This is a genomic window from Nocardia sp. NBC_01388, from assembly GCF_045040085.1.
Classification (GTDB): Bacteria; Actinomycetota; Actinomycetes; order Mycobacteriales; family Mycobacteriaceae; genus Nocardia.
The window spans coordinates 1,261,905-1,319,575 of the sequence record NZ_CP109553.1 but is presented as its reverse complement, the minus strand read 5'-3'; the positions used below and the strand labels follow the sequence as shown (position 1 = coordinate 1,319,575).

Sequence of the window (57,671 nt, the reverse complement as noted above, 5' to 3'; positions counted from 1 at the left end):
ACGCACCGGTGGCGGCATGCGGAATCGGCGGCAGCTCGGCGGTAGTCGCATCTGCCGCCCGAGCTACGTCCGGCTTGCCGAGATCCACTGCAACCGGAGGGTCGGCCGTCGCGGCGTGGACCGGAGCGGGCGCGACATGGACCGGAGCGGGCGCGGGCGCGGGATCATCCGGGAGGTGCAGTCCCGCAGCAGCATTCGCGTCCTGCTCCACCGCCGACCGGACGACATCCTTGCCAACGGTTTCCGACATGCTCCCCGCGACCCCGGAGGGGCGTTCCACCCCGCCCTTCAGAACTCGGGCGAGCCGCGCGCCGACAGCTTTCGCCAAATCGGCGAGACTGCTCATGCGGTCTGGCGCGCGGATGCGCGCGGATGGTGCTGATTCCGGGCGGGCACCAACGATATTCCGCATTCAGTAGCCCATGGCGATGTCGCTGTGAACCGCATGGGACGACGGTAGCGAACGCCTGCGTACAGACCCCCGCCATTCCTGGGAACGTATGGGAGAGAATATAATTCATTGGTCGTCATCGCCGGCGGCAGGGTGGGGACGAATATCCGGTGGGACCTCGACCGGCGTGACGGCGGAGACACCTGGCCGGTCCGGATCGACGGCTCGTTCGTCGGTCGAGCGCGGGCCGGGCCGCGCGGCCTTCGGCGCGAAGACGGCCGGCGGAGCGGCAGGCCGGTCTACGGGGGCCGACCATGGTGAGGAGGTCTGGCGGCGTTCTCGGCCCTCCCCTGCGGCAGGGGCGACAGCCGGACGATCCGAAGGACGGGTGCGCTTCTTCCACGGGGTGGCCGCACGGACCGGGGTGCGACCGCGCGCCGCAGACTGCGCCGCCGGCGGCTGCGCACCCGTACGCTGTGTGGACACCGCCGGATTTCCCTGCGGCGCAGGGGATGCCGACCCCGGCGAGGGCACAGCGTCATCACCGGCGATCGGTCCGCCAGGGCCGGGACCGGATGCGGAACCGCCGAGGTCGGGTCGTGCGCCGAATCCGATATCCGGCACCGCCGTCGCGGGCGAATCACCACGGGTGGTATCGCCCGTACCATCCAGACCTGGACTATCGTTGTGCCCGACATCATCTCGAATATCGTGGATCGGGGCACCGCCGGCTGCGGCAGTCGGCGGGCCGCTCGCAACCGCGCGATCCGGAGGCGACGCAGGGGATTCCGGCTCGGACGCAACGGGACTCGCGGCGTGCACCGGGGTGTGCGGCCCGCCTCGCCCCGGCTCCGCGCCGGTGCCCGCACTTGCGCCGATGGTCGAACCCACACCTCCGCCCGCACTGGCAGCGCGCGGCGGCGCTACGCCCGCGGCGGGCCGAGTCGCCGCAGCATCAGGGTGCGATGCCACCGGGGGGCCGCCGGCCTTCGCGTCTGCACCGGCATGCGCGACGGAGTTAGCCGTCGAAGGTGCTGCCGCGCTCCCGGATTTCACCGACTCATGCTGCAGCACTGCACTATTGGAGGACGAACTGTTCTGTATCCAGCTCGGGTTCGTACCCGCGCCAACCGGAGGCGCGGCGATCTGACGCGCCTGCGGAGCGGCCGCCGGGCCGCCGGAACCACGATCGCCGGGAGCCATGGCGCCGGGGCTGATCGCGAGCTGGGTTGAGCCGGGAGGGACTGCGGGCCCGATCGGATCCGGAGTGACCCCGGGCCGGGTCGAATCGGTGATCTCCGCCGGGGGTCCGCCGTCCGAGGTGAGGAAGCTCAGGTTCGCCACATTGTCGGCGAAAACCGTTGCGTGGTCGATCATATCGTCGGCGTACTTGTCGAGCATGCCGGCGTAGCGCAGGACCTCGTCGGGTTCGATATGCAGCGGCATGACCGCGGAACTGCTGGGTGTCACACCCAGGACGTAGGCGGCGGCACCGTGCAGGGCCCCGCTCACCATCCGCTCGACGACGTGCTCGAGCGGTTCGATCGCCTTCATGATGACCTCGGACAGGATGTACGAGATCACCATCTGTTCCATGGCCTGCACGACCTTGCGCGCCGCCGCCGCGATCGTCTGCGCAACCACCGCCGACATTCCCGAGGTCACCACGGTCGCCGCCATGGCCGTCACGTAGGAGGCGGCCATGAGCGTCAGTTCCGTGAGCACCGCGATCTTCACCCCGGTGATCACCTGCGCCGCGATATCGAGCGCGGCGGCGACAACTTTGCACGCCTCATCCAGATCGGTCAGGTGACCGGCGCTCATCCGGCTCCAAGCCGCGACCAGCTGTTCGTACGAGTATCCGGAGTAGACCGAGTTCATATCGTTGATCGCACCGGTCGCCGACGCGTGCGTACCCTGCACATTCGACGCGAAACTCCGGACGTGCTGGGCCAATTCGCGCACATGGTCTTCATTGATATCCGGGTACGGGACGCCCACGAAATTGAGGAACATCGCGACGTCGTGCGGTATCTCGATGGCCATGCGCGGCTCTCCGGTTCAGAGCACCCGGACGACGACAGCATCGGCCGGCATCCGTGACCACTGCACGGTGGCTCCGCTGTGCGGCGCCTCGATGACCATGCCATTGCCGGCGGCGAGTTGGACATGTTCGGGCCCACGGGAACTGAACGAACTCGCCGGGAAGACGAGATCGCCCGCCCGCACCTCGCTCGCCGGCACGCGCTCCCCGCTGTAGATCTGCTCATAGGTGCTGCGCGGCAGATGCACCTGACCGCCGCTGGCCTGCGCGACCGCGTACTGCGTCAAACCCGAGCAGTCGAATCCGCCGCCGCTCGGACCGCCGGAACCGCCGCCGCCCCAGACGTACGGCGTGCCGAGATAGGCGCCGGCCGCCCGCACGGCGTTGCTTCCCGCGGTGCCATCTGTGGGTACGAAGTTTCGGCGCCGGGTGCGCCGGGTGCGCCGGGTGCGTATCGGCGCGGCGGAACGGCGGGTGGTGAGCCGGGGCTCCGCGACGGGCATGATGCGGGCCGCCTGCTGCCGAACCGCCGCGACATCGGTACCGATCTGCGTGGTCGCCTTGGCGATAGTGTTCTGGTAGGCGTCCAGTAGCGCCGGTCCACTGAACCGGGTGTCACCGATGGTCGCGATCGCTCGCACCCGGGACTCGAAATCGGCGATCTGGCCGGTGAGCCGAAGCCGCCCGGCCGCGCTCGTATCCCCTGACGCGGCAACAGTTTTGACAACCACGCCGTCCCTGTTCTCGTGCGATGCGGCGACCGCCGCCTGCATACCGCGAGAATCACGGTAAGCGTTCACCGCGGCTCCGGCATGGGCAATGGCATCATCGACCGATGCCCCCAACTGCGCCACCTGCGCGGCACCGGGCTGTCCGGCCCCGTACAGACCCAATAGCGACTTCAGCACGCCGTGCAGATTATCCGTCAATACCGGCGACATAGGCTCCACCGCTCTCCCACTCCCCCACCGCTTCGCAGCCTCGGAGCGCCCGCCATTCCGCCCGCTGAATCTCCCGGGCATTCCCAAAAATTGGGCTTGAACGACTATGCAGCAGACATCCAACAGCGCACCTCCCAGCACTGGGGACACTCGAGAATGTAGGCGGTACGGGCAGCCATTGGAAAGCATTTGACAAGCAAGATCGCGAAATTGTTCCAGGGCGTGGTTCAATCCCTCAGAACCAGCGTGGACGGCGTCGTCGTGTCGGCCGCCGACGAACTGTATCGGGGTGAGGCCGGCAGCCGGGGCCTGATCGGCAGCGTGGAAGAGCACCGAGCCGCCGACAGCGCGGAAATGATCTCGGCCACCGACACCGCTGCGCCTTCTCGGCTGCATCGGAATCGCTCGGGCAATCCCCGGAGTGCGCACGTCCCTACTACTGTCCGTGAACTGGATCTTCCCCAGAGCGGCGAATCGACAACCGGACTGGACACCCCCACGGTTCGTCTCCGTGGCACCTCGGCAGCGCCTGATACGCCAACGCTGAGAATCAGCAAGACATACGACACAACAGAAATGAAGAACGCGGGCACGGAATATCTTTCCAGGGGATGGCAACCGGGCGTTCGATACTACGGCCCCATCGAACGGCAGCAGTTTGCCCTGACAGTTCGTGAAGGTCGTCTGTACGACGCGCGGGGGGTGCCGTTCGATACAGCAACCGCGGTGAGCCACTGGGGTGGTGAAGGCAGGGCGATTTTCGTTATGGACCGCCGCGGACGAATCTATGCCTCGAACGAGCATGGAGCGACATTGAAACACTCCAGCTTCCTCGCGGGCGATCCCGTCGCCGCTGCAGGCGAGTTGACTGTCGCCGAGGGAAGAATCACTCTGATCAGTGACAACAGCGGGCACTACAGACCGCCACGCAGATACACATTCCAGCTCATTGACCGTTTGAAGCGCCAGGGGATCGACGTGGACGATATCGCCGTCGAAATGCGTGCGCGCCGATGACTTCCGTGCAACTGATGGCGCACAGGTACCGGCGTAGCCCGTGCTGAGCTTTCCCAGCGACGGGAACAACGGACAATGGGACCGACATAGGGAGGCGGTGCGGCGGATGACGACAGATGTGGCGGCTGGCCGGTCGGCGGTGCTCCAATCACAGCGCGCACCGTCCGGCAAAGGCAGCGGCCACTACTGGACCGTCCAATTACATTGCCCGCCAGGAGCTTCGGTGGCGGCAAAGCATTTCATCGACCTGGCGCAGACCGCTGTGCAGACCGCGGTCGATCTCCTGGGGCGGGGCACGACCCGACCGCCACCGGCTGTCGACGATCTCATGACCACTGTCGTCTTCGGATATCTCGGCGAAGGAACGACCACCACCGATTATCAGCAGGCGCTGACCGCGGTCGAATCGCGGCAGCGCGCGCTGCTGGCCCTTGATGGCCGGGTGCTGCGGGTCTCCGATGTCATGCAGTCGGGCAAAGATTCGACGCTCACGTCGATTCAGCATGTCGTCACCCACCTGAATGTGCAGCTGCATGCTCTCGGCACCGGAAAATTGACCTCCGCGAAGGAGACCGTCCTGATGCAGGAGGTGGCCGCAGCGGTGGAGCAGGTGTACGCCAAGGTCACGACGGTGGCCGCGGACAATGCGCGGATGGCCGGCGGTTCGTCTGGAAGCTCCGGCGGTTCCGCTGGTTCCGACCCCGCCGGCAGCTCGAATCCCACGGGCGGCACCCCTGCCGGCGGCACCACCGCCACCGACGCCGGCAACACCGCGCCTGCCACAGGCGGCACCGCTGGCGCGGGAATCGCGAGTGGGGGCAGCTCCGGTTCCAGCGGTGGAGGTTCCGGCGGGCTCGGATCGATACTTGAAATGCTTCCGATGATGGCGATCCCCCTGATCTCGGCGATCCTGCCGGAACTGCTGAAGTCGAACGACAAGAACGACAAGCACGATAAGCAAGACCAGGGTCAGGGACAGGGAGACCAGCAGGGAACGAATCCCAGTGCGGCCGATACTGTTACCGGGCAGCAGACGACCGCGCCGCAGAAGCAGCAGGGCGCACCGCAACAGGGCGCACCGATCCCGGCCGGGAATCCAGCGGGCGATCCGCAAGGCGCCCAGGCCGCAGCGACCTGAGAACCGGGGTTGACCGGCGAAAGCTCCAGCACCACAAGTCGACTCAGTATCTTCTGATACCCAGGCAGCCGACCGGCATGACGTGCGCAAGGGCCTCGCACCCCCTCGATCGCTGGTCGCGCGAACCGGATTGCCTTATGCGAGAGGCGTTCACGCCGAAGCCGGGACCGTCACCGCGGGTGGTGTGATGTTCTGCGGATCGGCCGCGGTCACGCCGTTCTGGGCCGTCGCGTCCAGGTCGGCGCCGCCGGGGTGGAAGAAGTGGACGTCGCTGTAGGGTCCGCGACCGGTATCGGGCAACTTTTCCGGATGATTCGGATCGAACTCCACCATATGCCCGTTCATGACCAGGTACGTATGCCCGCTCTCCACCACGACCAGCGCGGAGTGATTCGTCCACTGCATCACGTCGCCGGTGCGCAGATCCGGCACGGAATCCCCGCTGGGCAGCAGACTCCGGCCCACCTCCGACCAGGGGCTGCCCGCTGTCGCCGCACCCGGTGTTCCGTCGTATGCCGCCCGTGCGTCGCTGCCGTTCGGGTTGTTGAACTCCTTGTTCACCGCCTGCGCGACCACCGAGGAAACCTGCTGGGTCGAGCCGTCCGGCAGCTTCATATCGACCATCGACTTGGCCGCAGTGGACGGCGGGGTACCGGCGGGACTCGCGGTGACCGCGGGCGGGTTGGTGGCGGGCGCGGCAGGGGTGGTGGCCGCCGGAGCGGGCACCTGCTGCCCGGGCTGGCCTTGCTGCGGATACTGGTTTCGCCGGGGGTCCGTGGAATCGCCGGAGTTATCAGAGCCGCCCGAGCCGTTGCCACCCGTCGTCGAGGACTTCATGGCTTCGATCATCTGCATCATTTCCATCATCTGCATGGGATCGGAACTGCTTCCGCTACTTCCGGATCCGGTGCCGGCGGTCGATGCACCGCCGCCCGACGCAGATGCCGAATTCTCCAGCCGGCTGATCGCCGCATCGATCGCGGCGGATGTACTCGAACTCGTCCCGCCGGAACTCGACGTGCCACCCGCCGTCGTCCCACCCGTTGTGTCCCCCAGCGTGGTCCCCGTACTTCCGTCCGCAGCGCCCGTGCTTCCACCTCCGACGCCAGTTGCCGAACTCCCGTTCCCCAGCAAGTCGCTGTAGAGGCCGCTGTAATCCGTGCTACCGGACCCGGCCGCCCCGGTGAGACCCGCGCCCGCGGCCCCGACCCCAGCGCCGGATCCGCCCACGGCACCGGATCCACCGCCGCCCGCTGCCGCCGTTTGGGCGTGCTTTTGACCAGCCGCATAACCGCTCTGGTAACCATCGTCATAGGTGGCGGGCGCATGCTTGTCGACTCCCGCCCCGTGATTCGCTGCTGTACCCGAAACTGACGCAACCTGTTTCTCGACCTTGTCGACGCAATCCGCGATTGCGCCGTAGAGAAAATCCACCATCTGTTTATTCATATTCGCACTGGTGATGCTTCCGTCCTTGGCGCGGGTTATGTCGACTGCCGGGTTCTTCGCCGATGAAGGCGCACCTTTGGCATTCGACGGCGCCGCCAGAGTCGCCTTGAGATCATCGATCATATTCTCGATATTGTGGAGCGCAGAGGCCGTCGCTTTCCCTATATCGGCGACCAATGCACCGACCACGACGTGCTTGTCGAGCAAATCTTGATGGAGCGATCCGAGCTGGCTGGTCTTCCCGTTGTAATCGTTGATCATCGCGGACCTGTCACGACTGTCCGCGAGCCCGTGCGCAGCGATCAGATTGCTGAGATTCGGGACCTGGGAAGTCTTTCCGACGCCCATACTATCGACGACATCCTGTAGGAACTGCTGCATATCGCCGAGGTACAGGGCCAAGGGCGACCCTGGTGATACACCGAGCGGGGGAGGAAGCGTAACCCGGTAGAAATACTTGACCTTGTCGGCCGGCGATATCACATGGGTTGTGCCGTCCTTGCCGACCACGACGAGGCTGCCGTCACTGTTGAGTACCAGCTTCGCGGCATTGGCCAGACCTGCCAGAGTCGACCATTTCGCCTGAGCCGCAGTGAGTGAGCCCGTCCGGATATCGATCGATCCATCAGAATCGAATGTCGCCCACAGCGCCTTGCCCGTGGCGTCGGTGGTATTCGAATCCCACAGCGTGCTCCCGTTCCCATCGGTCAGGACGAGATCGCCGTTCTGTAGCGCGAGCGTGTACTTCCCATTGGTCAGCCGCTGGCCGGGACCGAGATAATCGCCCACATTGAGGGTGTTGCCCAGATCGGTCGTGGGCGCCGTTTTGCCCGCGGCGACGGCTTTCGCCGCAGGAGAATTGAGGATGGCCTCTACCCGGCCATGGGTAGCTCCCTCCAATGCGTCGGCGTAGAGCTTCGCCTTCGCGTCCGCGGCCGACTTCGCGGCGGCAGCAGCGGCATCGGCCTTCGTCTGCTGGGCCGCGGCATCCAGTAACTGCTTCTGCAACCACGATTCTGTCGTCGTCGGCGCTGCTGTGGGCTGCGACTTCGCCGCCTGCAACAACGCCTGTGCCGAGCTCACGCCCGGCCGCACCGGCGGAGCGACCGGACCGGTCGCCAGCGCCCACTCGTGCAGAAGGTCCTCCGGCGAGCCGGAGGCGGAGGCAGAGGGGCTACCCTGCCCCGACATCAATGCTCCCGGTCTTCAGCCGACAATGACGCGGAGGGCACCCGGATCACCTGCACCAGAATCCAATTCATCACGATTCAGCCGCCGACCTGCTCCACGACCGGCACGGACTCGGGCGCGCTCACGGAGGCGCCGGTCGGCGGACCGGCGGCAAGCGTGGGAGACACCACCGAGATGCCGGACACCGCCGGATGCGAAACGCGTTCCGTCTCCGGCACCGCCACCGCGGCCGGGACCTCCACGAACCGTGGATGATTCATGATCTGCTCGAAGGCGTACGCCGCATCGCGCAGCCCCTGCCGAGACGGTTCCTGTGCCAGGAGCAGTACCAATTCATCGCAGCGGCGTTCGAAAACCATGGCGCGCAGTAACGATCCCTCCTCGTCGATGCGCAATGCGCCGAGGTCCACCCGGCCCACGTCCACCCGGCGCGAGAGCATGGCGGCTGCGAGCAGCTCATCGGCCTCGCGCAATTCGTCCCACTGCTGGCGGCTGACCGGCTGACCGGCCTGCACCGCGGCCAGCACCCGGTCGCGCAAAACTCGGACCTCGGCCGATTCCGGTGGGGTCGCCTGGGAACGGACGAGCTGTGCGTGCGCCTGTGCCGCCAGCTTCACCGTACGTGCCTGCACCGCCGAGTCCGGCACAGCCGCAACCATTTCCGCGGTCGAGGCCGAGCCGAGCAAGCCGAGCCGGTCGGCAGTGTCGTCGGTAGGGGTACGCAGGTCGACATCGTAGGCGGGACCGACAAGTCCCTCCATGGCGACCTCGGTGAACCGTGCGCGCAGGCTCGAGTCGATCGGCCCGGAACTCACCAGTGCCGAGAGACCGGCGCCGGCCTTGGGACCCCAGGCGAGCCCGAATTCCGCGAGTACCCGTGCCGGATCGGAGACGCCCTCCCACGGCGATCCGCCCTCCGCTCCGAGCAATTCGTCCCATACCCATGGGCTCGATACCTCACGCGGCAGGAACAGACCGGCGGGTAGCCAGCCGCGGCCCTCGTTGGAGGTGATGAACAGGGCCGACCCCTCCGGACCGCGCATGACCGACACCGCCCACGAGAGCCCGATGGCCGGTGCGTCGACGGCCGCGAGCACCGCGCCCAGCAGCGTGCGAGCGATCACCAGATCGTCATCGACGAAGGCGTTCACCACATGCGCGGGCTCGGCCTCCTGCCGCTTGGCCGCAGCCACAGCGGCGCCGAACGGTGTGAGCAGGATCGGCGGCGGGACCGCGTCGCCCGCACCGGTCGTACCGTCGGCCGGTGCGGTCGCCGCGGACTGATCGGAAGACATCGGCGGCATGCCCGCACCGGGAATCACGGTGTCCGCGAACCCGTTCAGGAGCGGTGCGCGGTCGCCGCCGATCGGCGCGGCCGTACTGTCGCCGTCGCCGATACCCGAGACCTGAGAAATCGGAGAGGTACCGAGGCCTTCGGACACGGGCGGCTGCGCCGGCGAAACACCTGCATCCGCAGGGCGCCCGGCGGCAGCTGGGACGGCCCCGTTCGGCGCACCGGAGCCCGAATCCTCGGGAGAAGCACCGGCACCCTGGTCGGGCACAGCGCCGTGCGCCGGCGGCACCGGACCGGCGCCGGGCCGCGAATCGAGCGAGTTCGCCTGCACCGGACCGGCGCCGGGCTGCGAATTCGCCAGCGCCCCGGCGTCATTCCCCGGAGCTGTCGCCGGGCCCTGAGCGCCGTGTCGGTCGTTGCCCCGAGGGTCTACCGACCCATTGATGACGGAGGCACTCTCGTGGTCCGTCTTCTCGTAATTGTCCGCCGCAGCCCGGAGTGCCTCGGCGGTGTGGTTGTGCTCGAGTGCGAGCGCGATTCCAGCCTTCTGGCGAGCGTCGTAGTAGCGCTGCAGCGCCTGGTACACCGGGTCGGCGATCTTGCCGTAGCTGTCCTGAAAGGTGCCCAGCCACTCATGAGGTGGTTCCGACCAGTTCCGGGTATCCACCGCGACCTGGTCGTGTTGGTTGGCCAGCTGTCGTAACACCGCAGGGTCTATATCCATGCTGTCCGGCATGCTGGATCCACTCTCCTTTCAACCTCCCGATACCGAATGATTGTCGAGCCTTCCCAGGGGAGGGAATCCCGGCCGTCACATCGGCGCGGGGTCGCGTCCGCGTCGTGAAGGTTGCCGAAACCAATACCTCGTCCCAATCTCCAACCCGATTCGCCGGGAACGAAATCGCCGGCCTCCCACTGACGGGAAGCCGGTGCTGACGCTGTCGAGGACCTCAGGGACCGACGGTGATGGTGGGCGGCCGGGTACTCGCCGTCGCGGCGGCCCCCGCCATGGCCGGATGGTCGGCGAGCTGACCGTGGACGTACACCGCATCGCGCAGAACCTGACGGGTCGGCTCGGCGGCCAGCAGGTGCACCAATTCGTTGCAGCGCCGTTGAAACAGCAACGCGCGCAATGCGGCCGGCTCCCCGACCGCGGTCCGGGACTCGGAACGCAACTGCCCCAGCGGGACCGCGGTCACATCGAGGCGCAATGGTACGGCGGTCGCCGCCAGCAGATCGTCCGCGTCGCGCAACTCCTCCCACCAGTCCGGCGAAACGGTGCCGTGCTGCCGCAGCGCCTTCATGATTCGCGTCCGCGCACCCACCGCGCCGAAGGTCTCGGTGGTGCCCGCGACGCGGGCGGTGCGGGCGTGCGCGTCCCAGGCGAGGTCGGCACACCTGCGCCCGATCAATTCCTGCGGAACATCCGCCACGCGCTCCAGCAACCGCCGTGAACTCACCAGTTCCAGACGATCGATCAGACCCGGTCCAGGAGCCGCGAGATTCATACCCGCATCCGCGCCGACCGCCTCCGCCAGTGCGACATCGCGCAATTGGCCGCGCACGCCCGCATCGATGGTCTGTGAGGACGCCACCGCCGAAATCCGCGCTCCGGTACCCGCACCCCAGACGAGCCCGAACTCGACCAGTACCCGCGCCGGATCCGAGACGCCCTCCCAAGGCGGCCCCTGTGCGGCCTCCCATACCCACGGGAGCGAGATCTCGCGCGGCAGGAACAGCCCCGCGGGCAGCCAGCCGCGCCCTTCGTTCGAGGTCAGGAACACGCTCACACCGCCCGAATGCCGCAGTACCGACACCGCCCAGGCGGGGGCGACCGGCGAATCATCCACTACCGCAAGCACATTGCTCAGCAGCGTGCGCGCCAGCATCAGATCCCCGTCGACACCGGTACCCAGGACGATGCCCGGTGCGGCCGCGGCCGCCATGGCCGCGCCGACGACATCGTGGATCATCGCGGCGGCGCCGTCGGTTCCGGGCGGATGCGCGCCGGGTATCGCACCGGCGGGGCGCGGACCGGCGGTGGCCTTTCCCGACGCGGACACCGCCCCCGGCGGATACGGACCGTGTGCCGTGACGTCGGCGCCGCTGGTGCTCGCCGACCCCGGTACACCTCGCGAATCGGATGCCTGGATCGGGGCGACCCCGCGCGCGTCGGTTCCCGGTGTTGCCGAAACCGACTGTGCCGAGGCGCTTTGCGCTCCCCCGGCCGCGATCGACGCCGACGAGCCGGCGGACCCGATATCGATCGGCGGCGCGAGGAATATCGGCGCGGGGCCCAGACCGGCCGCCGTTGTCGGATCGGCGAACGAGGGTGCCGAATCCCTTGCCGCAAGAGGGGATACGTCCGCACTGGACGAATCACGCAGCGCCCCAGGGGTCTCCCGGGATCCGAGGACCGAGCCGTCGGCCACCGAGGACGATTCGGAGCCCTCTGGCGACGACGCGTCCGCACCCGGTCCGCCCGGGCCCGATGTGCCGCGCGAATCCTGCTGCACCGGAATCGATTCCGGTGTCCCGCTCGGATCCGGAACGGGGCCGCCGGGCATGTCCCCACCATCGGGCGCAATAGATCGATCAGGTGGCGGCAGATACACCGGCGCGCCACCATTTCCCCCGGCCTCGTGCCCGCCCCCCGCGCCGATCGGGCCGTATCCACTCGTCTCGGAGTCCGCACTCGCGCTCGTCGCGTCCGCACGGGTTGCGTGACCGACGCCGGTGTCACCGGATCCGGGGCCGGTGCCGGAGTCACTCGAGGCCGGGCCCGGCCCGGCGGCACCGTGTGCCAGACCTGCGGCGGCGGCACCGGATGCGGGGCCCGCACCGGGCAGTGCATCGGGTGGCAGCGCCCCGACCAGCGGACCCGCACCTCCTGCCCCGTGCAGCAGACCCTCCACTACGGCAAGCGGATTCGGCCACCCGGCGGCCGAACCTGTTCCCGGACGCGGAGATTCGGGCGACCCGGGCGTGTGCCCGAATCCCCGACGGTGCCCGCCGTCGCCGGGCGCGTGGTGCCCCTGCCCCGCCGGCTGCCGGGCCGGGCCCGCACCGCCACCCCAGCCGTGCCAGGGAAACGGCAGCCCCAGCAGTTCGGCGATCGCGACCAGCCCGGGCACCTGCTCGAAGCCGATCGCCGCACGGGCGTTGGCGGCCACCGCGGCGACCTCCGCCGCTGCTACCTGGACGATGCCGAAGATCTCGGCCTGCGTGGTGTCCCCACCGCTGTTGTCCTGTCCTGCTTGCGCATTCCCGATGCGGGCGACGGCATCATCGACGATGTCGAGGATCCGATTCCGGGTGCGGGCGACCACCGCGGCGAATTCACGGAAGGCGTCCCCGGCGGCCGACAGCACCGCCTGCAGTTCGTGCAGGCGGCGTCCCTGCGCGAGCATGTCCTCCTTGACCGCCTGCAGGCTGACGCTCGCGCGCACTCGATCGTCGAATCCGCGCCGCGCCTGTTCGACGCCGGTGAGGTCGAGCGCGGCAGCGCCGTCACGTACGGCCGACTCCAAAGCGGACCAGTCGCCGGGACCGATCCGCGGCCAGTGCTCCCCGACGATGACCGCCCAGTACTGCCCGCCGTACTCGGGCTCCATTGCGTATCAGGCCGATTCGTACCGGTCTATGGCCGCTCCGCCGGCGACGTCCGTCCCCGTCAGCGCGTCGACCCGCGCCACGGCGAGCAGATAGGTCGCATCGGCCTGGCCGTCGTCGCCCCGCACCGCCTGTGCGACAGCGGTTTTGACCCAGTGCAGGGCGGCGACCAGATCGCGGTCGAGCTGCGACTCCGGCCGCGCCCGCAGCTCCAGATCGTCCACGGTGGCGGCGATCCGGCCGGCCGCGCCCGTCGCGGCGCCGGTGAACCAGCTCGCGGCCGCCAGTACCTCGGCGGCCTCGTCGATATCCAGCATGGTGGTATCCCGTCTGTGGTCAGGTCGAGGAGGTGCCGAGTTCGGCCGCCTCGGTGGCCCGGTACGCGGCTTCGGTGGGCAGGTCGAAGGAGTCGACGGTGAACGGGCGGGTGCCGTTGTACTCCATCTCCACGCGCAGGCCCACCCGGGATTTCAAATGCGCGAGCCGGGCCAGCCGGAGGATTTCGGCGGCCAGCCAGGCATCGCCGTTGTCGCGGGCGTCGTCGGTGAGGTGCAGGCCGATCATCTCGCCGTCGCGGTCGCAGGCGACACCGACGGTGTGGTCCGGATTGAACACCTCGTAGGTCATGGTCCTCCAGTCCGGAGCCGGAGGCGGCTCGTCGTCGGCGTACAGATCGTGCTCGGTTGTCATCGACATCTCCTAGAGGTGGGCGCCGGCGGTCTCGGCCGGGTTCGAATCAGGTTGTGCGGCTGACGTTTCCAGCTCTGTAGCGAGCGCGGACCAGACCTGGTCCTCGACACCGAGCACACGCCGCAGCGGCCAGCAGCGGGTTCCGAGATACAGCTCCGCGGTCCCGTCGGCCGCAACATCGAGATGATCGGGGCCCTCGATGACCGGGTTGAGGCTGATCGTCGTGACCGGAGGCTGGCTGTCATCCACGGTGAAAAGGGTGCCGCCGCCCGGAATGAAGGTGTGCCGGCAGCGTGGTCCCGCCGGGACCGCCAGTTCGGGACTGTTGGTGGTGAGCGTGATCTCGGGGTTGAGCAGTAGCTGCATCGCCCAGGCGCGCGCGGTGACCTCGGGCCGATCGGCATTGAGGGCGAGCGCGGTGACGGCGGCCAGATCGAGCACGAGCATGGCATCGCTCATGGTCAACCCCACCACGACCAAGCGTTTCGGGGTACCGACCGGTTGCGGCAGATCGTCCGCCTCCACGGTCAGCGGGTCCGAACCGGTGGCGTTGCCGACGGCCGGATAGGCCGTGATCGTCCCGGTCGCTATCGCCACGGTGTACGCGAGAATCGTTTCGATCGTCGGCCATGCGACGCTGGACAATCGGATCAGACCCTCGTCGTGCAGCCAGTGCACGGTGTCTGCCACCGTCACGGTACCGGGCTCGGTCATGCCGGCAGCCCCGGTACCGCGGCCTCCGAGTCGGCCTGCCAGGATTCGGCATTGGTGACGGCCTCGTACTGCCGTCCCGCATCCGCGGTGCTCTCCCGCACGGCGGCCATGATCTCCTCCACCAGTTCGGCGCTGTCGAACCGCTCGGCGGTGCCGGGTGCGAGGTAGAGATCCAGCAGCCGCCCCATCGCATCGACCTCGGGGACGACCGCACCGCTCGGCGACGGCCTGCGTGCGCGGATGCCGTCGATCTTCTCGCGCAGATCGGCGATGCGGTGCCGCAGATCCCGGGCGGCGTCCAAGGCCGCCTGCACATCTGGGTGGATATCACTCATGAGGAACCTCCGGAGGAGTTCGGAATCGGGATCGCCGGTGTCGGCGGTGTCACGGTCGGAGCGATCGTCGGCTTCTCGCCGATCACCGCCTCCGTATACGGGGTGTTGTCGACATACATGAGGCGGTCGGGATGCCAGGCCACCACCCGATTGCGTTCGCCGCCACCACCACCGCCGGCGCCTCCCATTCCGGGCGACATCGGCATATACGGCATCATCGGCGAGCCACCGGCGACGCCGCGTGCGCTCGCGGCGCCCGCACCGGCCGACTCCAGCGGCACCATCGAGGAGGCCCGCGACAGGCTCGTCGAGGGGCTCAGCGTCGCCGAACCGGTGACCATCGGCATCTGACCCACGTCGACGCCGGCCGGGCCCGCGCCGCTGATGTCCGCGGCCGGCGCACCGGGCACGCCGGAATCTCCGGGGGCGCCGCCGCTGACCGTCGACGGAATACTGGGATAACCGCCGTCCTGATACGGGTCGGTGACGTCGGGTATTGCGTCGGTGCTCTTGTCGTTCGTCCCGGAAAGACTGTTCGCGCCCGAGGTCATCGCGCTGATCAAGGACGGAAGCATCTGCGACATAAGGTCGGTACCGCTGTTGGAAGTTCCACTGCCAGAAGTGGTTCCGCCGGTCGTCGAACCGCCGGTCGTGCTGCCACCGGAACCTGAACCGGTGGTAGTGCCGTTGCCGGAACCCGACCCGGTCGTGCCGCCCTTACCCGGCCCCGGGGTGGTCGTGCGGGAATTGACCTCGGCCACATACTGCGAGAAGGTCTCCGCCGACCGCGCGTTCAATTCGTTGAACTTCACCAGCGCCGCCTCGATGGCCGCCGCGTTCTTCGACCGCATCGCGGCCAGCAAATGCCGGCGGGCCGCGATCAGTTCCTGCGGGGTCGGGTGCCGGGTCTTGGCGGATCGAAAAGCGTTGCTGTAGCCGTCGATACCGTCGGCAAGATCGCTGAGGCCGGCGCCCAGTTCGTCGAGTTGATAACGATGGCCGGTCAGCTGCGTGGCGACCGCGGTGCCCACCGGTGTCCAGTTCTGCAAGGTATCGGACGCGATACCGAGGCCGTCCACCGCCGCGCGATGCGATCCGGCGACGTAGGTCCGCAGCTCGTTCGCGAATTCGGCGGCCGGGCCCGGGCCCGGGCCGCTGTGCAGTTGTCGCGCGAGGGTGAGGGGGTCGACCGATCCGGACGGGACCGGGAACGACGAGATCGGCACCTGCTGTGCCGCAAGCGGTTCCATCATCGAAACCGGATTCGTCACCGGATCGCCGCCGCCCCCCAGAGTGCGCCCCGACAGATTGTCGGTGGTGGTGTAGTCGGCGGCCGACGATCCGATGTGGTGTGCCATCGGATGGACCTGGTTCAGCGCACCGATCACCTGATTCGCCAGCGCCGCCTTCTGCGCGTTGAGTTGCGGAACATATTCGGCGGTAATGGGATCCGCGCCCGCGGGCTGCACCCAGGCGGCAGGCAGGGCGCCGTGCGTCGCCCGCACGAGCGCGGCGAGCGCCGATGCCACGTCCACGAGTTCGTGGGGATCGACATTCATCGCTGCCTCCGCCTCCCTTCCTGTACCGGCCGCATATCAGGCCGTGGGGGCGGCCAGCGCCGGCAGCGCGGCGGCCAGGGAGTGATCGGCGCCGTTCGATCCGGCGGCGGACGAGTTATCCGAATTGGCGGGTTCAATGCCCTTCGGGTGTGCGAATCCGTCGAAGTTCACGAAATCACCTGCGCTGCCGGTCTTATCGGTGGCGCCGGGTGTGGCCGCGGGATCGGATGTCCCTGCCGTACCCGGCGTGGGTGCCGCGCCGGGCGCCGGCGCCGTGTCGGATTGATCGGAGACGAGCGGCACCATATTGCCCTGACTGTCAGCACCGAGGGGCACGACCTTGCCGTTCACAATGACATCGAGTGTGCCGTCGGTACCCGTTCCCATTCTGCGCACGATGGCGGTGACGCGGCCGCTGTCCCAGCTGGCGACGTCTCCCGTCATCGTCTGACTCGGATCGATCGCGGTGCCGATCTGATTGCTGTCCGACCAGGCGGCCGGCGTATCGGCGTATGCCGCTTGGGCATTGGTGGAACCGTGGTTGTCGATGGCCGCGCGCAATGCCTTGAACACCGCGGCCGACACCTTCTGCGACTTTCCATCGGGAAAGGTGAAGACCTGATCACCGGTGGCAGCAGCGGGATTCGAGCCCGGCGCAACCGTCGGCTGCGACGAACTGGCCGACGAATTCGGCGCGGCTTGCTGACTCGCCGCCGGCGCGGTCTGTGCGGCGGCCGGAGCGGTAGTGGCCGCCGCCGGTTGCGCGACCGCCGGGGCTGCCTGCGCAGGCTGCACCGATTGCGGGTACTGCGCGTAACGCGCCGGATCTATTCCGCCGTTCCCATTGCCGGAACCCGAATCGCCCGTACCACGCTGGCCCAGCAGGCTGTTCATGAGTTCGCTCTCCATCATCGGATCCGAGCCGAGCGACGACGCCGAAGCCGGAACCGAACTCTGCGCGGCCGGCGTGGCAGCGGATTGATTCGCCAAACCATTGATCGCATCAGCCAATTGGCTGTTGCCGGTGCCGCTGGTGGCGCCTGGATCGGTCACGGCGCCCGGAGCGGTGCCGACCGTGCCCGGAGCGGTCCCGGTGGTGGTCCCCGTGCCGGTATCTCCGGTCGCACCGGTACCGGTACCGGTCGACCCAGCGCCGAGCAACGAAGGGTCATAGCCCGTGCCCGCACCGGTACCAGCGGCCGCTCCGGTCCCAGCACCAGTTCCTATCCCAGCGCCTGTGCCGGCACCGGTACCAGAGCCAGTTCCGGCATTCGTGACGCTGGGCGGGGCAGCCAGCTTGGCCAGCGCGGCCTGCTGCGCATCGAATTTGGTCGACAGATCGCCCAACTGCTTTTTCAGGTTCGTGTCAGTCGCGGCCTGCTGATCGGTCGAACTCGCCAAGAGCGTCATCTCCTGAGTGATGCTTCCCAGCGTTTTCTCCGCCTGCTGCATCGCGGCAGCGAGATACTGCCCGACCCAGTCGTTCTCGCTCATGCCCTCCTGCGGCAACAATTTCGCGCTCTCGTGCATCATGTCCACCATGCTGTTGATCGCCTGCTGGCCCATCACTCCGGCCTCGGCGACCTTCTGCACCAGTGGCACCAGTGCGGTATCCGCCGCCTGCATCGCGGTCACCGCATCATTGAGCTGCCCCGCCACATTCGTGTAGTTATTGAATATGTTCGGCGCGGCACTAAAGTCCGTGCCGGAAAGGTCGAGCGTCGGACCGGGAGTGCTGGGCGGATCGGTCTTCGCACCCTTGCCGAGGCTGGCGTACGCGTTCCCGAAGAACTTGTATGCCTGCGGGAAATAGGTAACGTACGTCGCCGACAGTTGATACTGCGGAGGCCACGACTTGAGTGCGTTAGAATCGGGCATCCACATAGTCGTCATACCGGCGGGGATATCGGTGGAATTCGCAATCAACGGAGTAACCGGGATCGCGGTATGCCCATTCGCCGCATCGGGTGACGCATTCTTTCCATTGGAAAGAAAGGGCGTGACAAGCTGGTCGCCGACACCTGCCCCGGCACCGCCGAGCAGGGTCGCGGCAGCATATGGCCTATTGGCCATCTGGAGACCCTGATCTTTGAAAGCCACACTGGCATTCTTCGGAATATTTTTGAATGTATTTTTGAATCCATTCCAAGGTAGGGTGTCAGCGAATTTCAATCCAGTTGACCCGCCCTTGGCGAGAATAAGCTTGGTCAGTCCAAGGCCGAGTATTTCACCACCGCCCGCCCCGAGCAGACCTACCGCTCCCTCTTTGAAAACATCGCCCATGTTGTGAATTTTGCCCTCGAGCAGTCCCCCCACGATGTTTCCCGCGACACCGCCGATCGCTCCGCCCACCCCGGGCAGAATGAGGTTGCCTACGATCGGCGCGGCAACGGTAATCGCCTCGCCTGCAAGCTTCTCGAACCAGTTCGCCATCAGCAGCCTCCGTCCCGAGCACAGTTCGCGGTACCGTCACGCCGCGAATATTGATGCCCAGGGCATCCTTCGACGACATCCATTCTCTGGGATTCCCATCAGTGGGAACTATGTCCACCGGCTGGCGGCGAAACTGCTCGGCAGGCTGACGACGCGGACCGAAGCGCCGGTGTGCGGGGCCTCGACGCACTGGCCGTTGCCGATATAGAGCATGACGTGTCCCGGGCTGCCATTGTTGTATTCGGCGGCGGGGAAAATGAGGTCACCGGGGCGGATGTTCGCCGGGGCGACCTTGGGGAGGTTCTGGTACTGCTCGGCGGCGGTCCGGGGGATGCTGACCCCGGCAGACGCGGCTGAATACTGGGTCAAGCCAGAGCAATCGAAGGAATTGGGCCCCTCGGCACCGTACACATACGGCTTGCCGACTTCGCTCAAGGCGACCGAAATAGCCTGCTGCGCAGTGGTTGTGGTACCCGCGGTCAGTGTTCCCGGATAGCTCTTCCCGGAAAGGTTGTACAGGTATTCGCCGGTGAGCTGGTTGATCGCAGCGGCGAGATCGCTCGATGTGGCGTGCCCACCGGCGACCAGAGTCTGAGCCCGCTCCAGCGCCTGCGTCATGATGGCGTGCACCTGCTGCTGCCCTGCGGCGCTGTAGGCGCCGGTGCCGAGATGGGCCAGCGCCACATCCACTTCCCGCAGCAATTGATTGAGCGCCGTGCGATTCACACCCTGGCTCCCGGCGAGACTGGTGATGTAGCCGGCGAGCTGGTTGTCGAGATTATTGAAGGTGGCGGCCGCGGTGTGCTGATACAGCCGCAGCGCGGTGAGCGCCGTCGATGCCGAGCCCCCACCGGAAGACCCGGTTCCGCTGCCGGACCCGGTAGCACCTGATCCGGTCGAGCCCGTCCCCGGAGCGCCAGTGCCACCCGCAGACGCCCCGCCGCCGGAAGCCGCACCCGGCGAACCGGTTCCACTGCCGGAGGTGCCTGTGCCCGGGGTATCAGCGCTGCCATTGCCATAGGCTGACTTCAGAAGTTGCAGCGCCTGCAGTGCCTTTTGCGCCTGCGGCGTCAAACCCGTTCCGGTTCCCGTTGTTTGACCGGCAGCCGTGGTCGAGCCGCTACCCCCGCCGCCGAGCGCGGAAGCGAGCATCGGCAGCATGCCGAGCAGCATCGGCGCCGCCGAGAGGACAGCGGGTGCGATCTTGGCGACGGTATCCGGATCTATCAGGGGCGCAGCTGAATTCACGGCATCGGAACCGGCGTGGGAAACATCCGCCGATTGCGGCGATCCGGCCGACGCACCGACTTCGGGCCCCGTCGCCGCGCTGGGCGCAACCTGCGCGGGTGCGGGCACGCCGGAACCCGCTCCTCCGCCGGATCCGGGCGCACCTGCCGGGTCCGAGCCGGCGGGCTGCAGCGCACCATTCGGCCCGGCCGCACCACCACCGGGTGAGCCGGGCGCGGCGCCGCCGGATCCCGCCGCCGGTGGCGCACCTGCCGCGCCATCGGTCGGCGGACTGTCAGCCGTGCCGGGACTGGTTGTCCCTGAGATCGATCCGGGCACACCCGCTGAATTGGAGCGATTCTCCTCGTCCTTCCGCACTACGCGGGTATTCCATGGCGTGGGCTGGGTCTCCTCCGCGGCGCCCCACAGTTCGGCGGCCCCCGACTCGGGTCCTTCGTCCACACCTGCCGGACTCGTCACGATGCGCCTCCGAGCACACGCTTGACCCGGACATCCGGCCCCGCAGGGAGCGCCTGCTGTGAGATCCGGCCGTTCGTGGCGTCAACGACCACGACCTGTGTTGCGCTGACGGCTATTCCGACCTGAGTGGGGGCGTAATCCCGGTAGCCCCAGAACACCAGATCACCTGCGGATACCCCGACAGGATCGACACGCTGACCGCAGACAACCTGGGCTGCCACCGATTTCGGCAGCACCACGGGTGCGGTACCACCATTGCTCGGGCAACCGGCCGCACTCACGCTTGCGGATGGAACCACCGCGCCTGCCCGCGAGACGCTAGGGTCATTCCCCATCACAGCGGTCGATTCGCAGGTCGCCGTGGTCGAGGCGGCAGACGCGCGGGAGATCACCGCCGCTGTCATCCCCTCCGGATCCGCTGTCCCGTCCGCCGCCTGTCCGGTGCCGCTCACCAGGGCGAGGGCTATCTGTCGCGCGCATTCGGCCGCAAACCCGGTGTTGACAGTTCGCAGCGCAGGCAACTGATATGGCGCTGACCGCAGCGCGGACAGACACGTGCGCTGCCAGTCCGAGACGCCGGTTTCCCCAGGGGCAATGGTCAATTCGGCGTAGGGATTGGCAGTGGGCGCCTCCGAGGGTAAAAGGGTCTCTGGCTCCCCGGCGGTAGTCGCGGTCTCGGCCTCGGTGGCTGCGGGATCGGGCCCAATCGCACTGTCACACTGGTAGTGCAGATCGGCGGAGGTCGCCGAATCGATTCCACCGGAGAAGATTACGAGCACGGCCAGTATCGTTCCGAGTCCAGCCGCGGCCGCCACGGTGACCAGCAGCCAACTCGGCGCGGTCAGAAGGATCACCAGCCGGGTAATCATCCAAGTCTCACTTCCTGGTTCCCTACAGGTGGTGGCCCACGACCGAGATCACCATCACGGCACAGGCCGGGGCCTACTGAGCGCAGGATAGGGATTCGCCGCGATCTTCCACGGACTCGGCGCAATGCCGCTCGCATAACTATCAGTAGCTTGCGCATCGGCTACTGCAGCCTGGAGTTGCCGCATGAGAAGCGGATTCTGTCGATCTGCGGTCAATGCGTTTGCTGCCTCGAGCACTCGGAAAGAGTGCTCATTACCAATCCATCTCAACATGTCCTGTGCTTCCTCCTGAGTGATACCGCTGAGTGGCGGTACGCCTCTTGTCATAGAGACCCCGGCGGTTCCCGGTTTAGTGGATCCATCCGCCAAATTCTTCAAAGCCTCCATCTTCTCTTTGGTAGGACGATCCATATAGTTATCGACATAATCCCGCTGCTGGCCTGTGGGCATTCCGCCGTCGAGAGGTCTGCCACCCTTACTCGCGCGCCTGTACACGTAAGCCGCCGATTGCAATGTCGCCAAATCAGCTGCCTCTTCCTCACCACTTCGAGCTTTGCCTCCGGGTTGTACGCGCTGCATTCCAGCGACTACACGGCCGAGTTGTTTATCAGCCAGCACAGAATTCTGGGCGTTGTCATCGATGATTCCCCAGGAACTGATGGCATGCTCGATTATGTCGTCCCTGGTAAATCCGGCGCCGCGGAGGGCAGCAGGCAGATGTATTCGACCGGCACCGCTGTCGACCGCGTGCTGAATGGCGGCCGCCGCACCCATCGCGGTGTTGATGCCACCATAAGCAAGAGCACCCTTGCGTGCAGCAGCCGCGAACGCCGGAAAGTGCGCATAGGACTGCATATAGGTCCCGTCCGGCCCACCGAATCCCGGTGCCCCCCATATATCCCACTGTGCGAGCGAGGACTTCCGTTCTTTACGCGCCTGCGGTCGAAACGGGGTTCGAGTCATCCCCCACGCCCACTCGGTGAGGGGCGATGAGCCGATAGCGCTCACCGCACCCAGCATGCCCAGCGCACTCATCGACCGACCGGCACCGAGAGTGCCCATCCCCAATGCTGTTCCCCCACCGGAACCTCCTCCGGCGCCCGCCCGGCCGCCGTTCTGAATCGCCATGGCGAACCGGTTCGCCACCCAGTCGTTGCCCTTCTCCAAACCTGCTGTGAGACGGCGCAATTGCAGGATCGCGACGACCTCGACGATCGCACCGATGATGAACACCGACATGACCTGTCCCTGGGCCTGTTTGAACAGATCACCGAGGAACAGCACGTACACACCGAGATAGACGACCTCGGCCGCCATGCGCGCCGCGGCGAAGAAGCCGTGCACCACGCTTCGGACCAGGAAGGTTTGGGTCGGGCCGTAGATGAATCCGCCTGCGGCGAAGCCGAATATCGCCATGAGCCCGTGATAGACCGAGTCCAGTGCCGACCAGACGATCTTGATGGCGAGTACGGCGGCGAAGGCGAGCAGGAGTGTTCCCGCGATCAGCAGCAGTATTCCCGCGCCGATCTGCCCCACACCGGGTTTCTCCGCGGCATTGTGCGCCGCAGTATCCCCGCACGCCTGCATAGCGCTCGCCGTTTGACCCTCGTCACCCGCGGCCGCCGACCATGCGCTGCGGCAGGCCGAGCTGACATCGACCACATGCCCGAAGTTCCATACCTGGAGCGGGCTGCGGGCGAAATTGTCGGCGAGCTGGCCCTGCATGCTCGAAACCAATTGTCCTGGTTGTGGATTGCTCTGCCCGTTCAATCCGGCCGCGATCTCGATGCCGAGGTCTCGCCCCTGTATCAGCCAGCCGTCGGAGGACAGCACATCCGAGAGCGGATCCGCCAGGAATATCGGGGCGAGCACCGCGACACCCAGCATGGTCGCGATCTGCATGGCGGCCTTGGCGTGCAGGCCGCGCAGCACGAACCACGCTACGAAGAAGGCGCCGATGGTAGCGGCGGTGATCAGGACGATCGGTACGGCGACTTGCGCGCTCAGCGTCCGCGCCACCGCCCGCAGCGGTGCCGAGAACAGGTCCAGCCAGCGAAAGCTCAGCACATAGGTGATCAGCCAGATGCCGATGGTCACGATCACCATCCACCCGGCGAACTCCAGGGAGATCACCAGGGCGATGCCGGTCGTCATCGGGTGCAGCACACTGCCGTCGTTGGTGGCGAACACATAGTTCGACAGCTCCACTCCGGAGGAGTCCTTGACATCCATCCAGCTCAAAGCGCTGTCGCCGGAGGAACCCGAGCCCGCCGCGCCCGCCATGGCCGCGGTGCCGACGAGACCCGGTAAGACGAACAGCACCAAGAACATCAGTGCTATCCCGGTGATCCAGCGCCGTGTGCGGGTCGCACACGCCCACGCTCGGACACGCCCGATCAGCGGGCGCAGTTGCCAGCGCTCGATCTCCCAGAACTCCACTCGCCGAAAGCGATCGAGAAAGGCGGTCACGAGACCACCCGTCCCTCCGCGTGCAGTGCGCGCATGCTGCTCGGCGTGCTGCCGATCGCCGCCGCCCGATCCGGGCGCGCCGGCCCGAGCACCTTCCCGCGCCCGATGCGGTTGAGCGCATCGCGCATGAACATCTCGCCCCGGCGCTCCTCCGGCACCTGCCGGCCGGGTCCCACCGGCGGCGAGGTGGCCTCCCGCAGAATCTGGAGCAGGAACGGCGACTCCTTCAGATCCACGCCGAGCCACTCCAGGCTGTTGCGCGCCAAGGTCTCGTCACGCTGGCGGAAGACGAACCTGTTCGGAATCAGATTGTGCGCCGCACCTTGGAAGTCGGTGGCCGGATCATGCGAGGCCAGTCCGATCGCTGCGAGATGCTTGCGGCCGTCACGACTGAAATCGGAGGTCACCGACGAGCCGACCTGCGTCTGGGTGAAGTGATGCGCCTCGTCACCGACCAGCAGTCCGAAGCGGCCGTTATCGGTCAGGAAGGCTTCTCGCGCAGCGACACCGACGAGTTCGTAGAGCGCGGTCCCGAGCCGCTTGGTCAGCGGCAACCGGTTGTACAGGTGCGGGGTGGTGAGCTCCTCGGCGGTCGGCAGCGCCAGATTATGGCTGCGCACAACGGTTGCCGCGGCGTCGAGACGCAGGGGTGTGAGCCGCTGATCGAACAGCACCGGCACCCGGTCCACGATCGTGCCCAGTCGCGCCGCCAGATCCGCGTACTCCTCGCCCGCGCCAGGCTCGTCGCGCAGCTTCCGGACCACCTTGAAAAAGTCCAGCAGACTTCGTATTCCGTATTCGGCGATCCCGCGGGGCGCCAGCAGATTGCTGGCCGCCGCACCCGCGCCCGAAGTAGGTGAAAGATCAAGTAGCGGCAGGATCGAATCCAGTGCCCGCTCCCCCGCCGTGCGCGGGTCGAACAGCCGCAACGGATCCAGCGAGACCGTCGGATCGGCCAAATCGATGATCACCGCATTGTCGATCGCGGAGGCGAAATGCTCCCACTCCCCGACCTGACTGCGATCGATGGCCAGGAACTGACCGCCCATATCGTGCACGAGCACCGCGATCAGCTTGAGCAGGTAGGACTTTCCCGAGCCGAGCTCGCCGGTGACCGCGAACGAGGCGGACAGATCATGCAGCGCCGCCTCCATGATCCCGAAGTGAATCGGCTCGAAATTCCCGGACATGAGGTTCACGCCGATCACCGGTCCGCTGTCGTCACCGATCTGGCTGGTGGTCAGCGGCACGAATCCGGCCCACATATCCGACGGCACGATATGGGCGAAGTCATCGAACGCGCGCCGCGGCGTACTACCGGGTATCAGCATCGACCACAGGTCCACCTGGGCGCCGACGGGCGCGGTGAGGTCGATCTGAAATCGCTTGTACCGCCGCTTGAGTGTGTTGACCGCATCGGTGGTCGCCTCCCGGGTCCGACCGCCGACGGCGATCACCGTGGTGAACAGCACCTCCGATTCACCGCTGTTGACCTCGAAGTGATCGTTGTACTCACCGAGCATCTGCGCCTTCGACATCAATGTGTTCTGCGCGAAGGACACCTCCTGGTCGCGCTGATCCATCTGCTCGCCGAGACGCCGCAGATTCGTCTCATTGGATTTGAGGACCTGCTCCGCCGGCTTGGTCGAGACCCGCATCCCCCAGTCGACGGTGACATCGCTGAGCCCTTCGAGCACACTGAGGAATTCGCTGCCGCCGGGAAAGGTCATGCCCGCGTAGGGAAACGAGTTCGGGGTGAGCATCGCCTGATAGGACGGCCGGAACGCGAAGTCCGGCTGCACCACCTTGATCACCGGGACGAACGAGGGCCGCAGCCGCCGCCCGCTATCGCTCTGCGCGCCCTCATCCAGTGCGGCGGAACGGAATACGGCCGCGGTCGCATCGTCCAGCGCGCCCACGCGGGTGGGCGCGACGGGATCACCCGCGGAGCCCCGCGAGAGATAGTGCTCCCACAGCCACTGGAACAGGGCCGCGGGCACCGGAACCGGATCGAACTCACCACCGATACCGGAGAGGATGTCTTTCGCCTTCTCCTCGTAGGCATCCAATTCGGCGCGCGCGATCGCCGTGGCGTCCACGGTGGTGGTATTGCCCCGCCACACCCGCGATACCACCGACATTCCGGTGTTCAGCGACCCGACGGGTATGGACAACAGGAAGATCCGCGTCTGCGGGAGGATCGCCTGGACTCGTTCGTAGGAGGCGACGACTTCGAGTGCGTAGTCCTCGCATTCGTCGAGGTCGATGCCCTCCACCATTTTGCTCAGCACGTCGATGGTGTTCAGTCGCGCCTGGATTCCCAGCAGCAGCGAACCGCTCGGCAGATTGCCGATCAGCGCATGATGCGCCATTTTCACGTCGTATTTGTCACTGGCGTTTCGCAGACCGTATCCGGCAGGGTTGACGAAATAGGTCGCCGTCACCAATCCCGCATGCGTGAACTGCAGGTTCCCTCGAATCGCGGCGGTGGGCTGGATATCACGATCGAACGCCATCGAAAGCCCTTCTGCTGTCCGCAAATATCACCACTACCGATTCCTCGACGAACATGGTGTGCCGCGCGGAATCCTCGCCGACGGGCATTCCGGAGGCCGACACCGGCTTGCGCCGCGCGATCAGCCGACCGGCCCACAAGACCCGCGAGGTCAGTCGCACGCCGGTGTACGGGACCAGACCGAGCGCGAACACCGCCACGGCGGTGACGATCAATCCGCCGACAAAGGTGACCGCCGGATTGGCCGGAAAGGACATCGAGCACACGGCCGAGACCGCCAGCAGCGCAGCGGCCGCCGCGACCTGCGGCAGGGTATAGGGACCGAACGGCAACTTCTGCCCGTTCTGCGCCTTGCCGATCACCGTGGGAACACGCTTGATCGGCGTGAAGACCTTGATGACCTGGCTCACCGATACCCGCCGATGGGCGCGTTGGGGATGATCGTGTCCGAATCGACGCGCGCGTAATTGACCAGTGTCGGCAATATCCAGAACACCACCGCGGCAATGATCGCCGAACCGGCAACCGCCAGGACCTTGCCGGGCGACAGCTTGCTCTTGGTCGATTCCGAGATGAGGATCGCCATACTCGCGATGGTCAGGATAATCAGCCCGATCCAGCGGAAGACGAGCAGCACGCTTTCCAAAATATTGCCGAGTTGAGTGCCCATCGGGGAGGTCCTTTCGCGATCATTTCTGCGTCGCGGGCGGGATCTGCACCGCAGCGGCCGAGGTGGTGGGGGCGGCGGCGGCAGCGGCCGCCGATTTGTTCGCTGTCTGACCGCTGGACACCGTTATCGGATTGCGCAGTGCGGGAACCGATTCCACTGACCGCACCTGCCACTGTCCGGCCGCGCGGACCATGTCCAGCGGATACGCCAGGGTGGGCGCGGCGGAGCCGTCGGCCTTCGGATTGATCGAGGCGAGTACCCGTGCCCTGGACGTGCTCGCCCCGCACCCGCTGTCATCGGAGGTCACGGCGGTGGTCTCCACGGCGCTGAACGGCGCCGGCCGCAGGGCCGCGATACCGGAATCGGGTGTGGTGTACCGCGCTATATCTCCGGAACCGGTCAGCATGGCCTGCAGAAATCCCGAAGCCACCTGTGCCAGCGGCGAATCCGCCGCACACGAGTTCGAGTACGCGAGTACCAGATCGATGCCACGCTCGGGCGGCGCTACCGCGGCGGGCACGGTCAGCGCACGCAGCCGCCCGTCCACGACCGAAACCGCGACGCGGTAGTACTGACGTGCGTCATCGGTCACCCCGGCCCGCTTCGGCATGCGCACCGACACCGTGACCGCCCAGACATCGAGGTTGCCGGTGGATTCTGTGCGCGTGCTGAAAACGATCTCCGGATCGGTCACCTGCCGTCCGGCCGCGGGCAGGGTGATCTGCTGTGCGGCGCCGACGAATTCCGAAATTCGGTCCTGCTGACCGGCGGATGCGCTCAGATACGTCACCACGAATTCGCGGGCGAAAGATCCGGCCAATTGCGCACGGCCGATCAGGGAAATCGTCGAGCTTTCCGATGGACCCGGCGGTGGTGTGGCGAATGCGTCGAATACCGCATGCCCCCCGCCGATCACCGCGGAAACAGCCAGTATTCCGACAATAATATTGTCCCGGCGACGGCGTGCCGCCATCCGGCGGAGCAACGCATCGCCCGAGTTCGCCGATCTGCCGGTCATTGTGCTCACTCCGGAAATGGTAGAGAGCCGGGCGATTTCGCATTTCCGGCCCGTTCCCATTCATGGGAAGCCATGCGGGCACGGATCGGTTCGTCAGCACAGCGCCCCGCGGTCCATCCGGCCCCGGAGCCGATGCCGCAACTGTTCGTCGTAGCCGAACGGCGGGGAACACCCGGGTCGGTCGGAGACCGATTGCACGGATTCCGGCATCGAGAAGTCCTCGGCGACTCGCACGAATTGCGCGATCGCCAACTGCTGACCGGAGAACCCGGGATAGGGGAAAATCAGCAATGAGGTCGGCGTGTACGAGCCGCCGTAATTGAGCGCGCGCACGGTGACGCCCACGGTCTCGCCTGCCCGAAGGCGCGCGCTCGCGGCCACCAATCGCTCCCGATCGTCCGGATGGAAGACATCGCGTGGCCGAAAGAGGTAGTCCCACCTCACCCACGGCGCGGGATCGGTCAGCCAGTGCGAGATGCTGGTGCGCTCGAGCTGGATCATGGCCAGACAGGTCCCCGCGCGGCGGTGCGCCTCGCGCAGCCCAACGGATTCGAGCGCCGGGTACGGCGCCTGGATGTGATCCGGGGTGATGTCCTCTATCAAAAGCCAAGCGCCGCAGCAGCGTTCATCATCTCGGGAGCGGAGCGTGAAACGCCACCGGCCCGGCCGCTGCGCACCGTCCGCGATGGTGGCGTCGAACTGCAGCTTCCCGCCCTGCTTCGGCTCGTACAGCAGATCCAAGACTTCGGCGTGCCGGTCGAATCCCGACACCCGATGGAACAGTTCGGCGATCGACATTCTCGGCGCGTACTCCTCGGCGGACGATCCGGTCAGCCGGGTGATGCCACTCGGCAGTGCAACTGTCTGGGAGTCGAGGTCCCAGATGGCGCCGATCGCGGTGGGCGGGGCCGGAATCGGCGCGGCGGACGGTCCGGCCCAGAACCGGATCGCGTGCACATCGCCTGCCGGTCCCAGCACCGGCCGGGTCAGCACCGAGTAGGGGCCTGCCTTGGTCGGCACTGTCAGATCGCCGTCCTGCGCCCGGTTATGCGCGGACCAGATCGCCTCGGCGATATCGGCGGTCTTCATTCCGTGGTAGATCGCGGGGGTTTTCGCCAACTGGCGTTGCAGGACCCGCTGCCACCCGGCGAAGTCACGGGGTGAACTTCCCACCGACGCAACGGACATGATCTCCGGCGTCAACATCTCCACTGTTATCCATGGAATCACCGAGCCGTTCTGCATCGCATCCGCCTGTACCGCCGTGCCTCCGATCTCACAGCTCGAAGGACCCTAGTCAGTAATCTAACGTACCGATGATCAGCGGCACAATGAATGAGTCATATAAATCCATTCGGTTGCATTCACTGAGAATTAGCTACTGACTGGGACCTGGCATTAGCGGCCGCTTCGACCGACAATCCCAGCACCCCCGCTCCGAGCAGAACGGCGTTTTCGCCGAGCTCCGACGGCACGACACGTAAGCCGGGCAGATAGCCGAGCCTGGCATGCGCCGCGACCGCCTGCCCGAGCGGTTTCCACAGCAGGGGCCCGGCCGTGATCAGATCGCCCCCGACGACAACCAGATCCAGGTCCAGCAATGCGGCAACCGACGAGATCGCCAGTCCCACAGCGGTTCCGGCCCTCGCGATCGCGACCGCGGCCGCCCTCTCGCCCGCGCCGGCCGAATCCACCAGTGCTCCCATCGATTCCCCGGACCAGCCCTGCGATCGCGCCCAGCGCAGCACGGCGGCGCCACCGGCCACCGCCTCGAGGCAGCCCCGGCCGCCGCAGTCGCAGGGCTCGTCGAACCCCGGCACCAGGACATGCCCGACATTGCCGCCGTTCCCGGTGCGGCCGACCACACCGAAACCACCGATCGTGATGCCGCCGCCGATATGCTCCGAGAGCGATATCGCCAGTGAGTCCATGACGCTCCGGGTCGCCCCGAAGGTGCGCTCGGCCATGGCCAGGCACACCCCGTCGAGCGCGAGTTGCACTGCGGCGGTGGGGAACAGCTTCTGGACGGCATCCACGAGGCCGAATCCCGTTCGCCACTGCGCGATTCCGGCCGGGGCCACCACACCGGCGGCCATATCGATGGGCCCCTCGCAGGCGATGCCCACCGCGGTGACGTCGCCCCCGGCCGCCGTTTCGAGCAGCAGGTCGCGGCAACTGTCCCAGGCTCCTCGCACGGGCACCGGTACGCGCAGGACTTCAGCGTCCTCGCCGCCGACGCTGCCGGCGGCGATATCCGCGCCGCCGATCTGTAAGGCCAGGACGGTCATTCCTACGCGCCGCCCGTACCGGTCGGCCGCAGGGGACGACCGAGAACAAGGTGACGCCGCGGCGCCTCGGGGACCGATTCGGCGGGTTGCGCACTGGTTCCCGTCCGGATGATGCGCATCGGACGCCGATGATCGAGCGGGGTGACACGGTACCGATCCAGATTCTCGATCACCCTGCCCGAGTTGTCGTACGCCACGCCGGCCCAGATCATCGCCTTGGGCGCATCTCCACGCGTGATCAGCGTCGATGCGAGCTGCTCGCACTTCGACCGGAGCGGGCAGCTCCCGCAGACCTCGACCGCCGCTCGCCACGATTCGGGCGTTCCGACATCCAGGTCCCAGTCGTTCGGGCACGTCGCGCACGGCGGCCGATCGGCCTTCGCCGCGGTCACCGTGGCTCGCGACGCACGCGAGTACGGAAAAGACAGGGAAATACAGGTAATAGCACTCATGGCCGTCTCCGGAAATGCCGTGGGCGTCTCGCGATTTCGCGCGCGCCCCACTGATCGGGCGGATCGTCAGGGCTGTTCGACAGTCCCCGGAAACCAGCTGTTCAAGCCTGGTTCTCGAACGTTAGCCGATCAGTGTCTACCCGGCAAGCTTTATGCCGTCATGCAACGGCACATTGACCAGAAGTTCTTTTATTTGTATCGTCGGCTAACGGCACGTTCAACCCCGAACCGTCTGCGCGGACGGGGTTTCGATACCAAAGGGCGATGGCGGCACAGTGGACTACACAATCGATGAACTGGCACGGGTAGCCGACACCACCGTGCGGAGCGTTCGCGTGTACCACGAGCGCGGGCTGCTCCCGTCGCCCGAAGTACGCGGTCGCACCGGTTATTACGGGCCGGACCACCTCAATCGACTGCAGACGATCAGCCGACTGCTCAGCCGGGGCATGAAGTTGAACGGCATCCGGGAGCTATTGGAGGCATGGGACCGCGGCGACGGCCTCGCCGACGTACTCGGCGTGACCGACCAGGCGGGCGAGGAAGTCTCAAATGCGACCGCCGAGGATACCGAGCTCATCGAGCCTATTTCGCTCGACAGCCGCCGACCGGCGGATTCGCAGTCGCACGCACTGGTCGCCCAACTCGTCGAGACCGGCGTCGCACCCAGTGCGGCTTTCGATTTCATCGAGCGGCTCAGCTCGGACTGTGATCAGCTCGCTGCCCGCTATGCCGACAAACTCTTCGATCACATGGCCACACGCGACCCCGGACAACCCGAACGTGCGATCGGCGACTTCACCTCGATGAAGACCGACCGAGAGATCTCCCGGCTGATCGCCAGCCGTGCGGTCTCCACTCTGATCGATCAGGCCCTGACTCGCCATGCCGAACTACCTACGACTTCGTGAGCCGAGGCGTCGTGCAATCCCTACCATCCATACGCTTTTCCCATCGTCGAGTCCGGGACCGAACTCCGATTCTCATTGATACCAATCGGTTTGGGCAGGCCAAAACACGCCAACTCTCGGGAACCGAAGCCGTCACTGGCACATCTGCGACAGCCGGGACGTTCAGCGAAGCGAGTGCCGTTGCCGCCGAATGACAAAGGACAGCGTGCGACTGCAGCACCTCCACCCTCGACCGACAGTGTCGTATTGCCGCGGTTCGTCATACAGCGGGCAGTCGAAGCAGGGCTGGATCGGGCGCAATTGCTGCGTGAATGCAGATTGCCCGAGTGGTCGCTCACCGGCGACGACGTCCGGCTGCCGAGTGAGAAGTACTTGCGCATCTGGGAAGTGGCTGAGCATCGCCTCGCGGATCCCGATATCGCCGTACATGTCACCGAGGGCTATGCGGTCGGCGAACTCGGACTGTACGACCTGCTGTACGCGACGGCGCCGACGCTGGGCGCGGGGCTGGCGGTGTGCGGACCCTATATGGGAGCCATCAGTACGAACTTCCGTTTCGACCCCGGTCCCGAAACCGAGCGGGAGATCGGCTTCCACGTCGACCTGATCCACGGCGAGGGGCGGGGCCGGGACCTTGCCATGCAGTTCGCGCTGACCGCCGTCGTCGCGCGCGCCCGGCAGAGCACGAGGGAGCCGGTAGCGGTGGCGCGAGTGACATTCCGTCAGTCCGCACCCCGCACCCATGGCGGCTTGGCGGATGCTTTCGGCACCACCGCAATCGATTTCGGCGCTCCTCGCGACACAGTGGTGCTCCGCAAGGCCGATCTCACACTGCCCCTCGGTACCGCCGACAGTCGCCGGGCAGCCCTCCTCCAGAAGATCGCGGCGACCATGCCCGCGCCGGCGCCCCGCGCGACAACCTGGTCGGATCGACTCACGACCGTGCTCACCGCGGCCCTCGACCGCGGACCGGTCACACTCGACACCGTCGCACACGAACTCGCCATCAGCCCCCGGTCGCTACAGCGCCGACTGGCCGAGAACGGCACAACCTGGCGCACCGAACTCGACCGGGTGCGGCGACTCCGCTTCGAAACAGCCAGCGCCGCAACCCCACTCACCCGATCCGCGCAGGCGGAATTGCTCGGCTACCGGGACGATCGGTCCGCGCGCCGCGCCACCCGGCGCTGGGACCGATGAACGAACCCCGCGGCGGGCGCTGACATTCCAGCATACCGTCATTGCATGTCCCGTTATCTAACGGTACATTAGATTCTGAGCGCTGGAACTCCAGGTCAGCTCACGTGCCGACGAGTGAAGCCGCCTCGCCGAGGCCATCCCACCGCGTGGCCATCGAGCGCTACGACGGGCATCATCCGAACGCAAGGAGACCGACATGAATTTCATCGAACTCGCCGACGTCCCGATGGACAAACTGACTCAACTCGAAGATTCCCCACTGACCGAGGCGGTCGCTGAAACAGAGACCGAGCACGGCCGGATGCGTTTCAGTTCAGCTATCAACTGATCGTCACAGTGGCCATCCGGCATACCGGGTGGCCACTGCCACAGGCTCAGTCCAATCCAAGACGCTCGATTGAGAGTTTCGTTGTGTCCGTTGATATCTCCATGCCCGCATTTTCGGAATGGCCGGACCGCGGCCTCGATCTCGAAGCGTTGTACGACGACGGATGGCAACCTGTCCCCTTCGATCAGTATGTGGTGAAGATCCACAGTCGCTGCAACCTCGCCTGCGACTACTGCTATATGTACGAACTGGCCGATCAGAGCTGGCGAGACCAACCGGTGGTCATGGCGCCGGCCATTGCCTCCGCCACGGCGAAACGTATTGCGGCACACGCTCGCCGCCACGAGCTCGACGCCATCTCGGTCAGCTTCCACGGAGGCGAACCCCTCCTGGCGGGCCACGAACGGATCGCTGCGCTGGCCCGCGAATTCCGATCAGCGGTCGACTCCCGCGTCCAATTGCAATTGAATGTACAGACCAACGGCATGCTGCTCACCGACCGAATGTTGAAAGCGCTGCAGGCGCAGGACATCACAGTGGGCGTCAGCCTCGACGGCGACCGCACCGCCACCGACCGGCACCGCCTGACACGACGCGGGGACAGCGGTTACGACCGTGTCGAGGCAGGCCTGGAACGGCTGACCTCGCCCGCATACCGGCACCTTTTCGCCGGTCTACTCGCCGTCATCGACGTGGACAACGACCCGGTGGGCACCTACGAGAGTCTCGCCCGATTCGCACCGCCATCCATCGATCTCCTTCTCCCCCACGCCACCTGGGCCGCGCCCCCGCCCCACAAGGCCACCCCCGACGGCGGCGTGGATGCCACCGACACCACCTACGGCGAATGGCTCAACACCGCCTTCGACCACTGGTACGACCTCGGCAGGTCACGGGTTCCGGTCCGGTTGTTCCGCAGTGCGATTCGTGCATGGATCGGCGGGTCCGCCGATATCGAACAGCTGGGTACCGGCGCGCTGTCGTTCCTTGTCATCGAGACCGACGGTGCCATCGAGCAGGTCGATTCACTGAAGGTGGCCTTCGAAGGCGCCACCGGAACCGGACTGCACGTACTGCGCGACGAACTCGACGCGGCGTTCCGGCATCCCGGTGTCATTGCCCGCCAGATCGGGATTCGCGCGCTGAGCCCGACCTGTCAGAGCTGCCGGCTGCGAGATATCTGCGGCGGCGGGCAGTACGCACATCGCTACAAACCCATGTCAGGCTTCCTCAATAATTCGGTCTACTGTGCCGATCTCATGGTCTTTCTGGACCATGTGGGGGACCGGTTGCGCGCGGATATCGCCACCCTGCGGAAGGCCTGAGTCATGGAACTCACCGATCTCCTGGTCCGGATGGCGACCGCCCCTGGCGATAGCGACCTGGTGCGATTGCTCGCCAAAGCGCAAATCGGGAAGCGCATGGCGCAAATAGCCGCACTTCTGCAGCAGCAGGATTCCAGCCACCTCACACTGCTGGCGCGGACGCAGTCGTCAGCTCCGCAGCAGTTCCGCCGCTTGCTGTCGGATCCGGGAATCGTCACCGGAGCCCGCCGGGACATCGGCCCCTTGATCGTGGCGGCGGTGATTCTGGGCGGGGCGCAGGCCCGTGTCGACGTCCACGTCATCGACGGCGAAGTACTACTGCCGACGCTCGGCCGGCTGCGTCTTCCGCGGCGGCGGAGCGTGAACCGGCCCGAGCGGGTAACCATCTCAGTCGCGGAGGGACGGGTCTCGGTCGAGTACCGCCCGGATGCCGAAGCTCTTGTCCTACCAGACGATTTGACGTCTGCCACCTCTTCGTGGCAGCCACTCGAGCGGATCACCGCTGGACGGAAAGCCGTGCTCGATGTCGTGCTCACCACGACCGGCCCGTTGCCCGGCATCTACGGGGTACCCGCGGATTTCCATCCACAGTCGATCGTGGAATGGCGGGCGGCGATCACCGCCGGATGGGAACTGCTCGAGAAGGAGCGCCCTGAGCACGCCGCGGCAATTGCCGCCGGGCTGGTGGCGATCGTCCCCGTTCCGGCCGCGCCGAACGGTGATACCACGAGCTGCACGATCGACGGTACGTTCGGGACGATCTTCATGTCGTTGCCGCCCGACCCGGAGACGGTCGCGGTGACCTTGATCCACGAGTTTCAGCACGGAAAACTCTCCGCGGCAATGGATCTCGGCACACTGTGCAGCGTAGACCAGAACCAAGCGCATTATGCGCCCTGGCGCGATGATCCCCGGCCATCGGGTGCGCTGCTCCAGGGTGTGTACGCGCACCTCGGCGTCGCCCAATTCTGGAACACCCACCGAACGGCGGCCCCGAAGCGAGCACTGCTCGCCCATGTGGAGTTCGCTCGCTGGCGCGACGAAACCTGGATCGCATGCCAGGAAATCCTCGACGATGCGGCGTTCACCGAAGCCGGCCGGGTATTCGTGCGTGCACTCGCCACCGAGCTCGATCTCCTTCGCGCCGAGCCGATTCCGGCCGAGGCGGCGGAACTGGCCGACCTGATCGGCCTGACCCACACCATCTCGTGGCGGCTGCGGAACCTCGATATGGAACCCCACGCCGCGAACACAACCGCTGCGGCATGGCTCGCGCGACAGCCCGCGCCACTGCGCCCGCTCGCCCGGCTGGCCGAGCCGGTCGCGAACACTCGGACGGTCAGTGATGCCCAGACCCGGCTCCTGTACGGCCGAGTGGCCGGCGTGCGGACTCCGAAATCTCCTTCGACCGCTGATTCCTTCCCCGCCGCAATCGATTACGGCCACGCCCGGATGGATTACACGGCGCGGCTGCGCCGGAACCCCAACGACCTGGACGCCTGGGCCGGTTTGGCGCTGTCCGTGCCGGCCGCAGATCCCGCGCACCGCTCGCTGCGCTCGGTTCCGGAGATAGTCGCGGCCACGTACCGGCAGGTGGTCCAACTCGGTTCCACCACACCGGATCCGATCGATATCGCGCGCTGGCTCGCGGAAGCGATATCGAATTGACCGGCCCGGACGATATCGCCGAGGTGACGCCGGTCCGCCCGGGCGACGCATCGGGTGTTACCCGCACGCATCTGCTGGCCGTCGAGTGCGCCTTCCGGGATCAGCCCGGAGCCGCGGAGAATCTGCACCGATTCCTCGTGACGAATATGGCCGCTCGCAAACTGCGTGATTGGACAGCACTCGCCGCGAGCGGCGACCCGCGATTCCTGGTGGCCCGCACCCACAACGGCACCGTCGCCGGATTCATCCGATCTACCCTGGCGGACGATGGGGTGGCCGAGATCAACGAGTGGTACGTCGACCCCGGCTGGCACGGCCGCGGTGTCGGGGCAGCACTCATGCGAATGACACTCGGCCATCTCGAAGTGAGCGGCGCCTCGGAAATCCGGGTCCGCACGACGGCTGACACGATCGCTGTGGAGCGGTACGAGCACTACGGCTTCGCGCCGTACGGCACGCCCTCCGGCACCCCGGAGTTGTTGCATCAGTATGGAATAGCCGCGCCGCAAATAGAGCTTCGAAGGTGGCTCTACCGGTAGCTCTCCGGCCCACGGTGAGAAGCCCGTGCGATCCAGTTGGCGGGAACGGCCGGCGGCGCGGCGGCAAACGATCCGGGGTCTTGCAGACGCCGTGCTTGCCGGGCCAGCACGACCATTGCGGCTACCAGCAGCCATCCCGTCGTAGCGATGCCCAGCGTCGACAGGAGCGGTCCCGCCATCAGCGCGCCCAGAGCGGTGCCACCATGGGTCATGAGCTTGCTCGCACCGAAGACTCTGCCGACCAGATCACCCGGAAAAGCGCGCACTCGATTCAGGGTCAACGGCACATTGCCGATCGGCGCCATGAACCCGACTCCCATCCAGCACACTGCCAGCACCACCGGGTTCGAACTGATCACCATGAGCGCGCAGAGCACGACCCACACCCACAGCATGAGGGTCAACGCGATCCGAGGATTGATTCGACCCACGAGTCCGGCCGAGGGCGCGGCAGCGAGCAAGCCGCCCAGGCCGGTGGCTCCCAGCACCACGCCGATGGTCCAGGTCGGATGACCGCTGTCCTTCACCTCCACGGTGATCAGCAGTATGAAAGCCTGGAGTATTACGTTCGTGAACGCGATTATTGCTGTGCTGCCGAACACAAAGGGGTCACTCCGAACGCTTCGCATCCCAGCCCATACGTGCCCCCAATCCCAAATACGAGCAGGGGCCCGATGTGCGGGAGCCGCTCTCGGTTCCACCGCTGCTCGGGAAGGAATTCTGGACAGTGTCCACAGACAGTAGATGTACGAGATGGCGTTTGCAAGGAATGGTAGACCACGAGCCATGCCCAGCGTTATCGCTCCGAAAGTCCGGCCGGCCATATTGGCTATCGGCTGCTCGGCTTCCAAAAATGAGAACGCTGCGGGAAGCTCCTCCTCGGCGAGAACATCTCGAACCAGAACAAGCTCGCTGGTATTGAAGAAGACGTAAGCGGAACCCTCCGCGAACGCGGCCACCGCGAGAAACAGCGCCAGACCCGGCGGCCGCACGACTATCACCGCTGCCGCCAGCAGGGTGGCAGCCAACCCCACGCGCTGGCACGTCACGAGTATTCGCCGGCGGTCCCAGTAATCCGCCGCGACACCTGCCGGTATCTCGAAGATCAGCCCCGGCAATGATAAAGCGAACGCGACCAAGCTCGCCGAGATCGGTGAGCCGGTGATGGCGAGAACCAGCAAGGGATAGGCTATCCGGACGCCTTGCAAACCGATGTGCGAAACAACATTTCCAGACCACAGAAGTAGAAAATTCTTATTACTGAATATGAATGATGCACGCATCTCTGATCACATATCCGGAAGATTGAATCGGTCAGGGATATTCAGACCAGCCGAGTGGCAACAGCGACGATCGCGCGCAGGCCACCACGCCAGGAACGCATGAGCACCCCGACGGCCGACCCTGCGGCAACGAGCATCGACGCCAGCGCCCACAGCGTCAGTCCGGATGTCTTGAGCGGCACCTCTTTGCCTGGCCAAGGGTAGGCGCTTGTACCTCGGACAGCCCCGACCACCAGCGCCAGCTGCGAGCCCAGATCATTGCCCTTCCCGAGCGACGCGACAATCTCAGGCGTGCTGCGGTCGAGATTCAGCACATCTATCAGCACCAAAAGGGTGACGACTATCGCCGCAATCGCAGCGACGCTCCCCGACAGTTCATTGCGTCGAAGAACGGCCTGGATTGCCGCCATCACCTCGACGAGTATTGCGATGGTCGCGAGGATCGCCCAGACACCGTCGATCCTCGCGGAAGCCGGTGCCGATTGAGTCCAGATGGTCATATTCCTAGTCGAATGCACGATCCGGCCGAAAGCATTGACACTCGCCGATCCATTCCAATTCGACGCTGTCACCCATGGCTGGAACATCATGAACAGCAATACCACGCCGCTGGCCGCCACAACGATATACGGCCATATCTCTGTGAACGACCGAGCCGGAACCGGATGCGTCAGCTGCACCATCGCCATACCCAGCGTTGTTCAGAAACTGCCGGACGCGCTGCCGCTACCACTGCCGGAACGCGGCGGGAACGGTGCGAACGGCGGCTGCGGCGGAAGATCGGGCCAGCGGCCCGGAAGTGAGCCCGACCGACCTTCGGAGTGGCCCCGATTGCCGGGGTGATCGAACCAGTCCCCGTCAAATCTCGGCCGGCTGTCGCTACGACTTACCCAGTCGCCGTTCGGGTCCGACCAAGCGTCGGTGGCCGGCCGCTGCCCGGGCCCGCCGTTCGAGTCTTCGCCAGTGCTCGTCGGTGAACCGACGGCGATATCGGCGAATGCCGGTGCGGTCGCGGCGATCGGCGCCGACGCGATGGCGATCACTGCCGCCACGCGTGCGGCGAAGTGTAAGGACTTTGGGAGTGGGAGAGTGCGCATAGGAAACCTCCTGGTCAGAACCATCACGCTGTGTACGGCCCACAAATAACGTACCGTCATACAGCGGCTCGCTATTCCCAGCGGCGGAGACCTCTCTGATGGCAATCGCGGTTCAGTTCAACCTGAGCGAGATCGGCGACCGCGCCCCGGTTAGCGCGGCCTCCGCCGCCACACCCTCGAGCGCCGGCGCCCTCACCGACCTGAACGCCACCACGGACGAGGTGCTCCGCCACGAGGTCGAAATCAAGGCCCTCGGCTACCCGCGCACCGCACGGGCAGTCGCCCCGCACTTCATCGAACAGGGCTGGGGCCGCATCATCAATATCAGCGGACTCGGTGCCCGCCAAGTCAATTCGATCGCCCACACCATCCGCAATGTCAGCGTCTCCGCCCTCACCGACGAACTCGGCCCACAGGGCATCGATGTCACCGTCGTCCACCCCCGCCAGACCCGAACCGAACGCCTCACCCAGCGCCTCACCACCCAGGCGGCAGTCACCGGCACCACAGTCGCCGACCTGGAAGCCGACCTGGAAGCCGACCTCCCCGCAAACTCCATCCGCCGAGTAATCGACGCCGCCGAAGTAGCCGACGTAGTCACCTTCCTCGCCTCCCCCGCAGCGCCGCCATCACCGGCGACGCCACAGCCGCAGGCGGCGGCGTCCCCGGCCCGGTCTACTACTGACGCAAACCCCAAGCAAGTCAGAACAATTCGCCCAAGACCCACTTACCCCCAGTCAAGTGGGCCACGAACCGCAAGCGCCCGACCACAACCCCCGAACCACTCCCCCATCGACGGCCCCAAAACCAGTCCCACACGTCCATAACGTGCCGATTTGGAGGAACCAGGGGGTACTGATGTAATCTCATCGAGCACGAAGCGAAGCGAGTGCAACGGGCTGTGGCGCAGCTTGGTAGCGCACTTGACTGGGGGTCAAGTGGTCGCAGGTTCAAATCCTGTCAGCCCGACCAGGTCGGGGGCGGTTTCCGCCCCCGACCGGTCACGTTTTGTGGACCAATTGTGGACCACAGCGCCTACCCCGGGTATGCCGGGGCTGTCGGGCACAGAGATCATCAACGGATTTTTCGGGTCCTCCGACGTCACCTTCGCGGGCCGTTCGCAGCGCCGCCAACCTCTCGCGCAACATCCCATATCCCGGATGCTCGAGAGTTGCGGGCATATCGGGTTTCGCTCTACCTTGGAGAAACGTCCCAGAACCTGGGGCCTCCCGGTAACCGCAGCGGAGCCGGATGAAGCACCGACTGGCAACTGTTCGCGATCTCCGCGGGTTGCTGTCGATTCCACGCTCGGCGGAGCCGATCCATGTTCTTCGATGTCGCGCCGCCGGACGATTCGGTCCCCGCGTGCGTTGGCTACGAAGGCAATCGAGACGGAGCGCTTGTCGCTGGTCGACCTCCAGGGCCGGAGGGAGGTGGTGGATTATGGAGGAGCAGAACAACAATCACGTGTCTTGGTTGAACCAGCGGATGTATTCGACCGGCGAGGCCGCGCGGCTGCTCGGTGTCGATGCGTCGACTCTGCGGCGGTGGCGCCGTGCGAAACCCGTCGAAGGCCCAGGCTTCATCCAGATATCGAATCGAGTGGCGAAGTACCCGGAAAGCGATATCGAGGCGTATCTGGCTGCGCGGCACGTGATACCGGCTGCGTGATGGTCGCAGTCGATCGGGTTCCGGTCGCGCGGGAGCGGGAGGTGCGCTCCCATGTCTGAGATTCTGAAGCTGCCGATCGGCACGCGACTCAACTGCGATATCGAGAAACTCGCGCGGAGCCGGTCCGGAAATCCGTTCCGCGCCCGGGTGCGATGGACCAATCCACAGTCCGGAAAACGTGATTCGAAGTCCGAGACCTTCCCGACCACCGACCTCGCTGAGGAATGGTTCACGGAAATGAAGACCTTGGCAATGCGCGGCATCTCACCCGCGTGCGCCGACGTCAGTCTGCTGGACTACGGCGAAGCCAATATGAACCTAGCGCTGCGAGGTCTGGAGCAGAAGACTCTGGACCCGTACAAGTGTGGCTGGCGCTTGCGGGTGAAACCTACCCTCGGGCACCTCGGAGTTCCGATGATCACCAACGGCATAGTCGACAGGGCCGTGGTCGGATGGATCGAAGAAGACGGCTGCGGAAAGTCCACCATCAAGAACACTCTCGCAGTCCTGTCCAGGCTGATGGATCAAGCCAAGCGCGATGGTCTCATCGACATCAATCCAGCCCGGGTCCGTGGCTGGCAAGCCTTGTACAAGCAACTCGAAGACGAGCTCCAGAATCCACGCGCGTTAGCGTTGCCCAATTGGCAAGCGTTGGTCGATCTTTGCGACGCGCTGGTTGCTGCCTCGGCCGAGCAATACCAAGGCTGGGGCGACGTGGTCATGTTCGCTGCCTGCACAGCGGCACGCATCGGCGAAGTAGCCGGATGTCGCGTTCGCGACATCGATACAGACTCGTGGATCTGGACTGTTCGCCGCCAGACCACCCGCAGCTCGATAGGAGCAATCGACAAGGGGACCAAGGGAAATCGAGCCCGTTACGTACCGTTGATCGAGGAGATCCAGCCGATGATCGCGGATCGGCTCGCGCCGCGCCGACGCAACCCGGACGCACGGTTGTTCATCGGCCCACGTGGCGGAAGCATCAATACCGGGAGCCTGCACCGAGCAACCCATTGGGACGACGTCGTCGCCTCCCTCGGATACCGGCATCTGGTACGGCATACCCTGCGGCACACGGGGCTCACCTGGTTTGCCGATGCCGGCATTCCAATCCATCGCCTGCAGCAGATCGCAGGACATGCCGACTCACGCGTGACCGAGCTGTACCTGCGTCCAGATCACACGCAGTTGGCGAAGGATTCGAAGAGGATGTCCAACCATCTGCAAAGTGTCGTATGACGGCGTAACCACTGGCGCCCCACACCCTCGTGCGAAGAGGTGTGGGGCGCCAACTGGGTAACCGTCAATGGTCGCAAGGCTATTGACGCGACAACTTTAGCTGGGCTTATCAGCGCGCTCCCACCTTCGGAGCGGTGGGCCGGCGCACGCTACACCGGCGGCGTGGACAGTCAAGCCGCGTGTACCGAACATCCTGCGTGCCGACAGTTCGACCCTGGACCGCGTCGTGGATTTCTCGGCTTGACCGCCCACTGACGCCGCCGGTGTTAACGCGTTGCGCCCACCGCCCCGAAGGCGCGGCGCGAATATCGATATTTAGGTTGTCGCACTGCGCTTTTCGGGCTTGTCCTGTTGAGGAGTCCGATTATGTCTTTGTCCGACATTGTGCTCGAGAACCCCGGTCAGTTCATTGCTGCCGTGCCCGCGATGCTGGGCTTCGTCCCGGAGCGGTCGCTGGTGGTTGCCCTGCTGCGGCAGGAACCTGACCGCACACACGAAGTGCAACTCGTCGCTCGTCTGGATCTACCGACCGCCGCTGACCAGTATTCGCAACTGCCGCAGCGCATTGCGAACGTGTGCGGCAGGTCCGGTGCGATCGCTGCGCTGGCGGTGATCGTCGATGACCGCACCTCCCGCCCCGGCGGTCGCGACGCGGGAGCGGCTGATCACCGCCCGCTGGTCGATGCCCTGCAGCAGCGCCTGGCCGGCTGCGATGCCGTTCTCGCGGGTGCCTGGGGAGTCTCGCGGATCGGTGACACCGCTGAATGGTGGAACATCGAATCGCCGGGCTCCCATGGTCTTCAGCCGGATCCGTCGGCGTCGCAGGTTGCAGCGACCCGCGTCTTCGAGGGTCTCGCGCTGCGCTCGTCGCGCGAGCAGTTGGCCGATTCGATCACTGTCGACGAGGCGATTCGCGAACAGGTGGCCGCCGCGCTGCCCGCTGTGGTCGCTGAGGCACAGCGGCGGCTTGCTCGTGCGATCGAGATCAACAATCCCGATGCCTACAGCAGAATGGCGCTGTGGCAGGTGATGTCGGTCATCACCCAAGCCGGGGACCTGGTCGATATCACACCGAACGCGATCGCCGAAGTCGCTGTCGCACTGCGTGATACCGCGGTCCGAGATGCCATGTTCGGTGTCGCAGGCGGTACGCATGCGCGGGCCGCGGAGGATCTGTGGGGTGTGCTGACGCGCGCTCTGCCGGATCCGGATCGGGCCGAATCGTCCATGCTCCTGGGGTTCAGCGCGTATCTGCGGGGCGACGGCGTGCTGGCCGGGATCGCTCTGGAGCAGGCGCTGGCCTGTGATCCCGACCATCGGATGACGGTGCTGCTCGATATCGGATTGCAGACGGCGATGCCCCCGGCGCGGTTGAACAAGCTCGTGCGCGCCGGTATCGAGGCCGCCGCGGAACTGCGCGTCGATATCGGTATCGCCACCACCGATTCCGGCATGGAGGTCCTGCGGTGAGTGTCGATCGTCTGGCCTGGGCGTTGCTCTCGCGCGCGGCCTCAGGTCCCTGTGGTCCGTTGGTGTCGCTGATCGAGCAGATCGGCCCCAGTCGGGCAGCGCTGATGCTGCAATCGGGTGATCTGCCCGTGGATCAGCAGATCCTCGATCGCGGCGCCGGCGGTTTGCACACCGCCGCACGGGATCTGGACATCATGGAGCGACTCGGCAGCCGATTGGTGACTCCAGAGGATCCGGAGTGGCCGCTGATGCTGGGGTGCCTGCCGTCGTGTTCGGACAACGTCGGTGATGTGCTGCCAGTGGCGTTGTGGGTGCGAGGGCACCGGTCGCTGCGGGAGGTCACCGACCGTACGATCGCGGTGATCGGAGCGCGAGCCAGCACCGAGTACGGCAACCATGTCGCCACACAGATCGCCGGTGATTTCGCCGGTTCGGGCTGGACCGTGGTGGCGGGCGCAGCATTCGGTATCGACGCTGCCGGGCACAGGGCGGCGATAGCAGCTGGTGGAATGACGGTGGCGGTCATGCCGTGCGGGCTCGATCGCCCGTATCCGACCGCGCACGACCGGCTGCTGGACTCGATCGCCGACAACGGGCTCGTCCTCACCGAGTACCCGCCCGGTACGACTGTTCGGAGGCAGAGCTTCCTGGACCGCAACCGGTTGGTCGCGGCCCTGTCGCGAGCGACAGTGGCTGTGGAGGCCGGGCTGCGTTCGGGCACAGCGTCCACGTTGCGATGGGCCGAACGATTCGGGCGCCCGGTGTTCGCGGTTCCCGGGCCGGTGACCTCGGCGGCGTCGGCGGGCTGTCACCGATTCATCGCCGACGGGGACGCGCAGTTGGTCACCTGCGCCGCCGACGTCCGGCAGGCACTGCTGCAACGGCCGCCGCTCGGCATGACCGCACCGTTCGCGAATATGCCGCCCGCACCGCGGGGAGGGATTCGATGACGAGCGTGGCGCACAGCGCGGAACCGGTGCCAGTGTGGTCGATCTGTGTGGGCGACAACTATTCCGGCACCCTGCTGCCGGTGACCGCCCAGCTCGACACCGCACTGGAACCGGCTACGACCGGGATCACGCGTGAGGCTCGGGATCGGGTGCGGGCGGCGATTTGCAATGCCGGACATCAGTTTCCGGACGGGCGGCTGGTCATCTCCGCTCCAGTACCCGCGCAGTGCCGTGCCGACCTGTCGGATCTGGCGGTCGCGGTGGCGATCGAGGCCACCCGTGGGTCGATTCCCGCACGCGCGCTGGCCGATACCGTGTTCATCGGGCAGCTCGGGCTCGACGGCCGGTTGAGCGCACGTATCGGGTTGGCGCTGGCGGTACGCATGGTGCAGCAGGCCGGCCTCAGCCGAGTGGTCGTTCCTGCTGAGCACGCGGATCGGTTATCCCGCACCGCGGGCGTGGAGGTGTTCGCTGCCTCGACGCTCTCGGCCGTGCTGGCCTGGGTCTCCGATCCCCGCCAGCATCTGCGCGCGCCTGTGCCGCAATTGCGTGACCGCCTCGGTGTGCCTGCGGATGTGCGGGTGCGGGAGGCTGTGCAAGTGTGTGCCGCCGGCGGGCATCACCTCGCCGTCACCGGCACAGGAAATGCACCGACTCTGGTGCCCGTGCACTATCTGCATGCGCTACTTCCCTCGTTGTCTCGTCGCGTTGCTCTGGGCGCGAGGAAACTACGCGCCCGGACCGAGGTGACGTGTGTGTCTCCGCTGTCGCTGACACCGCCGCTGCGAGAGCTGCATCATTCCGCGTCGTGGCGGACCGTGTTCGGCACCGCCGATATTGTCGGCGCCGCAGCACGAGCCCATCAGGGCGTGCTGGCCTGCCGGGAATTCCCGCACTGGGATTCCAAGCTTGGTCGTGCGCTGGCCACGCTGACGCGCGAGGGGGTTGTCCGGTTCGGCGACTGCGGGCAGCTCGGCGTCCCTGCCCAGTTCCAGCTGGCGCTGACCGGTCACGACTGCATCTGTGAGGGCACCGATCGCCGCTCACCACCGACAGCGCATGTGTGTTTCCGCTGGCCGCATGAGGACCTGGACGGTTGCGTCGATGTGCGGGTTCGTATCCAGCCGGGGGCGGTCGAAACGGTGTCCCGGGCAAGGCTTACCGGGCGAGAACAGGTGTGCACCGCGCGCCGGATCGCCGCACGCAGGTGGTCACGGCTCGGGGTGTTGACCAACGCCCGAGTGCCGGTCGATGCGTTGCGTGGTGCTCTCGGTGTGCGATCGGCGCTGCTGCGAGAGCTGGACCGGCTCACACAGACCGGTGCGCTGACCGCGGCGCAGGCGGGGGCGGTTTTGGCTGTGGCATGGACGCTGTGCGACCTGCGTGGCGCGACCTCGCCTACGGCCGATGATCTGGAGTACGCGTTGCGCTTACGCCGTCCTGTCTGACCGCTCGAAGACAGTGATCTGCAGGCGCGTGCGGACTGGCGTAATCGGTTGTCTGCCTGACGGTTTCGCGTCGTCCGGGTGGTCGGTGGGGCGGGCACACGCTACACCGGCGGCGCGGACGGTCAAGCCGCACCGCGCCACGCTGGCAGGCGTAAACCGTCACAGCAGTGGCGCCGCTTGTCGGTGCGCCGGCTTGACCGCCCACTCTCGCCGCCGGTGTTCGCGTGAAGCGCCCCACCGACCACACCCGGACGGCGCCGATCAGCACGCGGTGCTGTTGCGGGGTGGGTTGATCCTGGGTGCCTTGTCGTCGACTGGCGTGGGCATGTCGTCGTGGCCCACGCCAGCCGATCACCACCCCTCACACCACCACCCGTCCAGGACGGCCGAATCTCGCGGCCGACTGGATCAGTTTGGTGAATTCCCTTCGCTTCCAAGGAGATTTCTTATGTCGGGATACCGAAATCCGCAAGGCAGCACCGTGGTCGTGCAGCGGGAAGGTTCGTTGCTGCACGTCACGCTGTCTCGCTCGATCGACGATCCGCCGATCTCCGAATCGAGCTGGTCGGCGCAACTGGCCGTGGCAGCGCGCCGTGAACTCGGCAGCCCGGCTCGCCGGGTCTCCTCCGGTGGGGCCTTCACGAACGACGCCGCGAGCGGTCGACGCGAGCGCCGCTGCGCGACCTACACGATCGATTCCGCGTTCACCGTTACCGATCGCGGTGACGAGGTCCACGTGGTGGTCTCCGGCGTGCTCACCGCCGACGGTGCCCGCGCGCTCACCGCACGGCTCCCGCTCGACTTCGTGGTGCGCCGCCATGCAGGCGGGTGGTGGATCGCCCGCGGCGATCGCGTGCTGCACAAGCTCGCTGTCGGAGCGAAAGTCGTTGTGGCACTGCCGCCACGCTGCGAGTTGGCCGACCATTTCGGCAAAGGCATCCTCGCTGTCACCTGCACCACCGTCCGTGGATCGATGGCCCCGTTCCTCACCGTCGCGCATGCGTGCACGGCGCATACCCCGACCTCGGAGCAGGTCCTCGCGCACAACCGGGAACTGGGCGAGAGGGTCGATTCGATCGAGATCACCGATCTCGCCTCCGGCCACACCCTCATGTCCTGGACACCCGAGCCGGCTCCGTCCGGCCAGTGACTTCCGTCAAGTGAAACTCGCTCCACCAGAAAGGGTTCCGATCGTCATGTCCATTCCTTCTTTCCATGAGGATGCCTACGAGAACTCCTGCGATCACGGCACCTGTTACACCATCGAACCCACCGACGAGGTCCCCGTCGGCGGGCGAGTGTTCGTCGATATGGCCGAGCACACTGTGCCCGGTGACGGCGGGTACGAGCGCCGGCCGAAGATCGTGTTCCGGTTCTTCGGGTTGTCGGTGCACGGCCGCTGGCTCGGGGCGCCGGTCAGCACCGCGGCGTTCCATCCGAGCTGGAGCGATCACCAGCCCGGAATGGCGATGCTGTGCCTGGGCGAACCCGGTCACCTGGTCGTCGAAGTGGGGCGGTTGCTCACCGATCAGCCCTCCCATATCGAGCAGGCGGTGCGGACCGTGCTGGTCGCGTTGTCACACCGGTTCCTGACCGACCTGCGGGTCGCGCAGTATCGGCAGGCCGAGGCTGCCCAGCGCTGTGACCGTGCCTCGCGTGCACAGGAATTGGCCGAAATGCGCAAAGACATCGCGCGCCTGCGCTACCGCCACGCGCGCAGCGCGGCCGACGCGGCCGATGCGCTGCTGGCCGCCGTACGTACCAAGGCCAGCTCCTGAATGGTCGCGCCGCCAATTCACAACCTCGGCAACCCTGCGCTCCACCACTGATTGATCCAATCCTATTGAAAGGAAACCTTTCTCGTGTCCGTAGACAGTTACGCTCGTCATTTGTCGTTGCAAGATCTGGTGCCGTTGCTCGAGCAGCAGCAGGCAGCCAAGGTCGATGTGGTCGCGTCCGCGTCCTCGATTCGCGCCACCGGCGGGATGATCGAGTTGTTCGGGGTCGGTCCGGTCGTCGACGATCGTGGTGTCGCCTGCGTCGATGGCCTGTACCGGCCCACCGGTGCGGCCGACGGGCAGATCGCGGACAAGCTCGGTATCCCGGTGCGCTACCTGCGCCGGTTACGCGAACGCGAACGCCTGGACCTCTACGACGGCAACGTCAACGGGTGGCTGCACGGCCCCACCGGCACCGAACTGCCCGAACCGGATGAGCGGTCGTTTCTGCTGCGGTTGTTCACCCCACCGCACCCGGATCAGCCCGGTGTCATGCGCGCCCTGGTGTCGGATCGGTACGGGATCATCGACAACCTCGATGTGCTCGCGGCCGTGCTCGAAGGCATCCGTGATGCCGGGGCCGACACGGAGATCCGGGCCTGCGATCTGACCGATTCCACGATGCACTGCAAGGTGTACTGCCCGCAGATGTCGGCGCTGGCACCGCGGTTCTTGGCCAACTATCGCAGCGCGTTCGCCAACCCGGCGTTGGAGGCTGAGCGTCGCCGTGTCGCAGGCGATCTCGACCGCTGGCGGCCGCTGGCCGCCCGCGAGGGCCAAGGCTACGAACCCGGTAGCGAGCCGGTGGTGTTCGCCGGATTCCGGTTCAGCAACGACGAAACCGGCCACCACGCCGTCCGATTGACCCCGGAACTGGTGGTGCAGATCTGCGGGAACGGGCTGACCATCCCCATGTTCGCCCACACCCAACGTCATCTCGGCGAGCGCCTCGATGCCGGGGCGGTGTCCTGGTCGCAGGACACCTTGCGTAAGAAGCTCGCGGTCATCACCGCGGAAACGCGTGACCGTGTCACCGAATGGTTGTCACCGGAGTTCTTCGCCGCCCGGGTCGAGGAACTCGAACACGCCGCCGGCGCTCCGGTCACCCAACCGGACAAGACCCTCGAAACCCTCTCCAAGCGACTGGGTTTCAGCGAAGCCGAGCGGACCGGGATCTTGTCGCATTTCATCGCCGGTGGTCAGCTCACGGCCGCCGGTATCGCCAATGCGGTCACCAGCTACTCCCAGACAATCCCCGACGGCGACCGCGCCAACGCATTGGACGATGTGGCCCTGCACGCGATGAGTCTGGTCTGACTCCAATTGCCGTGCCACAAAGGCAGTTTCATCTAGGTACTGCTGTAACTATTTCCAGTTCAACCTATTCCCTTCGGGTGAGACACCGTTCGGTGTCTCACCCGTTTCTTTCTCCCGAGGAGGTTTGTTTTCATGATCGAGACCCTGTCCCGTGAGGAGTACGAGCAGGCGGCCCATTTCGGGACCGCCGGTCCCGCATCGCATCTGGACGAACAGGTGGTCACCACCTGGCGGAGTGATGCGAACGGGTGGTCGGGCAAGCACTGGCTGTACTCGCCCGCCGACGACGGCGTCTGGGCGTTGTGCCCGCTCAATGTCACCAACCGCAAACGCACCTGACACATCTCCCGCAGGCCGCATCCAGTCGATACCCGGCTGTTTCCGGCCAATTGCGGCACCACGGGCCATCGCTTCCCTCGGCTCCTCCTCCCCCGGGCGGGTACCGGAATCTCCGCGATTCCGGTACCCGCCCTTGCTGTTTCGAAAGGACCCGGATTCATGTCCACTGCCATCGACACCGCTCTCACCTCCGATCCCATCCCCGACCTCGACGAGGCTGCCCTCGACACACCCGACGTGGCCGAACCGGCCGCGGTCGACGAAGCCCCTGCCGATCCCGCGGCGCCCGCGCCGGAAGCGTTGATGCTGCCGCCGCGCGAACTGGTCATCGACGACAATGTCCGAAAGACCTTCGACCTCGGCGACCACCCCGATGTCACAGACTCGATCCGACGCCGCGGAGTCGAGACACCGGTCAAGGCATACCGGGAACTCGATGGCACTATCACCGTCATCGAAGGGCAGATCCGGGTTCTCACCGCGCTGGCCTTCGACCTGGCGAAGGTCCCGGTCTGGGTCACACCCGCTCCGGCGGTATCGCCCGCCGAACGGGCGATCACCCGCATCGCCGAGCAGATCAACGCCAACGACTGCCGCATCCCACTGACCGACGGTGACCGCGCGGCCGGGATGACGCAGATGTTCGACTTCGGTGCGTCGCTGACCCGTATCAGCCAGGAGATCGGCCACAAACGCGATCAGGTCAAACTCGCCGTGAGCGTCGGCGGCAGCGACACTGCGTGCCGGGCAGTCGATTCCGGTCAGCTCGACTTCGAGCAAGCCGCGATCCTCGCCGAGTACGAGAAGGTCGGTGACACCGACGCGGTCGCCCGTCTGCTGGCCACCTCCCGGTCGATGTTCGCCTACGAGGCCAAGCGCATCGCCGGCGATCGCGCCGAAGCGCGGCAACGGTTCCTCGAATCGCTGTCCTATGCCGCGCATGGTTTCGGGGTGCTCACCACCGAACCCGCCGACGACAACGACCGGTTCATCAACTACGAGCGGCTGCGCACCGCGGACGGTTCCGACATCACCGCCGCCGACCTGGATGCCACCGCCGCCGACTGGGTGGTGTACCTGTTTCCCACCGACACCTCCGCCCTCGACGATGCCGAGACCGGCGCGAGCGTGGACCCCGACACCGTCGACTGGGACACCACGGACCATCCCGGTGCCGCGCCGGTCGAAGGAAAGCGGCACGCCGACAGCGTGCTGCACCAGCCCGTGTGGGAACCGACCTGCTATCTGCGAGCCGACCGGTTGAATGAATCCATGTTCGCTCTCGCGAGCGACTTCGACCATGCCATCGAAGTAGTCGCCAACAACGTCGGCGACAACGACGTCTGCGATGCGGTACCACTCGATGAGATTCGCGTCGGCGACAACGAATCCGGTAGCTCTCCTACGCCCTATGAGGCAGCGCCTCAGCAGGTCGAGACCGCCGAGGATATTCAACGGCGGGAAGAAGCCGCGCGGGCCGGTGCCGCGCAACGCACCGAGGCCGAACGGGTCGCGAACGAACGGCGTGAGCAGGAACGCGAGGCCGCGCGGCGGGTACGGGAGCTCAACAAGCAGGGCCAGGCTGCACTCGAGGCGAGGCGCGAGTTCGTCACCGGCTACCTCACCCGCAAGACCCCTCCCCCGCTCGCGGCACTGTTCGTGGCGGAAACTCTCGCCGATGAACCCGGGCTGCTCAACGAGTACAACGCCGACCGCACCGCACACGAACTGCTCGGTATCACCGGGTGGCGTAAGGATCTGCTGACCGCGATCGGTACCGCGAAACCCACCCGCTGCCAAGTGATCACGCTGGGTCTGGTGCTCGGTGCGTACGAGAAGCGCACCGGCAAGGACGCCTGGCGCTTCACCGACCGCGGCGTGCGCCGATACCTGCACTTCCTCGCCGACAACGGCCACCACCTCACCCCGGTCGAGCAGGCCGCCGCCGGCGATATCGATCCCGGCACCATCGACATCGACTCCTGAACCACTGACCCCGCACCGGCGGGCAGGCACCAGTCATCCCCGGAGCCTGCCCGCCCCTGCATTTTGCGAAGGAGTTCCGTTGTCCTCCAATCGATTCCTCGGCGCCGCCCTGGCCGCGGCAGCCCGAGGTTGGTACGTCTTCCCATTGCAACCTCACTCGAAGATCCCCGCAATCAAGAGCTGGCCGCACGAAGCGACGACCGACGAGACACGCATCAGAGAGTTCTGGCCTGCGAAATCGCGGAAGAACGTCGGTATCGCTACCGGCCCCAGCGGCCTGCACGTCATCGATCTCGATACCCATCACGGTCTCGACGGCGCCGCTGCCCTCTATCGGCTCGCCAACCGCACCGGTGCACGAGCAACGCTGCTCACCTACTCCGTCGCCACCCCGAACAATGGCCGCCACCTCTACTACCGAGTTCCCGACGCGCTGCGTCTGCCCAACACCGCTGGCCTCATCGCACCGGGGATCGATTCCCGCGGTCATGGCGGATACGTCCTCGCCGCCGGTTCCCGCACCAGCGACGGCGACTATCGAGTCCTCACCCCACGCCATCCCAGCCCGTTGCCCCCGTGGCTCCTGCAGCTCCTCACACCCCCGCCTCCGCCCGCCTCGGCAGCGAATCCCGGTGCGCCACCGGTCTATCCGGACGCTTACCTGCGCGCGATTGTCGATGCCGAGACCCGCAAGGTCAGCGCTGCCGTGCCCGGCACGCGCAACACGGCCTTGTTTCGTGCGGCGGTCACTCTCGGCCGTCTTGTCGCTGGCGGAGAGCTCGACCAGCACCTCGTTCATGACGCCCTCGCCGCTGCCGCAGCAGGCCACGTCGGGCAATACCAATTCACCGCCCGCGAGCTCGAGCGAACCATCACCAGCGGTCTCACCATCGGCGCGCGCCGACCCCGGCATCTGCCCACCGCGACCAACAGCCGTTAGGGACCTCATGGGAAAAAGCACCAGCAAGCGCACCGTGCAACATTTCGACCGATTGCCAGACGGCACCGTCGGTTGCTACCACATGGGATGCACTGATCCCGCGACCCGATGGATCGATTTGGAGCGCTGGGGAATCCGACGCTGGCTCTCCACCGCCTACTGCGACGGCCACGGCGACTGGGAGCTCCGCGACGGCGATCACCCGCGCCGAATCAGGCCCATCACCTAGATCCAGTACCAGCCACCCACAAACTCGCTGACCAGAACAACTCCCGGTTCGTACCGTCTCCCCTGGTGCTGTGGGAAGAGGCAAGCGAACGAGGCATCGGGTGTTTCCCAGAGTCCCGGCGATCTGCCCCAAGCGGATCAGGGGCAGGCCGGGTTCCCGCCGATGAACTGCGTCACGGCATGGGGACGAGCCTGCGCTGCGCTCCGGTCGCCGCAAAGAGCGCGGCGATCCCCATCCCGCACCGCAGAACCCCCGCCGGCCCCTGCGGGGCCCGGCCCACCCCTGATGGCACGGCCGCAGATCGCCAGCCCTCCGGGGCAGCACCCGATCACGGATTTGTTCGTATCGGGGTTTCGCAGGAGCTGACGGTCTGGCTTTCCCTCATCCCTTCGCATTCAGGAGTGCACTGTCATGTCTGGAGAAATCATCGTCACCGTGGTCGGCAACCTCACCGCAGACCCCGACCACCGTCAGTTGCCCAGCGGCCAGGTCGTCGCGAACCTGACCGTCGCCCAGAACTCCCGCGTCTACGATCGCGCCTCAGGCGAATGGCGCGACGGCGCAGCGGCGTTCATGCGGTGTGTCGTGTGGAACGAGATGGCCGACCACGTCGCAGCCAGCCTGTCCAAGGGCATGCGTGTGATCGCGACCGGGCGGCTGCGCCAGCGCAGCTACGAGGACCGCAACGGTGCGACCCAGTGGATCACTGAAGTCATGGTCGACGACATCGCGGCCTCGGTGCGATTCACCACGGTCAAAGTCCAGCCCGCGGAGGAGACCGAGCAGCCGGAGCAACCGGCGCGGCGCGGCAAGCGCACCCTGGTGGCCGCCGGGACTGGGGATCAGCCGGACTTCTGATCGTTCCTCAGCGGCGGTGCGTCCTGCCAGGCAGGGCGCACCGCCGCCGTTCCGCACCGAGTCCGCTTCACCGTTTGTCGTTGAGGCGGACCCGGTTTCGTCTCGAATCTGTTCGGAGGTGGCTTCGATGCCCGCCCACGACACCCCACACAACCGTGCACCCCGAATTTCCCACAGTGATCTCACTGTGTGGCCTGTGCTGCTCATGGTGCTCGCCACGCGGCTGCAGACCGTCGAAGTCGAAACCCTCGCACTGGCACAGCAGGTGCAAGAGCTGACACAGGTCCGTGATGACCTGCTCGATGCCGCCGATATCCACGCTCTGTGCGCGCACGAGGAGCGACTGATCGGCCGCGCTCGCTTCTACGACCGCCCCCTGCGGGCCACCCGCCGTTGACCGATCCAATTCTGTCGATTTCCTTGTCTACCGGCAGCTATCGCCGTGCAGCAAAAGTAGCTCGCTCCCTACCTGCCGCATCGTTAGGAGTGTTCTCATGGGCCTGATCTGGCTTGCCGCCCTTGCCGTCCTGGCGGCCATAACTGTTGACTGAACTACCGCATCGGTTTTCGCTGTTCGAGAGGTGCGGGCACAGGGACAGGGCTACCGTCCCGGCGCGTGAGTGATCCAAGGCAGAACGGCAGGGATCTGGCGGGGTTGGTTGTGCCGCTGGTGGGTTCGCTGCCTGCGACGGGTGATCCATGGCAGCCGTATCGCTTGCTGGACGCAGCCGGGGAGGTCGTGCCGCCGGTGGCGGAATACCTTCGAGAGTTGCAGGCGATGGGACGGCCAGCGACGACACAGCGCTCGTATGGGCTGGCGTTGCTGCGGTGGTTCCGGTTCGTGTGGTCCATCGACATGGCGTGGAATCAGGTCACCCGGGTGGAGGCTCGGGATTTCTGCCGCTGGTTGCAGGTCGCGGACAAACCGGTTCGGCGACATTGGCGACACATCGGCGACGATCACGAAAAGCCCACTGCCACAGTGCACCCGGTGGCATCGGTGAACCCGGTCACCGGCAAACCGAGCCAGGGACCCCGATATGCGCCACGCACTCGGGCGCATTGCGAGACGGTGCTGCGAAGCTTCTACGACTTTCATCTGGAAGTGGGATCGGGTCCGATCGTCAATCCCTTTCCTCTGGTGCGCCGGCGAGACGGGGAACGTCCAGGCTCCCAGCGAGGTTCGGCGGACCCGGTACGGTCCCAGCCCAGCGGCCGGTATCGGCCACGGCTCGTAACGCAGGCGCCGCGGCGGATTCCCGATGACCGCTTCGATGAGCTGTTCGCCCGGTTGCCCTCGCATCGGGATCGGGCGTTGGTGGCGTTCTGGGTCTCCACCGGAGCGCGGGCGGCGGAATTGCTCGGAGCTCACGGCTGCGATGTCGATCCCGGACGGCAACTGATCACGGTGGTGCGCAAGGGAAGTCGCGCCATCCAGCCGTTACCGGCATCCCCAGATGCGTTCGTGTGGTTACGGCTCTACCAGCTCCAGATCGAAGCGGAGGTCGCGACTGAACCTGATGCTCCGTTGTGGTGGACAATGCGGCGGCCGATGCGGCCGTTGTCGTATCCGGCGGCGTATCGGATGTTCGCGCGGGTCAACTCGCTGATCGGCGCGAACTGGAGCCTGCACGACCTGCGTCATACCGCCGCCTACCGGATGGCACGTGACCCCGCGATGCCGCTGACCGACGTGCAGTGGGTGCTCGGCCACGCACATCTGACCACTACCCAGCTCTATCTGAACCCTGTGCCCGAAGACGTCATCGCGTCCGTGCTCGCCCATCACCAACGCCTCACCCAGCGCGATGCCACCATCGCCCCGGCACCCGCGTTGGGTTACCGGCCCGAGACCATGGCCACCCTGTTCGGTCAGGACCGATCGTGACCGGCTTCCTCGCGTCCGGACACACATCCGAGGTCGATCTGCCTCCCCGCCTGCGCAACCGGGCGGGACAGGATTGGCGTGAGCGGTTCCCACCCAGAATCGTTCCCGCGCAATGGACCGCGACGCGGTGGAGCCGCGCCATGGTGGTGGCTCGGCTGACCTCCCCGCCGTTCGCCAACGGCATCGTGTCCAATCAGCGACGCCGCCGCCTGGCCTTGACCCGGTTCCTGGACTGGCTCGAGCAACACGATGGCCGCACCTGGCAGCAGCGATGGTTGGCCACCGGCATTGCCGAGGACCCGGCCACCGACTGGCGTCCCCCGGTGGTGGCGTGGCTGCGCCGACGCGGCGAGACCACGGCCGACCGGTCGTTGACCGAGAGCATCACTTCCGGGCTCGCCCAGCTGATCTATGCCGATGTCCTGCGCCCGGACCTGGCCTGGATCGTGGGCAGCCCACACCGGTTCCCGCTCGGTGCGGTGTTGCCTCGCGTTCGGGACCCGCAGGGATTCGCCGCGCTGACCGCCCGAGCGACCGCGAAAGGGGTCGATTTCGAGCAGCGCCGCCGCGCGGTCGAGGAGATCTCGATCCTGCTGGCCGCCAAGGGCGGTGCCATCGCCGACATCACCGTCGGGGACTGCCTGGAGCTGATGGAGTTGCGTGACCGTCGCGGCTTCGGCAACAAAGGTCTGGGCTTCTATCAGCTGTTACACGAGCTCGGCCACTTTCCACCCGATGCCCCCTCGACGCTGCGGATGCTCGAGCGCCGCTACCGCGAACAGCTCACCGACACCGAACTGGTCGATCAATACCAGCTCGACTGCCGACCCGTGCGTGACCTGCTGGTCGCGTATCTGGCCGAACGCCGCCCGCACCTGGACTACGCCAGCGTGAATCAACTCGCCTACCTGCTGGTCAAGCTCTTCTGGAAAGACCTCGAGATCCACCATCCCGGCATCGATTCGCTGCGGCTGCCGCCCGCTATCGCTGCCGCCTGGAAATCACGTCTCGCCACCAAGACCCTCACCCGCCGCGCCGCGGACGGGCAGTTGATCGCGACCGTCGAACCACGCATGGACACCGCCATCTGCCTGTCCACCGTGCGCGGCTTCTATCTCGATATCGCTCACTGGGCCAGTGAGGAACCCGAACGCTGGGCCGCCTGGTCAGTACCGTGCCCGATCAGCCGCGCCTCCATCCGCCCGAACATCACCCGCGCACGCGAGAACCGCAAGTCCCGCATGGATCAGCGCACCCGCGAACGCATCCCCGTGCTGCCGGTGTTCCTGCGCCACCTCGCCGATGCCCGCGCCCGGGCCGTGGCACTTCTGGAAACCGCCCGAAACACCACCCCCGGCCAGGTTTTCACCTGCAGCGAGATCACGCTGCGCCGAACCGTCATGCGCACCAAGACAACCCGGATCTGGGTCGAGGACCCCGACACCGGTGCGCGCCGCGACCTCACCCGCGAGGACGACATCGCGTTCTGGACCTGGGCCGCGGTCGAAGTCCTGCGCACCACTGGCATCCGCATCGAGGAACTCACCGAACTGTCGCATCACAGCCTGGTCCAATACCGGCTGCCCTCCACCGACGAGCTCATCCCGCTGCTGCACATCATGCCGTCCAAAACCGACACCGAACGGCTGCTGGTCATTTCACCCGAACTGGCCGACGTCCTCGCTACGATCATCCACCGAATCCGTGACCACACCGGTGCCGTCCCGATGGTCGTCGGCTACGACATCCACGAACGCACCTTCACCGCCTCCACGCCGCTGCTGTTCCAACACCGGGTCTGCGCCGACACCCGGCCCATCGCCGCGGCGACGCTGCGGCTCTGGATCACCGCTGCGCTCAACGACATCGGCCTGCGCGACGCCTCCGGCAACCCGCTCCACTTCCAGCCTCACGACTTCCGGCGCATCTTCGCGACCGAAGCGATCCGCAACGGAATGCCACCCCACATCTGCCAACTGCTCATGGGCCACACGAGCATCAACACCACGATGGGCTACAAGGCCGTTTACCCCGACGAAGCCATCAACGGTCACCACGCATTCCTCGCTCGTCGCCGCGAGCAGCGCCCCTCCACCGAATACCGTGCCCCGACCGATGACGAGTGGGACGAGTTCCTCGGCCACTTCCAACAACGCAAACTTTCCCTCGGCACTTGCGGCCGCGCCTACGGCACCGACTGCATCCACGAACACACCTGCATCCGCTGCCCACTGCTGCGCCCCGACCCCGCACAACTACCGCGACTCACCGAGATCCGCGACAACCTGCTCGACCGCATCACCGAAGCCCAACAACAGGGCTGGCGCGGCGAGATCGACGGCCTCAAAGTCAGCCTCAGTGCCGCCAACAACAAGATCGCCCAACTCCACCAAGCCACCCGCCGCCGAACC

At 66.2% G+C, this 57,671-nt stretch carries 47 protein-coding genes, 1 tRNA gene and 1 pseudogene (2 of these 49 cut by a window edge); 25 read left to right on the top strand and 24 right to left on the bottom strand.

Features of this window, described 5'->3' with window-relative positions; genetic code table 11:
- From OG716_RS06135 to OG716_RS06125, 3 genes are all read right to left on the bottom strand, one after another.
- A protein-coding gene (locus OG716_RS06135) for a hypothetical protein (protein ID WP_405136722.1) crosses the window boundary here: on the bottom strand, positions 1-346 show its 5' end (the start). The gene continues 560 nt to the left of window position 1, outside the view; 346 of the gene's 906 nt are visible here — the first part of the coding sequence; its start codon is at positions 344-346; its stop codon lies beyond the left edge, outside the window.
- Positions 347-517: 171 nt separating this feature from the next.
- Positions 518-2,437, bottom strand: coding sequence for a hypothetical protein (locus OG716_RS06130; protein ID WP_405136721.1), 1,920 nt, complete (start codon positions 2,435-2,437; stop codon positions 518-520).
- Between the two features lie 15 nt (positions 2,438-2,452).
- Positions 2,453-3,343, bottom strand: a complete 891-nt coding sequence (locus OG716_RS06125; protein WP_405136720.1) for a C40 family peptidase — start codon at positions 3,341-3,343, stop codon at positions 2,453-2,455.
- A gap of 222 nt (positions 3,344-3,565) precedes the next feature.
- Between OG716_RS06125 and OG716_RS06120 the strand changes: the two genes are divergently transcribed.
- Positions 3,566-4,393 carry a hypothetical protein gene (locus OG716_RS06120; RefSeq protein ID WP_405136719.1) on the top strand — a complete coding sequence of 276 codons (828 nt, stop codon included), beginning with the start codon at positions 3,566-3,568 and terminating at the stop codon, positions 4,391-4,393.
- Positions 4,394-4,616: 223 nt separating this feature from the next.
- On the top strand, positions 4,617-5,531 hold the full coding sequence (locus OG716_RS06115; RefSeq protein WP_405136718.1) for a hypothetical protein: 915 nt from the start codon (positions 4,617-4,619) through the stop codon (positions 5,529-5,531).
- 150 nt (positions 5,532-5,681) lie between these two features.
- Here the strand turns inward: OG716_RS06115 and OG716_RS06110 are convergent, their stop codons facing one another.
- From OG716_RS06110 to OG716_RS06020, 19 genes are all read right to left on the bottom strand, one after another.
- On the bottom strand, positions 5,682-8,171 hold the full coding sequence (locus tag OG716_RS06110; RefSeq protein WP_405136717.1) for a hypothetical protein: 2,490 nt from the start codon (positions 8,169-8,171) through the stop codon (positions 5,682-5,684).
- Between the two features lie 77 nt (positions 8,172-8,248).
- Positions 8,249-10,201, bottom strand: a complete 1,953-nt coding sequence (locus OG716_RS06105) for a type VII secretion target (protein WP_405136716.1) — start codon at positions 10,199-10,201, stop codon at positions 8,249-8,251.
- Between the two features lie 214 nt (positions 10,202-10,415).
- Entirely contained in the window at positions 10,416-13,079 is a 2,664-nt protein-coding gene (locus OG716_RS06100; protein WP_405136715.1) for a hypothetical protein, read from the bottom strand.
- 6 nt (positions 13,080-13,085) lie between these two features.
- On the bottom strand, positions 13,086-13,394 hold the full coding sequence (locus OG716_RS06095; RefSeq protein WP_405136714.1) for a hypothetical protein: 309 nt from the start codon (positions 13,392-13,394) through the stop codon (positions 13,086-13,088).
- A gap of 19 nt (positions 13,395-13,413) precedes the next feature.
- On the bottom strand, positions 13,414-13,767 hold the full coding sequence (locus OG716_RS06090; RefSeq protein WP_405136713.1) for a hypothetical protein: 354 nt from the start codon (positions 13,765-13,767) through the stop codon (positions 13,414-13,416).
- A gap of 9 nt (positions 13,768-13,776) precedes the next feature.
- Positions 13,777-14,481: a hypothetical protein gene (locus OG716_RS06085; RefSeq protein WP_405136712.1), complete on the bottom strand. Its 705-nt coding sequence runs from the start codon at positions 14,479-14,481 to the stop codon at positions 13,777-13,779.
- Positions 14,478-14,816 carry a hypothetical protein gene (locus tag OG716_RS06080; RefSeq protein ID WP_405136711.1) on the bottom strand — a complete coding sequence of 113 codons (339 nt, stop codon included), beginning with the start codon at positions 14,814-14,816 and terminating at the stop codon, positions 14,478-14,480. Before OG716_RS06080 ends, OG716_RS06085 begins: the two co-directional genes overlap by 4 nt.
- Positions 14,813-16,375, bottom strand: coding sequence for a PPE domain-containing protein (locus OG716_RS06075; protein ID WP_405136710.1), 1,563 nt, complete (start codon positions 16,373-16,375; stop codon positions 14,813-14,815). The genes OG716_RS06080 and OG716_RS06075 overlap by 4 nt, the downstream gene beginning before the upstream one ends.
- A gap of 36 nt (positions 16,376-16,411) precedes the next feature.
- Positions 16,412-18,808, bottom strand: coding sequence for a hypothetical protein (locus OG716_RS06070; RefSeq protein ID WP_405136709.1), 2,397 nt, complete (start codon positions 18,806-18,808; stop codon positions 16,412-16,414).
- A gap of 108 nt (positions 18,809-18,916) precedes the next feature.
- Positions 18,917-20,515: a C40 family peptidase gene (locus OG716_RS06065; protein ID WP_405136708.1), complete on the bottom strand. Its 1,599-nt coding sequence runs from the start codon at positions 20,513-20,515 to the stop codon at positions 18,917-18,919.
- The gene (locus OG716_RS06060; RefSeq protein WP_405136707.1) at positions 20,512-21,384 is read right to left on the bottom strand and encodes a hypothetical protein; all 873 of its coding nucleotides are present in this window, start codon (positions 21,382-21,384) and stop codon (positions 20,512-20,514) included. Before OG716_RS06060 ends, OG716_RS06065 begins: the two co-directional genes overlap by 4 nt.
- Positions 21,385-21,438: 54 nt before the next feature.
- Positions 21,439-23,853, bottom strand: a complete 2,415-nt coding sequence (locus OG716_RS06055; RefSeq protein WP_405136706.1) for a hypothetical protein — start codon at positions 23,851-23,853, stop codon at positions 21,439-21,441.
- Positions 23,850-26,369 (bottom strand): ATP-binding protein, encoded by a 2,520-nt coding sequence (locus OG716_RS06050; RefSeq protein ID WP_405136705.1) that lies wholly within the window; start codon positions 26,367-26,369, stop codon positions 23,850-23,852. Before OG716_RS06050 ends, OG716_RS06055 begins: the two co-directional genes overlap by 4 nt.
- Positions 26,353-26,778, bottom strand: a complete 426-nt coding sequence (locus OG716_RS06045; RefSeq protein WP_405136704.1) for a hypothetical protein — start codon at positions 26,776-26,778, stop codon at positions 26,353-26,355. The genes OG716_RS06050 and OG716_RS06045 overlap by 17 nt, the downstream gene beginning before the upstream one ends.
- The gene (locus tag OG716_RS06040) at positions 26,775-27,038 is read right to left on the bottom strand and encodes a hypothetical protein (RefSeq protein WP_405136703.1); all 264 of its coding nucleotides are present in this window, start codon (positions 27,036-27,038) and stop codon (positions 26,775-26,777) included. The genes OG716_RS06045 and OG716_RS06040 overlap by 4 nt, the downstream gene beginning before the upstream one ends.
- Positions 27,039-27,057: 19 nt before the next feature.
- On the bottom strand, positions 27,058-28,056 hold the full coding sequence (locus tag OG716_RS06035; protein ID WP_405139553.1) for a conjugal transfer protein: 999 nt from the start codon (positions 28,054-28,056) through the stop codon (positions 27,058-27,060).
- 93 nt (positions 28,057-28,149) lie between these two features.
- Positions 28,150-29,268 (bottom strand): GAF domain-containing protein, encoded by a 1,119-nt coding sequence (locus OG716_RS06030; RefSeq protein ID WP_405136702.1) that lies wholly within the window; start codon positions 29,266-29,268, stop codon positions 28,150-28,152.
- Between the two features lie 152 nt (positions 29,269-29,420).
- On the bottom strand, positions 29,421-30,344 hold the full coding sequence (locus OG716_RS06025; RefSeq protein WP_405136701.1) for an ROK family protein: 924 nt from the start codon (positions 30,342-30,344) through the stop codon (positions 29,421-29,423).
- A gap of 2 nt (positions 30,345-30,346) precedes the next feature.
- Positions 30,347-30,796 carry a hypothetical protein gene (locus OG716_RS06020; RefSeq protein WP_405136700.1) on the bottom strand — a complete coding sequence of 150 codons (450 nt, stop codon included), beginning with the start codon at positions 30,794-30,796 and terminating at the stop codon, positions 30,347-30,349.
- 275 nt (positions 30,797-31,071) lie between these two features.
- On the opposite strand from OG716_RS06020, the gene OG716_RS06015 reads away from it, so the two are divergent.
- From OG716_RS06015 to OG716_RS05990, 6 genes are all read left to right on the top strand, one after another.
- Positions 31,072-31,707, top strand: a complete 636-nt coding sequence (locus OG716_RS06015) for a MerR family transcriptional regulator (RefSeq protein WP_405136699.1) — start codon at positions 31,072-31,074, stop codon at positions 31,705-31,707.
- Between the two features lie 246 nt (positions 31,708-31,953).
- The gene (locus OG716_RS06010) at positions 31,954-32,907 is read left to right on the top strand and encodes an AraC family transcriptional regulator ligand-binding domain-containing protein (RefSeq protein WP_405136698.1); all 954 of its coding nucleotides are present in this window, start codon (positions 31,954-31,956) and stop codon (positions 32,905-32,907) included.
- A gap of 196 nt (positions 32,908-33,103) precedes the next feature.
- A complete protein-coding gene (locus tag OG716_RS06005; RefSeq protein ID WP_405136697.1) occupies positions 33,104-33,235 on the top strand; it encodes a hypothetical protein in 132 nt (43 codons plus the stop codon).
- Between the two features lie 83 nt (positions 33,236-33,318).
- Positions 33,319-34,560, top strand: coding sequence for an FxsB family cyclophane-forming radical SAM/SPASM peptide maturase (locus OG716_RS06000; protein ID WP_405136696.1), 1,242 nt, complete (start codon positions 33,319-33,321; stop codon positions 34,558-34,560).
- Positions 34,561-34,563: 3 nt separating this feature from the next.
- Positions 34,564-36,228, top strand: coding sequence for an aKG-HExxH-type peptide beta-hydroxylase (locus OG716_RS05995; protein ID WP_405136695.1), 1,665 nt, complete (start codon positions 34,564-34,566; stop codon positions 36,226-36,228).
- Entirely contained in the window at positions 36,225-36,767 is a 543-nt protein-coding gene (locus OG716_RS05990) for a GNAT family N-acetyltransferase (protein WP_405136694.1), read from the top strand. Before OG716_RS05995 ends, OG716_RS05990 begins: the two co-directional genes overlap by 4 nt.
- Here OG716_RS05990 and OG716_RS05985 read toward each other — a convergent pair.
- Both OG716_RS05985 and OG716_RS05980 read right to left on the bottom strand, forming a co-directional pair.
- Positions 36,758-38,050, bottom strand: coding sequence for an MFS transporter (locus OG716_RS05985; RefSeq protein ID WP_405136693.1), 1,293 nt, complete (start codon positions 38,048-38,050; stop codon positions 36,758-36,760). The two genes, OG716_RS05990 and OG716_RS05985, sit on opposite strands and share 10 nt — an antisense overlap.
- Positions 38,051-38,091: 41 nt before the next feature.
- Positions 38,092-38,739: a hypothetical protein gene (locus OG716_RS05980; protein WP_405136692.1), complete on the bottom strand. Its 648-nt coding sequence runs from the start codon at positions 38,737-38,739 to the stop codon at positions 38,092-38,094.
- Positions 38,740-39,305: 566 nt separating this feature from the next.
- Between OG716_RS05980 and OG716_RS05975 the strand changes: the two are divergent.
- The 17 genes and pseudogenes from OG716_RS05975 to OG716_RS05895 all read left to right on the top strand — a co-directional run.
- Positions 39,306-39,832 (top strand): annotated as a pseudogene (locus OG716_RS05975) (SDR family oxidoreductase); the annotation flags it as partial.
- 210 nt (positions 39,833-40,042) lie between these two features.
- Positions 40,043-40,119: transfer RNA gene (locus OG716_RS05970), tRNA-Pro, on the top strand.
- 471 nt (positions 40,120-40,590) lie between these two features.
- Positions 40,591-40,818 (top strand): helix-turn-helix transcriptional regulator, encoded by a 228-nt coding sequence (locus tag OG716_RS05965; protein WP_405136691.1) that lies wholly within the window; start codon positions 40,591-40,593, stop codon positions 40,816-40,818.
- A 51-nt stretch (positions 40,819-40,869) separates the two neighbouring features.
- Entirely contained in the window at positions 40,870-42,057 is a 1,188-nt protein-coding gene (locus tag OG716_RS05960; protein ID WP_405136690.1) for a tyrosine-type recombinase/integrase, read from the top strand.
- 366 nt (positions 42,058-42,423) lie between these two features.
- Positions 42,424-43,527: a DUF4192 domain-containing protein gene (locus tag OG716_RS05955; protein WP_405136689.1), complete on the top strand. Its 1,104-nt coding sequence runs from the start codon at positions 42,424-42,426 to the stop codon at positions 43,525-43,527.
- Positions 43,524-44,477 (top strand): DNA-processing protein DprA, encoded by a 954-nt coding sequence (gene dprA, locus OG716_RS05950; RefSeq protein ID WP_405136688.1) that lies wholly within the window; start codon positions 43,524-43,526, stop codon positions 44,475-44,477. Before OG716_RS05955 ends, dprA begins: the two co-directional genes overlap by 4 nt.
- Positions 44,474-45,925 carry a magnesium chelatase domain-containing protein gene (locus tag OG716_RS05945; protein ID WP_405136687.1) on the top strand — a complete coding sequence of 484 codons (1,452 nt, stop codon included), beginning with the start codon at positions 44,474-44,476 and terminating at the stop codon, positions 45,923-45,925. Before dprA ends, OG716_RS05945 begins: the two co-directional genes overlap by 4 nt.
- Before the next feature lie 448 nt (positions 45,926-46,373).
- The gene (locus tag OG716_RS05940; RefSeq protein WP_405136686.1) at positions 46,374-47,075 is read left to right on the top strand and encodes a hypothetical protein; all 702 of its coding nucleotides are present in this window, start codon (positions 46,374-46,376) and stop codon (positions 47,073-47,075) included.
- Positions 47,076-47,121: 46 nt separating this feature from the next.
- The gene (locus OG716_RS05935) at positions 47,122-47,703 is read left to right on the top strand and encodes a hypothetical protein (RefSeq protein ID WP_405136685.1); all 582 of its coding nucleotides are present in this window, start codon (positions 47,122-47,124) and stop codon (positions 47,701-47,703) included.
- 111 nt (positions 47,704-47,814) lie between these two features.
- The gene (locus OG716_RS05930) at positions 47,815-49,020 is read left to right on the top strand and encodes a hypothetical protein (RefSeq protein WP_405136684.1); all 1,206 of its coding nucleotides are present in this window, start codon (positions 47,815-47,817) and stop codon (positions 49,018-49,020) included.
- A gap of 132 nt (positions 49,021-49,152) precedes the next feature.
- A complete protein-coding gene (locus tag OG716_RS05925; protein ID WP_405136683.1) occupies positions 49,153-49,359 on the top strand; it encodes a hypothetical protein in 207 nt (68 codons plus the stop codon).
- Positions 49,360-49,518: 159 nt separating this feature from the next.
- Positions 49,519-51,345 (top strand): ParB/RepB/Spo0J family partition protein, encoded by a 1,827-nt coding sequence (locus tag OG716_RS05920; protein WP_405136682.1) that lies wholly within the window; start codon positions 49,519-49,521, stop codon positions 51,343-51,345.
- Between the two features lie 79 nt (positions 51,346-51,424).
- A complete protein-coding gene (locus OG716_RS05915) occupies positions 51,425-52,285 on the top strand; it encodes a bifunctional DNA primase/polymerase (protein WP_405136681.1) in 861 nt (286 codons plus the stop codon).
- A 640-nt stretch (positions 52,286-52,925) separates the two neighbouring features.
- Positions 52,926-53,372, top strand: a complete 447-nt coding sequence (ssb, locus tag OG716_RS05910; protein ID WP_405136680.1) for a single-stranded DNA-binding protein — start codon at positions 52,926-52,928, stop codon at positions 53,370-53,372.
- Between the two features lie 196 nt (positions 53,373-53,568).
- Positions 53,569-53,769 carry a hypothetical protein gene (locus OG716_RS05905; RefSeq protein ID WP_405136679.1) on the top strand — a complete coding sequence of 67 codons (201 nt, stop codon included), beginning with the start codon at positions 53,569-53,571 and terminating at the stop codon, positions 53,767-53,769.
- Positions 53,770-53,988: 219 nt separating this feature from the next.
- Entirely contained in the window at positions 53,989-55,260 is a 1,272-nt protein-coding gene (locus OG716_RS05900) for a tyrosine-type recombinase/integrase (protein WP_405132931.1), read from the top strand.
- Positions 55,257-57,671, top strand: the 5' portion of a protein-coding gene (locus OG716_RS05895; protein WP_405132932.1) for a tyrosine-type recombinase/integrase. The gene runs 78 nt beyond the window's last position; the window shows 2,415 of its 2,493 coding nt (coding positions 1-2,415); its start codon is at positions 55,257-55,259; the stop codon falls past the right edge of the window. The genes OG716_RS05900 and OG716_RS05895 overlap by 4 nt, the downstream gene beginning before the upstream one ends.

Excerpts from the sequence above, each read along its gene's own strand:
- OG716_RS06130 (WP_405136721.1), bottom strand. The coding sequence starts at position 2,437 with ATGGCCATCGAGATACCGCACGACGTCGCGATGTTCCTCAATTTCGTG.
- OG716_RS06110 (WP_405136717.1), bottom strand. The coding sequence starts at position 8,171 with ATGTCGGGGCAGGGTAGCCCCTCTGCCTCCGCCTCCGGCTCGCCGGAG.
- OG716_RS06105 (WP_405136716.1), bottom strand. The coding sequence starts at position 10,201 with ATGCCGGACAGCATGGATATAGACCCTGCGGTGTTACGACAGCTGGCC.
- OG716_RS06100 (WP_405136715.1), bottom strand. The coding sequence starts at position 13,079 with ATGGAGCCCGAGTACGGCGGGCAGTACTGGGCGGTCATCGTCGGGGAG.
- OG716_RS06095 (WP_405136714.1), bottom strand. The coding sequence starts at position 13,394 with ATGCTGGATATCGACGAGGCCGCCGAGGTACTGGCGGCCGCGAGCTGG.
- OG716_RS06090 (WP_405136713.1), bottom strand. The coding sequence starts at position 13,767 with ATGACAACCGAGCACGATCTGTACGCCGACGACGAGCCGCCTCCGGCT.
- OG716_RS06085 (WP_405136712.1), bottom strand. The coding sequence starts at position 14,481 with ATGACCGAGCCCGGTACCGTGACGGTGGCAGACACCGTGCACTGGCTG.
- OG716_RS06080 (WP_405136711.1), bottom strand. The coding sequence starts at position 14,816 with ATGAGTGATATCCACCCAGATGTGCAGGCGGCCTTGGACGCCGCCCGG.
- OG716_RS06075 (WP_405136710.1), bottom strand. The coding sequence starts at position 16,375 with ATGAATGTCGATCCCCACGAACTCGTGGACGTGGCATCGGCGCTCGCC.
- OG716_RS06070 (WP_405136709.1), bottom strand. The coding sequence starts at position 18,808 with ATGGCGAACTGGTTCGAGAAGCTTGCAGGCGAGGCGATTACCGTTGCC.
- OG716_RS06060 (WP_405136707.1), bottom strand. The coding sequence starts at position 21,384 with ATGATTACCCGGCTGGTGATCCTTCTGACCGCGCCGAGTTGGCTGCTG.
- OG716_RS06050 (WP_405136705.1), bottom strand. The coding sequence starts at position 26,369 with ATGGCGTTCGATCGTGATATCCAGCCCACCGCCGCGATTCGAGGGAAC.
- OG716_RS06040 (WP_405136703.1), bottom strand. The coding sequence starts at position 27,038 with ATGGGCACTCAACTCGGCAATATTTTGGAAAGCGTGCTGCTCGTCTTC.
- OG716_RS06035 (WP_405139553.1), bottom strand. The coding sequence starts at position 28,056 with ATGACCGGCAGATCGGCGAACTCGGGCGATGCGTTGCTCCGCCGGATG.
- OG716_RS06025 (WP_405136701.1), bottom strand. The coding sequence starts at position 30,344 with ATGACCGTCCTGGCCTTACAGATCGGCGGCGCGGATATCGCCGCCGGC.
- OG716_RS06020 (WP_405136700.1), bottom strand. The coding sequence starts at position 30,796 with ATGAGTGCTATTACCTGTATTTCCCTGTCTTTTCCGTACTCGCGTGCG.
- OG716_RS06005 (WP_405136697.1), top strand. The coding sequence starts at position 33,104 with ATGAATTTCATCGAACTCGCCGACGTCCCGATGGACAAACTGACTCAA.
- OG716_RS05995 (WP_405136695.1), top strand. The coding sequence starts at position 34,564 with ATGGAACTCACCGATCTCCTGGTCCGGATGGCGACCGCCCCTGGCGAT.
- OG716_RS05985 (WP_405136693.1), bottom strand. The coding sequence starts at position 38,050 with ATGCGTGCATCATTCATATTCAGTAATAAGAATTTTCTACTTCTGTGG.
- OG716_RS05980 (WP_405136692.1), bottom strand. The coding sequence starts at position 38,739 with ATGGCGATGGTGCAGCTGACGCATCCGGTTCCGGCTCGGTCGTTCACA.
- OG716_RS05965 (WP_405136691.1), top strand. The coding sequence starts at position 40,591 with ATGGAGGAGCAGAACAACAATCACGTGTCTTGGTTGAACCAGCGGATG.
- OG716_RS05960 (WP_405136690.1), top strand. The coding sequence starts at position 40,870 with ATGTCTGAGATTCTGAAGCTGCCGATCGGCACGCGACTCAACTGCGAT.
- OG716_RS05955 (WP_405136689.1), top strand. The coding sequence starts at position 42,424 with ATGTCTTTGTCCGACATTGTGCTCGAGAACCCCGGTCAGTTCATTGCT.
- OG716_RS05945 (WP_405136687.1), top strand. The coding sequence starts at position 44,474 with ATGACGAGCGTGGCGCACAGCGCGGAACCGGTGCCAGTGTGGTCGATC.
- OG716_RS05940 (WP_405136686.1), top strand. The coding sequence starts at position 46,374 with ATGTCGGGATACCGAAATCCGCAAGGCAGCACCGTGGTCGTGCAGCGG.
- OG716_RS05935 (WP_405136685.1), top strand. The coding sequence starts at position 47,122 with ATGTCCATTCCTTCTTTCCATGAGGATGCCTACGAGAACTCCTGCGAT.
- OG716_RS05925 (WP_405136683.1), top strand. The coding sequence starts at position 49,153 with ATGATCGAGACCCTGTCCCGTGAGGAGTACGAGCAGGCGGCCCATTTC.
- OG716_RS05920 (WP_405136682.1), top strand. The coding sequence starts at position 49,519 with ATGTCCACTGCCATCGACACCGCTCTCACCTCCGATCCCATCCCCGAC.
- ssb (WP_405136680.1), top strand. The coding sequence starts at position 52,926 with ATGTCTGGAGAAATCATCGTCACCGTGGTCGGCAACCTCACCGCAGAC.